Genomic DNA, 57,671 nt, shown 5'->3' on the forward strand with positions numbered 1-57,671 from the left:
AAGTTGATCCGAAGTACACAAGTCAAACCTGCTGTGAATGTGGTCATGTAGCAAAAGAAAACCGACAAACTCAAGCTAAATTTGAGTGTGTCGGAGTGTGGGTTATGTTGCGAATGCGGATTTAAACGCATCTCGTAATATATTGTCGGCAGGACATGCCGTTTTGTCTGTGGAGGGTGGATGCGGTAAAGGTCGCCCTAAGAAGCAGAAAGCAAGCGAAATCCGTGAGGAAGTCGCCTAAGAGCTTTGCTTTTAGAATCCCCCACTTGAGTGAAAACGAAAGTGGTGGGAGTATGTCAACTTTAGCTTTATCTGCAACTTTGAATCAATAAAATAAATAGCCTAAGCTCAAATATGATTGTTTTTCATTTGAAACTCGAGTCAAAAAGCGAGTTAATTAAAACAGCATACAAAAATGCGTTAAAACAAAAAACACACGCAGAATCAAAGTGTAGAATTGCATAGATATGCTAAAATTGCGAAAATTAAATGTGCTTCAATAAATCGCTTTTATTGAGGTGTAGAAAATACTCAATTTAAGTTGAACGTTGAATGCCAAACATGTCAAATACCATTGATTTCCAATCTGTAGCCTTAGACACTTTAAGAATAGAAGAACAAGCATTACAAGTCTTGGCGACGCAAATTGATCAGCGTTTTAGCCGTGCCTGCGAAATCATGTTGCATTGCAAAGGGCGTGTTGTGGTCACAGGTATGGGAAAATCAGGTCATATTGGTCGTAAAATGGCTGCGACGTTTGCCTCTACAGGCACGCCGTCTTTCTTTATGCACCCGGGTGAAGCAGGGCATGGTGATTTGGGAATGTTGGTACGGGGTGATGTTTTAATTGCCATTTCCAACTCCGGCAAAAGTGATGAAATTATGATGTTGATGCCACTCATCAAACATCTGGAAGTTCCTCTAATCACAATTAGCGGTGATGATCGCGGGCCGATGCCACAAAATGCTGATGTCGCTTTAACATTAGGCAATATTCAGGAAGCTTGTCCACTTGGTTTAGCACCAACCTCAAGTACGACTGCAACCTTGGCATTAGGTGATGCATTGGCTGTAGCGTTACTTGATGCACGTGGTTTTACTGCCGATGATTTTGCTCGTTCACATCCTGCAGGCGCTTTGGGTAAGCGCCTGTTATTGCATGTGAAACATTTGATGCATACCGGTACAGAATTACCTAAAGTTGCACCAGATACACCAATGAACAAAGTGTTATACGAAATTTCAAACAAACGTCTAGGTTTAACCACAATTGTCGATGAAAATGACGTCTTGTTAGGCATTTTCACCGATGGTGATTTACGACGTTTAATTGATAAACAACAGGGCTTTGATGTGAATTTACAAGTTGGGCAAGTGATGACTCAACATCCTGCAACGATTTCACAAGAAGCACGTGCAGTTGAAGCTTTAGAACAATTACGTGACCGTAAAATCAATCAGTTTGTGGTGGTGGATGATGCCAATAAAGTCATTGGTGTGATCAGTATGCATGACTTGATTCAAGCAGGGGTAAACTAAACAATGGCATCTTATATTTTATTAGAGCAAGCGCGTCATATTGAAGCTTTGGTTTTAGATGTCGATGGAATTCTAAGTGATGGTTTTGTCACCTTAACCAACAGCGGTGATGAAATTAAATCATTCGATATTCGTGATGGTTTAGGTATGAAACTGGTGCAACAAGCAGGTGTTAAAGTCATTATCATCACGGGTCGTAAAAGTAATATTGTCGAAAAACGCATGTCCGATTTAGGTGTAGATTTGGTCTACCAAGGACGTGAAGATAAAGGCACTGCATTGCAGGAAGCCTGTGCCAAGTTAGGTTTATCACCTGCAGATTGTCTCTATATGGGCGATGACTGGCCTGATCTTTCAGCGTTTTCGATTGCAGGGATGAAAGTCACAGTGCCAAATGGACATATTGAAGTGCGTCGTCGTGCCGATTTAGTCACACAGGCCATGGGTGGGCGCGGTGCGGTACGTGAAATCTGCGATATGATTTTAACCGCCAAAGGTGTGTACCAAAGCTTACTTGAAAAATATCTCAGCATCCCTCATTAATTAAGTCATACATTCAAAGGTTTGAGTTACAGCCCCACTTATGGATACTAAAGTTTTATACGTTACTGCGATTGCAATTGCAGCTGTAAGTGGTGGTTATTACTATTACAGCGGTAAAGGCAAAAAACTGGAAACTGACGCTGCTCGCTCTATGACTTATAGTGCAGAGCAAATTCATCTGACCCAAACAGATGAGCAGGGCAATTTATATGTGCGTGCGCAAATTGACCGTTTAGAGCAAGACATGCAGCAAAAAACCTCTAAGCTGGAAAATTTGAATGCCTCTATGTATAAAGCGGGCGCGGTGGATGCCACTTTTTTTGCTAAACAGGCACAAGGTTTTAATGACAATGAAAAGGTTGTGTTGTCAGATCAAGTGCTAGCAACCAAGTTACTCGCTCAAGGCAAACTGACGCTTGAAACAGTCGAGTTGAATGTGTTTCCTAAAACACGTGAAATCAGTACCGAAAAACAAGTGACTGTACAATCTCCACAGGCTGATTTTATCAGTCAGGGCTTAAAAGCCAATTTAAATGACGGGCAATACGAATTTTTTAATATTCGAGGAAAGTATGAACCATAAATCTAAGCTTACAGCTCCTAAAGCGTTGATAAAACAAGCAGCACTTGTGGGCTTGGCGGTGCTTTCATCGGCAGGTGCATGGGCAATTCCGTCAGACCGCAGTCAGCCTATTACTTTATTGGCAGACCGTGCGACCTTTAGTGAACGTACTGGCGTCACCACTTATACAGGCAATGTGGTGATTGAACAGGGCACCATGAAACTGCAGGCAGATTCGATTGTTGCTAATCTGAACAGCAAAAAAGAAATTAGTGTCATTACGGCAACGGGCAGACCTGCGCAATTCCAGCAAAAGACTGATCCAGCCAAAGGGCTTGCCAAAGGTCAGGCGCAAAAGATTGTTTACAATGCTGAAACAGGCATTATCACCTTAACGGGTGGCGCACTTTTAGAGCAAGATGGAGCCAGTATTCGTGGTAATACCTTGCGTTATAGTATGAACAAAGGCGATGTTGAAGCGATTGGTACACCGAACAAAACTGGTTCTGAAGCGGGTCGTGTAAAAATTGTGATTCCACCATCAAGTTCAAAATCATTCCCGGGAGCGCGTGATTAATGGATCAAACGAGCGCAGCACAGGACAGCGTCCAGCACGGTCAGCAGACTTTGTGTATTAAGCATTTAGCCAAAAACTATAATAAGCGCTGGGTGGTTAAAGACGTTTCATTTGAAATGAAAAGTGGTGAAATTGTCGGGTTACTTGGGCCGAACGGTGCGGGTAAAACCACCAGTTTCTACATGGTTGTGGGTTTGGTGCGTATGGATAAAGGCGAAATCCATTTAGATCAACTGGATTTATCTGACCTTGCCATGCATGAACGTGCGCGTAAGGGGATTGGTTATTTACCGCAAGAAGCCTCTATTTTCAGAAAGCTGACCATCGCTGAAAATATTATGGCTATTTTAGAAACCCGCAAAGATTTAAATAAACAGCAACGTCAGCAGCGTTTATCAGAATTGCTGGCAGATTTTAAAATCACGCATATTAAAGATTCATTAGGGATGAGTGTGTCGGGTGGCGAACGCCGTCGTGCAGAAATTGCCCGTGCTTTGGCAGCAGACCCTAAATTTATGTTGTTAGATGAGCCTTTTGCAGGGGTCGATCCTATTTCTGTCGGTGATATTAAAGATATCATTCGTACCTTAAAAGATCGTGACATTGGCGTATTAATTACCGACCATAACGTCCGTGATACTTTAGCCATTTGTGAACGTGCTTATATTGTTAGCGAAGGTTCAGTCATTGCAGAGGGTACACCGCAAGAAATTCTGGAAAATGAAATTGTGCGTGAAGTTTATTTGGGTGAAGACTTTTTTGTTTAAAGCTTGAATGTTCTAACCGTTATTGGTTTTCGTATGCTTACTGCATAAGTTGTAGAACAGAAAGTCGTGTAAACATTATTTAACCTTCTATACCTTTGAGGATAGAAGGTTTTTTCATGGTGGTTATCAGTCCAAATAAGCTATAACTCTAAATACGTTAGAGCGCTAAACACGTTATAATTATCAAGTTTTTATTTAACTGGTTGATTGATCTGGAGTGTTATGCCATTTACCATTGCTGCGCCCATCACTTTTGAAGAAGAAATTAAAAAAAGTCGATTTCAGGCAATTGCTGTGCCTGTAGATAATGAGCAAGCGGTAAAAACTTTTTTGGAACAGCAGCGTGATTCATCTACCACACATCAATGTTGGGCATGGAAAATCGGGCATCAATTACGTTTTAATGATGATGGCGAACCTTCAGGTACGGCAGGACGTCCTATTTTAGCCACGATTGAAGGCAATGAGTTGACTAATGTTTTGGTGTTGGTGAATCGTTGGTACGGCGGCATTAAATTGGGCACAGGCGGCTTGGTACGTGCCTATGGGGGATGTGCAGGGCAATGTTTGGCTCTAGCAGAAAAAATAGAACTGATTGAAAAAAAGACCGTGCAATTTTCCTGTCATTTTAATGAGTGGGCAATTTTACAATACGAGCTAAATAGTCAGCAGATTGAGTACAGCGAAGACTACACCGCCGAAGGCGTGTTGGTAAAGGCATTCATGCAAGTCGATCAAATAGACCCTTTAAAACTAAAATTACAAGATATTAGCCGTGGGCGTGAACAACTCAAAATCCTTGAGGATGATCAAGATGACTGAAGCAAATTCACCTGATCCATTATCGAAGTACCGTGAGCAGCATAAACACCGTTTAAACTACATGCCGTGGTTATATTGGTCATTAAAACCTAAACATCGTGCTTGGGCAGAAGCTTGGCAGCAGGAATATCAAGCTTATTTAATGGCAATGGAAACGGTAGAGATTGGCAAAAACTGTTTTATTTCACCATTGGCACATATTTTTGCAGAACCAGGACGTAAAATCAGTATTGGCGATAATACCTTTATTGCAGCCGATTGTACTTTGCATGGCCCTTTAGAAATTGGCAATGAAGTCGCGATTAATCACCACTGTATTTTAGATGGTGGCAGAGTTGGAATTAAGCTTCATGATCAGGTGCGTATCGCAGCATATTGTCATTTATATGCGTTTGATCATGGCATGGCTTTGGATCAGCCCATTTATCAGCAAGCGGTGCGTTCACAAGGTATTGAAATTGGACGGGATGTTTGGCTAGGTGCGCATGTTGGTGTTAAAGATGGGGTGAAGATTGCGGCACATGCAGTCGTTGGTATGAATAGCATGGTCACCAAAGATGTTCAGGAGCGGGAAATTGTGGTAGGAAACCCTGCCAAATTGATTCGTTATCGTGAGTAAATACGATGCAGCAAGGCTAAATCTTTAAACTTCATTACATTTTTTCATGTCCCTGCAACACGAGTTGTGTTAAGTTAAAAATAACAACTAAAAAATAGCCTGCAAAAGGCAGTAAGAGAGGCAATAATGAAACGTGTAATTGCTTGTATTGATTCTTCGCCTTGTATTAATGCGCTTGCTGAAGCTGCTGCGTGGATTGCAACACAAACTCAACGTGAATTGGTGTTATTACAAGTTTTGGATTATTACCCCGCCAGTTATCATTTGGGGGAAATTAGTGGCGTGATTGGTTTTGAAAGTAATGCCATGTTACTCAAAGAATTAGCCGAATTAGAACAAAAACAAAGTGAATTAGCACTCGATTATAGCAACAATTTATTGCAGCACATTTCCAGTATGATTCAGGAAAAGTTCGGCATTGTACCTACCCACATTCAAGAAAAAGGCGACTTTTTAGAACAAAGTTTTAGTGTGCTGAACGAAGAAGATATTGTGGTGATTGGACGTGTGGGCGAGAAATCTGCTGAACGCAATAAGGCATTAGGCAGTAATGTCGAAAACTTTATTCGTGGTGCAAATTGTACTGTGATGACTGTCGGAGAGCATTTTAAAGCACCAAACCGTTTTATTTTTGCTTATGAATATTCCCCAACTTGTATCAAAATGATGAAGCGAATTGCACAAAGTGATTTGCTTAAATTATTGCAATGTCATTTGCTCTATGTCGGTGATCACCCAGAAGTTTTAAATGAACCTGCAGATTTTTTAACTTCAGCGGGTTTAGATGTGGTGGTGGAATATCGTTATGGCGATGTGGCTGAAAATATCTTAGATTATCAACGTGAACATGGTATTCAGTTGATTGTACTGGGGGCATTTAGTCACAGTAAAATTCACCAATTTTTCTTGGGAAGCATTACCACCAATATTTTCCGTAACTCAACTGTTCCTTTGTTGGTGGCAAAGTAAAAATCGTAAATGATTCAAAAAAGATCATTTCAAAAGATTGTTTAGTTGAACTGATGTAAATGCTTGCTGACTGTCCATGGTTATCCGCATAATTTGTGGATAACTGTATGGACAGTATATGTAACATTATAATATATAATGTAAAATTGCTTTAGGTTGTTTTTTAACCTTGTGTGGACTTTACTTTACAATCGCTAAAGCAAAGCCATCATGTCCTTTGCTGCCTACAGTTTGTAATGCTGTGCACGATAAAATTCGCGAATGATTTTGCATGGCTTTGAACATGTCACGAATCCCTTCAATGCTTGGTTTGTGATTGTCAGGATTTAAAATTTCCCCTGCACGAATTACATTGTCTAAAAAGATAATTGTACCTGAGCGTGAAAGTTTAAGACTCAGTTCCAAATATTCAGGATAGCTTTGTTTGTCGGCATCAATAAAAATAAAATCAAAAGCTTCAGTATCTTCTGGCAGAGCTTTTAGAATTTCTGCAGCACGACCAACTTTTAATTCAACCTTTTGTTTTAATTGAGCGCGGTCAATATTTTCCTGTCCCAAAGCTGCATGGGTATCACGTCCTTCAATCGTGAGTATATAACCATCTTCAGGCAGCGCACGTGCTAGCCACATTGTGCTATAAGCTGCGAATGTGCCCAATTCCAACACACGTTTGCATTGATTCATTTGAATGAGCATTTGTAGCAACATGCCCTGATTTGCCGCAACTGCAAGGTGATCTGGAAAACCTTTGGCATCGGTATTTTCTAAAGTTTGCGTCAAAATTGGGTCTTCGGGAATTAAATGTGATTCGATATAGTGATCGATATCCGTCCACATTTGTTGCATAGCGTGCTCACCTTTGTTGCGATGTGTGCATTGTAAACTTTTCTGCTCAGAGTGCAATTTATTCGCGGAATGGAGCAGGTGATAATCTATTTCGCAATAAAAAAAGAGGTCAATTTGACCTCTTTAGGATTTAATTCTAAACAACACTGAATTAGAAATTACACATAGATGAATGGCGGCTTAAATCTGGCCCCCAAGTTCGATAACCTTGTGTATCAATATGAATTTGTCCTGAAGCGTATAAGCCTAAGCCCATGTTTAAACTTTGACCATATTGCTGCCAGAACTGACACAGTCTGTATTTGGTACTTTCAATATAGGCATAGTCTTCGGCATTCGGGAATTGTGGCCCAATTCTAAAATCAATGGCTGAGTTAAATAAGTGACGCGATGAGTTCGCACCACCTGCACATTGATTCAGTGGTAAATCTCGATAGACAGAAGTGACTTCAAAATCAGTTAAGACTTTAGAGGCGACCAAATATTTAAATACACGCAAGGTAGGCACCTGATTTTGCCACAATTCACGACTTGGAATCATAAATTGCGAACGTCCACAGCGTTGCCAGTCACGTGCGGTACGCATTAATTCAAAACTTGGAATAATATTGCCAACACCGTTGTGTTCCAAGAAGCGTTCATATTCACGAACTTGGCGTAAATTGTCACTCACTGCCACCCATGCATTATACGAATAAGGCACAATTTTAGGTGCTACCTGACGCTCATAGGTGATTTTTTCTTGAGGAATGAAAATTCGTTTTCCATCGGGCGTGGTGATCGTTGTTGTTCTGTTTGGGGTTGAACTACAGGCAACCAAGATAACGGGAACAATGCTGAACGAAAACAGCGCCTTGAAAAATTTCTTCATTAGGCAAATCAGATATTTATTTAAAGTGTCCGTATTCTAATCGAAAATGCTGGTTAAAATTTGAAAATATTGCAATCAAATGTGTGTTTTAGGTATAAAAAAAGATCAACACAGGGCTGATCTTTTTCACAACAAGACGAACTTACTTTTCTAAGTATTGTAATTTGTCTGGTTTGCCATTCCATTCTTCGCGGTCAGCAGGTTGATCGCCAATTTGTGTAATGTTTGGCCAAGTCTGTGAAAGTTCAGCATTTAGCTCGATAAACACTTCCTGACCTTCAGGTAATTCATCTTCAGAGAAAATAGCGTTGGCAGGACACTCTGGTTCACATAATGCACAGTCGATACATTCGTCTGGATTAATGACAAGGAAGTTCGGACCTTCGTAGAAGCAGTCTACAGGACAAACTTCAACGCAGTCTTGATATTTACATTTAATACAGTTTTCAGTGACAACAAATGTCATGGCGACAGCTACCTAAAAATATGGTTCTAATTCAGAATAGTCTATTTTAGGCAAAAATCACTACAACTAACAATCGCTTTTACTGATATTTGATATAGACAGTGCTGCTAAATTTGATAAAAGGGGGATAAAACCATCAAAAAAACTTATAAATGACAAAGACTCTCAATTGAGAGTCTTTGTTTAGCTCAAATATTTTAGAAATAACAGCGGCTAAGCGTTCAATTGTTCCTTTAAAGCATACAATTGTTCCAGCGCTTGTCGTGGCGTTAAATTATCGACATCTATACTGCGTAATAAATCTAAAGCAGGTGATGGTTTTTCTACCTCTATTACACGTTCAATCACTTCTGGTTCAGCTGAGCTTGTTGCTGGTGCAAATAGGTCATCTTGAACGGCTAAATTGACATTTTTGTGCTGCTGTTTTTCTAAAATTCTTAAACGGTTTTGCGCTTCTTTAATCACATTGGCTGGAATGCCTGCCAATTTTGCCACTTGCAAACCGTGACTTTGGCTTGCAGGACCTTGTTGAACTTTGTGCAAGAGAATCAGGTTGCCATTCATTTCTTTGGCGGTTACGTGGTAGTTATCCACCCCAGATTCTTTGCTTAATTCGGTCAATTCAAAATAATGCGTTGCAAATAGGCATAAACATTTGATGCGTTTGCTTAAATCCAACACACATGCCCATGCCAAAGATAAGCCATCGTAGGTACTGGTTCCGCGACCAACTTCATCCATCAGCACCAAAGACTGTGAGGTTGCATGGTGTAAAATTTGTGAAGTCTCAGTCATTTCGACCATAAAGGTCGATTTACCTGTCGATAAATCATCGGCAGAACCAATACGGGTAAACACGCGATCAATAGGACCTAATACGGCTGTTTGGGCAGGCACATAACTACCACAATAGCCAAGTAGGGCAATGAGTGCGGTTTGACGCATATACGTTGATTTACCGCCCATATTCGGGCCAGTAATAATTGCCAAACGATGATTGTAGTCGAGTAAAGTATCATTCGGTGTAAAGGCAGTTTTACTCAAGGCCTCAACAACAGGATGACGTCCTGCAGTAATTTTAATTCCAATTTCAGGGCTATATTCAGGGCGTGCCCAATTGCGTAAACGTGCTTGATGGGCAAAGTTTGCCAATAGATCAATTTGTGCAATCGCGCTGCTCATCATTTGTAATTGAGCAATGTCTTGGCGTAATTCATCCAATAGCATTTCAAATAGCATCTTTTCACGGGCTAAAGCACGGGACTCGCTAGACAGGACTTTATCTTCAAAACTTTTTAGCTCTGGGGTGATGTAGCGTTCTGCATTTTTTAAAGTTTGACGACGGATATAGTGTTCAGGTGCTTGCTCGGCTTGGGCGCGAGTGAGTTCAATGTAGTAACCACTGACACGGTTGTAGCCAATTTTTAACGTTGGGATACCGCTTTCTTGGCGCTCTTTGACTTCTAAATCAATCAGTAATTGCCCCGCATGATCACGGATTTTGCGTAGTTCATCGAGTTCACTGTCAAAACCCTCTGCAATGACATTGCCATCACGCAATAGTACAGGTGGGTTTTCTACAATTGCCTGCATCAGCCGTTGATGCAGTCCATGAAAATCGCCCAGTTCTTCATTCAGGTTTTGAATGAGTGCGGATTGTTGTGCGGAAACAATGGGCTGTAAGGCATGACGCAAATAGGGAATTTGCGCACAGGCCTGACGTAGTTGTACCAAATCACGTGGGCGTGCGCTACCGAGTGCGACACGACTCAGCACACGTTCAATATCACTAATTTCTTTCAATACCAAACGCACAGGCGACTCATGGTAACCTTGTATTAAGGCTTGAATTGCATCCAGTCTTGCATCTAACAATGCCGTGTCACGCAAAGGTTGCATCAAGGTACGACTCAGTAAACGGCTACCCATGGCAGTTTGGCAATCGTTAATCAGTTGGAATAAAGAAGTGCCGTGTTCAAATAATGGTTCAACCAATTCCAAATTACGTCGGGTCACAGGATCAAGCGCAATAAAATCGCTGCTTTGTTCTAATTGAATACTGCGAATATGTGGTAAAGCCGTTTTTTGGGTTTCTTTGGCGTAGTGTATTAACGCTGCCGCTGCTGCTTTGGCTAAGGGCAAATGATCAATACCAAAACCTGAAAGTGACGATACAGCAAATTGATCACAAAGCGTTTTTTGTGCATTGTTCAGGTTGAAATCGACATTTGGGCGTTTGGTCACAGGGCAGTCAAGCTGCTTTTTAACCTGTTCAATAATATTCGGATCGACAATATCTTCATCGACCACAATTTCGCTTGGCATTAAACGAGAAAGTTCAATCGCGAGTTGTTCAGGCAAATAATCCATTTGCTGAACTTTAAAAATCCCTGCACTTAAATCCAGCAATGCGATACCAATTTGGTTTTGCTGTAAGCATAAAGAGACCAAGTTGGAAGATTGATGACTGTTGAGCAAGGCATCATCGGTGAGCGTGCCTGGGGTGATAATCCGTACTACTCCACGCTCTACAGGACCTTTGCCTGTCACCTCGCCAATTTGCTCACAAATTACCACGGTTTCGCCTTTTTTGACCAAGCGAGCGAGATAACCTTCAGCAGCATGATATGGCACGCCCGCCATTGGAATAGGTTTGCCACTAGTTTTACCACGGTGGGTGAGGGTAATGCCTAAAAGTTTGGCAGCTTTGTGTGCATCATCAAAAAATAATTCGTAGAAATCGCCCATGCGATAGAACATTAAAGAATGTGGATGTTCCATCTTCACCCGTAAGTATTGCTGCATCATTGGTGTGTGTGAAGATAGATCAGCCATGATTTCTGTCATGTTCATGCAGTTGAAGTCCTTTAATTTGAAGCGTAATTTAAGTGTAAGTATGTGACTAGCTTATTTTACGCCATCTTAGTCAAATTAGTGAACCTGCATGTCATTGTTGCTCGCTCTCTAACGAGTCGAACATCGAGCGGTTTAAGCTTTTAAATGGATAATATTCAATTGATCGGGTGTGTTAGTGAGCACACAGCCATAAAAAATATCGCCCATAAAATCTAAACCCACAGGTTCAAAAATGATATCGCATAGCTCAAAGAGCTTAGCTGTTGAAAATGTATGATTTGCGAAGTTAAAAGTGAAAATTATTGTGTCATTTGGCTGAATTTTACTGAGTTTTTCGTGTAATTCATCGTTATAAAAAGCATCGAAATTTGATTGTTTTCTATGGATTCATTTAGAAAGTAGTGCATGTTGTAACATTATGCTTTGCATGGTCTTATTTCTAGCTAAAAGCCGTACTTTGGAAAAACTTCATCACAATCAAAGTAAAAAAAGCCATCATCTTTTCAGATCATGGCAAGCTATTATTCAAACTCAAGCTATGTAGAATTTAAAAATTCAAACTATATGACACGCCCAAAATATTTTGGCTCATGCTTAAATTGGCTTCGCCACCACCAAAATCAACGGGGATAGAGTTGTTACCTTGCACTGTTTCTTTGAGTGCGTGTGTATAAGCCACACTTACATTTTGTTGATCATCGAGTTGCCAAGTTGCACCAACACTTAAATGCTCTTGTACCACACCTGGTGCCAAAATATTTAGGAAGGTTTGATCATTTTTAACAGGCTGATCGTTATAGCTATAACCCGCACGTAAAGTCAGTTTTTCTGAGGCTTGATAAGTCGCTGAAATTTTATAGACATTGATGTCATCCCATCCAAAACCAGGACCTTGTGTTGTGCCAAATTTATTGTTTGCGAATAATTGATCCAGTTTATTGCCAACAGAATCTACATCTGAATAATTAATGCGTAAGTAATCTGTCGCGACTGATAAAGCAGGGGTAAGTTGATAATTTAAACCTACACCATAGCTTTCAGGTACGTCAAAATCACCTTGTTTGGCAAATAAACCTTCATATTTCTTAAAGCGGCTGGCATTAATTTTAGATGAATAGCTTGCACCAAGGGTCAGTTTATCATTTGGTTTTGCCGACCAGCCAATACGTGCACCTACGCCGTATGAATCGTCATTGCCACGATCGCTAATTGCCGCACCGTTTGACGAAGCACCACCAAAGACATCACCAGCAAAACCTTGTGCACTAAAACGTTGATATAAAATATTTGCAGCCAAGGCTATAGATTGATTTTCTGCATATTTCCAAGATAAAGCAGGTGAAATAAAGGCTTGGGTTAATGAAATACCTGCGCTTCCTGTATTATCATAAACTGCATAAGGATTATTTTTATAATTGGTATTCATGCCACCATTGCCATAAACCGCAATACCCGCAGTGACTTGTTCATTCACTGGGTGAACATAACCTACATCTGGAATTACAAAGTATTTACGGCTATTGCCATCATACTGACCATTTGCTCCATAACCATTTCCTGTAATTTCAGACTCACGATCTGGAGAGAAAATAGTTAAACCTGCATCAACACGCTTATCTAACCAGCTCAAACCCGCTGGGTTGCTTGCAATAGTCAGACTGTCCTGAAAATTGGCAATGGCTGTGCCTGCGTTTCCTTGAGATTTCACACTATATGCATGCATGAAATATCCTGTTGTTGCAAAAGCAGATGTTGAAAACAAAGGTGCGATAACAGCAATTGAGATAAAAGAAGATAGATATTTCATGAGAATATAGATCGAGTAAAAACAATATATGCGGCAGTATATTGAAAAGTTGTATTCTTGTATTTGAATATAAATTCATATCTTTATTCTATTTTTGAATATATAGCTATGAAACAGCAAGGGTATTCATTCTATATGTACATCAAAATGATGCTTCAACTCTTTTGACCAAAGAAGCTCCCTTGGGAGCTTCTTTATTGTTTTTCATTGCTTTAATTCATCATCATAAAGTGCTTTATGCCAAGTTTTCTAACACAAATTGTGGCGATTTAATAAATAATCGAATCAATGCTTGAGCAGAACTCGACGGTTGACGGACACCACGTTCCCAACTTTCTAAAGTTCGGGCAGAGATACACAATTTTGCCGCAAGTTCAGTTTGCGAAATATTCATTTTTTGTCGAACTTTAATGATCTGTTGTGCTAAATCCAAACAAGCCGTTTGCTCTACAGTATGATTCACATGATTATGACTGTGTTGAAGCAGATGCATAGTTATCTCCTCCTTAGGGTCGAATAAACAAGTCAATGAGTTATTAAAATAAGTATTGTCCTACAGCTGCATAAATTTGATACTGCAAAATTTACACTTTAGAGTGAAGCAAAGATGGCAACACTGTAAGAAATGATAAGAAAATTCAAGAGTCAAAACGAGGCGGAGCACGACCTTGTGGTAGAATAAAAAGCGGCTCAGTTTGAAATAGTGTTGGTGTAAACGATGTTTTAAAAGACAAAATCCGAATTTGCGTTCGGACTAAAATTGGTCTGAGTTTGTTTTCAAATAATGGTAGTGCAAAACTATAAACTAGACAGTATTCACATTCATGATCTGTATGCGCCGCATCTTCAGATGATGCATGTTCGTGTGAACTTTCAAGTTCCAATGCAACATGAGTCGCAGTTTCATGGTGTGTAGATGAATACGAAGAATGGGGTGCGGTGCGTTCTAAAAATAATGCTTGGGCAATAGTTTCACAGACAGAGGAAAAATGTTGTTTCTCTGGCAATAAAGGCTGTAGGAACACAGCGACTTGTAACAAGATTGCAAATAATCCTAGCAATCTGCCCAACATCATCAACACTGTATCAATCTTTTATTCAATTTATTCATGTAATACTATAACAAAAATGCCAATGATAAATATTGAAGTATTACACGAAGTTTTAATTAATATTTAACCTTAATATTGAGCGTTATTTAAGCATTCAACAGACCCTAGTATCATCTTGTAAAAGAAACTGTCGGAAAACCTGCTTCCAGCCAAGCTTGCATACCACCTTGCATTGAATAGACTTTCTCGAAACCCATTCTTTGTAAGGCTTGAGTGGCAAGTGCAGAACGCGCACCAGTACCACAAAGTAAGTAAATATCTCGTTCAGCCAGATTGGTAAGGGCACGTTCAACATCGCAATAGTGGTTTACTACAGGGTGTTGTGCAATTTTCATTTCTAACATGCCGCGTGGAAAATTCACTGCACGGTCTATTGCACAAGCCTGATGTTCTTCAGGTTCTCGTACATCAATCAAAATAATATCGGGATGTTGCAAATATTTTTCATGCAATTCTTGCACGCTAATTTCTGTAATTTCACTTTTGGCTTCAGTGATTAGTTGATCTGGTGTTTTCATTCATCCACACTCATTTATTTTGAGTCTATATAATATAATATTATATATTTAATAAGATTTTATTATTGTTAGGAAATGTGTCTGATCGAATATTGTTGTGATTTTCTATAAAAAACATTTTAAATCAGGTGTTTAAATCCTAATAAAATTTAAGCCATCAATTGATCAAAAAGTCATATCTTATTCAACTATAAGGTATATACTAGATTTAACACTTTTGTTCGATTGTTCAGGGGACGTAAAATGCCTGCAAGATTTTTTGGAATTTTTTTGGGTTTAATTGCAGCGGTATTAATCATTGGTGGATTATTCATCAATATGATCAGTGGTGAAGCTACCGTCGTGGAATACTGGATTTTATTGTTGCTTCCATGTTTCGGTGTGCCAATTTTATCTGCAGTGTGCCTAAAAGAAATTGATTAAGCACAAAAGTACAAGTTTTCTTTACATTAAAATTGATAGCTGATTTATTCATCGCATTTGATTTTAATAATACAAAAACCCATGAGATCATGGGTTTTTGTATTTATAGCAAAATAGTTTATCTCGAGTCTTTATGTGAATATTTGCAAAGCAGCGTTGCAGAATTGGGCTGTTCAGTAGCCTAGTCATAGTTATATGCTATTAAAATGTAACGACAATATTTAAGCTCAATAACATGCAAGCATTCCATTATCAGGCATTGCCAATCGATGTTCACTTTGGCGTAGGTCATCTGCAAAAAATCCAAGAGATTTTACGTCCTTATGCCTATCAGCGTATTTTAATTATTACTACTGCAGGGCAACAAGCCGCAGGCGAGCGTTTATTGGCACAAATCCAAGACATGGCTGTAGCGGTCTATCCTCATGCGGTGATGCATGTGTCAAAAGAGGTTGCAGATCAGGCCATTCAAGATGTGCAGCGTTTAGGAGTAGATTGCTGTTTGGCATTAGGCGGTGGCTCTGCGATTGGTTTAGCCAAAGCGATTGCCTTAGAAACTCATTTGCCGATTATTGCAATTCCGACCACTTATGCAGGTAGTGAAATGACAGCGGTGTATGGCATCACCGAAAACCAGCTGAAAACCACAGGCAAAGCAGCTCAAGTTTTGCCTAAAGTAGTGATTTATGATCCTGAATTGACACTCAACTTACCCACTGAAATTTCGGCATGTTCGGGCATGAATGCGATGGCACATGCAGTTGAGGCATTATATGCACAGGATAAAAATCCCATTGTAAGTTTAATGGCGCTAGAGGCGATTACTCAACTGGCACAGGCTTTACCTGAAATTGTGCAAGCGCCTCATAATATGCAGGCACGTGAACACGCTTTATATGGTGCATGGTTGGCTGGTGTGTGTTTGGGTTCGGTGGGGATGGCAATTCATCATAAAATTTGCCATAGCTTAGGTGGACGTTATCAGTTGCCACATGCGCAAACCCACGCCATTGTGTTGGCGTATTCAGTGTATTACAACCGACATGCAGATATTGCTGCAATGAATCAACTGGCAGCGGCTTTAAATGTGTCAGATCGGGAACAGTTGGGCTTGGCGATTTATCAGCTTAACCAAGGATTGAATATTCCAATGGCACTTAAAGATTTAGGATTACCCGAAACAGCACCTGCCCAAGTGGCACGTATTATCTGCGATAGTCCATATTATAATCCACGCGAATATGACTATGCCGAATTAGAGGCCTTATTGACCAAAGCTTATTGGGGACAAGCATCAATCTAATACTGCTGAGAAATAGCATGATAGATAAAAAACCGAAGCCACTTAGACTTCGGTTTTTTATTTGCCGTGACGGATTACGGTTTATACAAGCCTAAATCTTGCAAATGTAATCTAAGAATACGTCGCAGTTCCAATACAGCTTCTGGCGTTTCCTGAATGGAATGTCCGCCTTTAATAATTTTTTCTGAAACAGCGCCATCTAAGTGGGCACTGTTGTAATGCACCACATCGTCATTCATTAACAGATGCTCAGTGCTGTCGGTATTATTGCCAATAATACTGTGATATTTAAATCCTTTGACAGGCAAAATATCTTCAGTTAATTCCGTAAATTTGGAATTTTTACTTAAATCACTCGGTCCATTTTGAATGACGCCATGCCCAATTTCTTTGGTTAGATTTTTTAAATCGACTTCATGTTGCTGCAAGGTATCCGCAAACGCGCTTAAAAATGCAGTCGGTAAGCGAATAACTTTACGGGCAGCAAGGGTAAACCAACGGTCGGCAAACTCTGTACCACGGTGTGGAGCCGCTAAAAAAATTGCCCGATCAAAATTTGTGATGGGTTTAAGTCGCAAACGGGCTTGCAATAACGGGTCAGATTTAAAGCGTTCCAGACGTCTGTTCTTCAGCATTTGCATTGCAGGTTGGGTAAGGTCAGTATCACTCACCAGTAATCGAGCTAAAATACCACCCATACTGTGTCCAATCACCACAGCATCTTTTTTGGCTGCAGCAGAAGAGTTGACCTGTTTAAAACCTTGTTGCAATAAAGCATAAATTTGGAAACGACTTTCTAAAATAGGCATATTGGTTGAATAAAAAACTTGCCACACTTGAAAATTTTCCCGCAATACAGGATCACCCATAATATCGTTGGTTAAACGCACCCACGCTTCAGGGCTACTGGCAAGACCATGAATCAGTACAATCACTTTTTTGTTAGGGTTATAAGGTTCCAGCAAATACAGATGAGGCATACTTAGGCGTTCTTCACGATCAATCAGTGAAAGATAAGCCGATTTACCCAAGTTATTCTGTGCCAACCACAAGCCATAAGGCGCAGAAAAGTTTGCCGCCAATGGATAGTTCTTTTGAGCAATATTTGCAGCTTCGTATTTATAAGGATCGTAAGCTTTTAGCTTAAATTGTGAACTATATAAAATATCTTCAATTGAACGAGCGCTAAGTGGTTCTGCGGTGAGGGTTGCTGCTAAATATCGTGCTTGGTGAATGTTTGGATTTTTTCCAGATGGATAGTCGTGTTTCAGTGGGTCAATAATATATTTACTTTGGCTGATGTCATCATTTGGGTTTTCAGGTAATACCACCAAAAACTCAGAACCAAAACCATCACGGCGGGTAATAGAGCGTAAACCCGAAAAGTTTAAGTTATAGGTCGACATCAATTGCTGAATTTTTTGTTGTTTCAACTGTGGATAGTGATCAAAATCGATTTCATAAATGCTGTTGCCGACACGAATTTGTTGTTGTAATTCATCATGTTTATAGCGCAGCGCATAGCTGCTGACCAATTTGGCAATCGCCTGATTATAAAAATCGCGAATTTGGACTTGTCTGTTGTCAAAAATACGGTCTTGTGGAGCACGTTTGGTCTGAAACATGTAGGCATAACTGTAACGAATGCTTTGATCCAGCATATTTAATTGCTGATCTAAACATTGTTCATAATTGGCCTGATTAATTTTCTGTTGTTCTTCCGATCTTTTACTATTCAGAATACCAATTTTGCAGGACGAGGAGTTTTCCAGTGCAATGGCTTTGGCTAAATATAATTCACTTGCCGTAGAAAGTAATTGTTCATCTTGGATCTGTGGAATTTGCTTCAGTGCGCTGACACATTCTGCAGGTTGTTGGGCACAAATAGTGGCTTCACGTCCTGTCATCGATAGCACATTCAAACTGGCTTCACTGATTTTTTTGCGTGACAAAATGCTATCGCGTTCATTGGCGATACTGACTTTTAAAGCTTGATTTTTGACACTCACTACCTGACAACCAGACAGCAGTGTTGTACTGAGCAGTGCAGCAATCACAATTTTATTCATGGAAAGTCTGGCTTAATTTTTAAGATTTTTTTCCATCATACGTTTTTTTAGGCGTAATTCAATTGCTTAGCCATAAAAATAGACCGTCGAAACGGTCTATTTTTAGGTATTTTTGTATCGATTTTTTATTAAGTGCGTGGTGCGATCACTTGCCACACATTCCAGCGACCTTGCTTTTCAATTTCAGCAATCAAACGGTCAGCCACTTCGGCTTCTTGCGGGTATTTGATTTTATAGTTTTTCAAAGTTTGTACTGCATTTTTCTTTTGTTCCATGGCAATATAATTGTTTGCCGCAGACAAATAAGCTTCCTGCACACCTGCTTTCATGGCTTTGTCTAAATAAGGAATGGCTTCACGATGACCGCCACCTTCAGACAGACCGAAACCAAACCAGAAATTCGCTTCGGCATCTTCCTGATTAATTTTTAAGATACGCTGCGCATAGTTAAGTGAGCGTGTGGTGTAAACAGAGCCTAAGTCTAGATTACGTGCCATAACACTGGCTTTAAATGCACGCATCAAAATATCAAAAGAGGCATTTTCATTGGCTGCCAAAGTGTCTAATTGTTGAGTCAATTCTTTGAGCTTTGCCTCGAAACCACGACGTTCCTGACGTTCGCTAAAACGTGGTGGATAGTGACGTGCTTTGCCTTCGACCAATTGTAAGAAGTCATCAATTTCGGTGATGTCAATTTCGTTTTCACCTGCCAAAACTGCAAACTTCAAGCTACGGGCATTGTTATTGACCGTAGGTACAATCAATTTGTTTTGATCTAAAGTGATGCTTTGGCTTGGATTGTTCGGGTCAGTCACCACCATTTTGGTGACAGGCTGTGCTGCTGCTTTTTGTAGGTTAATTTCAAACGGAGGTGGGGCATCGTAATTAAAAGGGTTTAAGGCATAAAATGGTGCGCTTAATTCAGGTTCTGTAAAAACGATTGGTGGTTTTACTTGTTGTTTTGGTGGTGCAACACAGGCGCTAACGAGCGTTGCGGCTAGAATACTGAGTGCCAAAGGCTTAAGAGTCATGGTGTTCTTCCGTTCAATTTATTTTAAAAGTGAGAGGTGATTGTGTCGGATTAAAATATTGCATGTCGGTCAGTCTAAGAAATCTGTTCCGAACATGCAATACAATTGAGTGGGCTTAGTTACACAGTGATACGAAGTTTTTTTAAGTATGTAGGATTGATCAAATAAACAGCCCTATTTACTTTGTGCTTCACACTCACGTCTAACATCTTCAATTATTTTTAATTCTTCTGCACTATAAGGTTGTTCATTTTGCTGTGGGTTTTTAAAGCTTGGGTCAAGTAAAGAGAGACGCTGACATAATAAATTCATACGTTTTTCATTTTGTTCCAAGCGATCTAGTAATACTCGCATGCCGTCCAATACTGGGTCAGATTGGTCCTGCGTTGCTGCATAAGGTTGGAAACCAATACTGGCAGCATAATCACGACGACGTGCTTCCTGATCATCGGCAGGTTTATTTTTCATAATAAAGCGCGCAGGGTTACCCACAGCAGTTGCGCCTTCAGGTACTTCTTTGGTCACAACCGCATTAGAGCCAACTTTGGCATTTTTATGTACGGTGAATGGGCCTAGAATTTTCGCGCCTGCACCGACTACTACGCCATCTTCCAAAGTTGGATGACGTTTGCCTTTATTCCACGTTGTGCCGCCTAAAGTCACGCCATGATATAAGGTGACATCATCACCAATTTCAGCAGTTTCACCAATCACCACGCCCATGCCATGGTCAATAAAAAAGCGACGACCAATTTTTGCACCGGGATGAATTTCAATTCCTGTAGCAAAACGGCTAAATGACGAGAGTAGACGTGCCGACCCCTTGCAGTCTTTGTTCCATAATTCATGCGCCACACGATGCATAATTAAAGCGTGAATTCCTGGATAAGTGGTTAAGACTTCAAGTGTATTTCGAGCAGCAGGATCGCGCGCGAAGACAGCTTGAATGTCTTCTTTGAGCTGTTTAAGCATTAGTTTGATCCTCGTCCTGTGTTGATGTAGATTTTTTCCATGAACCGTTATTCATTGCTTGTACGCGGCTAAAAATACCGCGAAGTAAATGGTATTCCATACGATCTAATTGTATACGTCCGAAAAGCCGACGCAAGCGCAAAGGCAATAATCGTGGATTTTTTGGATCCATAAATTCAATTTCTGCCAGCATTTTTTCTAAATGTGGATAGAACTGTTGCATTTGTTCATGGTTGACCAAAGGTTCATCCCATTGCATCGCTTCAGAATCTGTCACTTGCATCGTCGCTGCAGGATCGGCAATTTTTCCGACAACATCGATGGCAGCCATACGCATTTCATAGCAAATCACTTGAATGGCTTGAGCAACATTGAGCACACCATATTCTTCATTGACAGGAATCGTCACGTGATAATTCGCCAAAGCCAGCTCTTCATTGGTTAAACCACGATCTTCACGTCCAAAAATAATGGCAACATTTTGCCCATGCTGTGCTACAGCATTTAACGACTTTTCTGCCGCAGGGCGTGCATCTAAGAGTGGCCAAGGAATAGTACGACTACGTGCACTGGTGCCAAAGACCAAATGGCAGTCGGCAATTGCATCTTCGAGCTGTTCAACCACTTCAATCTGTTCAATTAAATCGGTTGCACCTGCCGCCAAAGCATCAATATCTGGATGCGGATAGGTTTTTGGATCAACCAAAACCAATTTACATAGCCCCATGGTTTTCATGGCGCGTAAGGCGCTACCGATGTTGGCAGGCAGGGTGGTATTCACCATGACAATACGCACGTGGGAGAGGTGTGCGGCAACAGCTGCATTGTCGGTTTGACTCATAACAAATCCAGATGGGTTAAATTTTTAATTAAGAATATTGATCAACTTCGGTATGGTATAAATCCATAGCATCATCCATGCTCATATCAGCAGGTGGTGGAGCAATCGATGCAGGTTTCGCCACATCGACAGCTTTCGCGGCTTTGGATTTCACTTGATATTCGATATGCAGGCTTTCTTTACCAAAATAGTCACGCAATTTGACCAAGGCTTCATCTAAGGGTGCGATTTTCCACTGAATGCCCAAATGTAATTCTGCAGTGGCATAAGCATAGTCAAGGTGCAATAAAACAGGAATATGCGTGCATAAATCCACATTACAATAAGGCAGCAACATATTTTGTAAGTCTTGACTCAAGGTCTTGCTTAAATGTTCTGCATGCAAGTGAATTTGAATACTATTGGCGCGTTTTTGACGAATTTCATTCAAGCTAAACGCTTTGGTTAAGCGTCCCATTGGGCGGTCAAAACCTTCACGTTCGTAAATTTCGCCTTCAATCACCACCACTTTTTCAGTTTGTACAATATCTTTAAAGCGTTGGAAGCGCTCATGGTTGGCAGATACTTCAATACGTGCCGTACCATCATCTAAAGTGACCACCATCCGATTTGGGAAGTTGGCGACATCCACCACCAAGCCTGCAAAGACGGTGGTCACGCCACGACGGGTTGGCGTCAGTTCATTAATTTTACTTGGAATAAAGGCTTTTAATTCATTGCGATAGACATCAATCGGGTGACCAGTGAGGTAAAGTCCAAGTGTGTCTTTTTCACCTTTAAGTCGGACTTCATCTGACCATGGTTTTACAGGTTTGGCAGGCTTACGTTGTACTTCTTCAACTTCACCAAATAAATCCATGATGCCTGTTTCACGGTTGGAACGCGCTTGTTCCGCCGCTTGTACCGCTTCTGGTAATTGAGCCATTAAACTAGAGCGTTCGATGCCTAAGCAGTCTAATGCACCCGCACGAATTAAGGCTTCAAGGGTTCGTTTGTTGATTTTTTTCAAATCAATACGATGACAGAAGTCAAATAAATCGCGGTATGGGCCTTCTTTTTGGCGAGAATCAATCACCGATTGCATGGCTTGTTCGCCCACGCCTTTAATTGCGCCAAGTCCGTAGACAATGGTGCGTTCATCGCTGGCGTGGAAATGATACAAAGACATATTTACCGAAGGTGGTAAAACTTCCAGACCATTGTGGCGACAGTCATCAATCAGGAACACCACGTTATCGGTGTTTTGCATTTCCGACGACATGACCGCAGCCAAGAATTCGGCAGGGTAATGTGCTTTCAGCCATGCCGTCTGATAGGCAACGAGGGCATAAGCAGCCGCGTGGGATTTGTTAAAACCGTAGCCTGCGAACTTTTCCATATAGTCGAAAATATGGTTGGCTGTGGCGGCATCAATGTCTTTTTTCGCAGCACCTTCAATAAAGATTTGGCGCTGTTTCACCATTTCTTCAGGTTTTTTCTTACCCATAGCACGACGTAGTAAGTCCGCACCACCGAGGGTATAGCCTGCACAATACTGTGCCGCCTGCATTACCTGTTCCTGATAAACCATAATGCCGTAGGTTGGCTCAAGCACACCTTCTAGCAATGGATGCAGATACTCAAACTCGCCGCCATGCATACGGTGAATAAAGTCTGGAATCAGATCCATCGGGCCGGGACGATACAAGGACACGAAAGCAATAATTTCTTCAAATTTGCTTGGACGTGCTTCTTTCAGCATCTTTTTCATGCCCACGGATTCAAACTGGAATACCGCTGTGGTGTTGGCATTGGCAAAGACTAAATAGGCATCTTTATCGTCCAGTGGAATATGTGCAATATCTAGCGGTGTATCGGCTTGGATGCGTTTATTGATATTTTGTACAGCATCTTCAATAACTGTCAGGTTACGTAAACCCAAGAAGTCAAATTTGACCAAACCTGCCGATTCAACATCGTCTTTATCGTATTGTGCAACACGGGCGGTTCCATCAGCATCGCACATAACCGCAGAAAAGTCGGTGATTTTGGTTGGTGCAATCACCACACCACCTGCGTGTTTGCCTGTGTTGCGGGTAATGCCTTCAAGTTTTAAAGCCATTTCCCAAATTTCTGAAGCATCGTCATAGTCTGGGTTAGATGGATTGGTCACCACATCTTTCAGCTGTGGTTCGGCTTCAATTGATTCTTCCAAACTAAGCCCTAAAGGTTTAGTTGGAATCAGTTTAGAAATACGGTCTGCCAAACCATAAGACTTGCCCAAAACCCGTGCGACATCTCGAATCGCACCTTTGGCGGCCATAGTACCGAAAGTGGCAATTTGTGATACCGCATCACGTCCATAGGTGCGTGCCACATAATCAATGACTTTATCGCGTCCTGCAATACAGAAATCGACGTCAAAGTCGGGCATGGATACACGTTCTGGGTTTAAGAAACGTTCAAAGAGTAGTTCATAACGCAATGGGTCTAAGTCGGTAATTTTTAAGCTATAAGCGACCAATGAGCCTGCGCCTGAACCACGACCCGGCCCAACAGGTACGCCATTATTTTTAGACCATTGAATAAAGTCCATGACGATGAGGAAGTAACCCGGGAAGCCCATCGAGTTAATAATATTAATTTCGTATTCAATTCGTTCATCATAAGGTTTGCGAATTTCTGCCCAGTCTTCATCGCGCTGTGTGACAGGATAGAGCACATTTAGACGTTCTTCTAAACCTTGTTTGGATAGGTGCGCGAAGTAGGTATCAATGGTGTGTCCGTCTGGAATTGGATAATCTGGAAGGAAATATTTACCCAATTGCAGCGTGACGTTACAGCGTTTGGCAATGTGATAGCTGTTTTCAATAGCACTTGGAATGTCGGAAAATAATTCCGTCATTTCTGCAGTAGTTTTAAAATATTGCTCAGGACTATACGTTTTAGGACGACGGTTATCCCCTAAAACATAACCATCGGCAATACAAACTCGCGCTTCGTGCGCTTCATAATCTTCACGGCGGACAAAGTGCACATCATTATGTGCCACCACGCCAATATTATTTTTTTTAGCTAATTTAACCGCTTCGGCAATAAAAGCATCTTCATCGGGACGATCTGTACGGGTCAGCGCCAAATAGACCCGATTACCAAATTTTTCTATCCATTCTTCTAGCAACGGTTCGGCTTTTTGTGGATTGGACGTGATCAGCATTTTGCCGACATCACTTTGAATGCCGAGTAACAGAATCAGATCATCGGCTTGTTCTAAAATCCATGCTTTATTGACGCAAGGGATATTGAGTTGCTGACCTTCAATATAGCCACGCGACACCAGTTCGGTCAGATTGCGCCAGCCGTGATTGTTCATCGACAATAAAGTCACGCGATGATCGGCATCATTTAAACGCAGCACTGAACCTAAAATCGGTTTGATGCCTTGCCCCAAACATTTGCCATAAAACTTTACGGCAGCGTGCAGGTTAGAGAGATCGGTCAATGCCAAAGCAGGCATTTCTTCATTGACTGCAGCTTTAATCAAGTCAGGTACGCGTACAATCGACTCGGTAATCGAAAATTCTGTATGTATACCTAAATGAACAAAGCGCATGAATCAGTCCCTTAAAAAATCACGGGTTAGTTTAGCATGCTCTGCTCAAGACAAAACATGCTGCAAAGTTTTTCCTACGGTTTTCGATGATCTTGACCGTATATCAAAATTTCAGTTTTTTGGATGTTGATATGGCGTGAATCACGTATGCATGGAGAAGGAGTGTGGTTTTAACCCCTTACACACTCATACGAGTAGCAAGGAGTTAAATGGTGAATCTATTTCTGATGTGTAGATGAAAGATTTATCTGAGTTTAGATAACCAATCGCCTAAACTTTGCACCAATTGCACTAAAATTAATAAGACCACCACGGTTAGCATCACGACACTACTATCAAAGCGTTGATAACCATAAGAAATAGCAAGGTCACCAATGCCGCCTGCACCGACTGCGCCTGCCATAGCAGTTGCGCCAATTAAGCTAATGGTGGCTGTGGTTAGGTTCAAAATGAGTGAGCTACGTGCTTCAGGTAAAATAAATTTGAAGATAATCTGTAAGGGTGTAGCACCCATTGCCTGTGCAGATTCGACAATCCCTTCATTGACTTCAAGCAGTGAAGTTTCTACCAAACGACCAATATACGGGCCGACATAAATGGTCAGTGGAACAATGGCTGCCCAAGTTCCGATGGATGTACCCACTAACAATTTAGTCAGCGGAATCACCGCAATCAATAAAATAATAAAGGGTAGGGAGCGCAGTGCGTTTACAATCGGGTTAAGCCCGTGATAAATCACACGGTTTGGCAAAATACCTGTCGGACGAGTCACTACAAGGGTAATGCCCTGAATAAAGCCCCAGATACAACCAAACAACATGGCAAAGAACACCATGTGAAAGGTTTCTTGTAAGGCTGTAACAAACTGGTCAATAGATAAAGAGCTTTTCCAGAAAGGCGCAGTTACTGAGGTCAGCCACTGTACAATTAAATCTCTCATGCTTGTACTCCTGACTGTTCAACTTCAACACCATTGGCTTGCAGAAATTCAAGTGCTTGTTGAATGACGCTTGCATCACCGAGCAATTGTATAAACATTTGCCCAATCACAGCGCCATCAATTTCGGTCATATTGGCAAATAAAATATTCAGGCTGATATCAAACTGTTTAATGACGGCTTGAATTACGGTTTCCTGAGCTGATTTACCTAAAAACTTCAGACAATAAATGCTGTGCTGATTTTGATTTTCCAGATTATTCAAAATATTGATAGGCAATTGCTGCTGCAACACGGTTTGAATAAAGCTTTTGGTGGTCGGATGTTGCGGTTGACTAAATATTTCTAGAGTTGAACCTGTTTCAATGACTTTGCCTTGTTCCATCACCGCCACATAATCACAAACCGATTCAATCACATCCATTTCATGTGTGACCATTACAATGGTAATGCCTTGTTCGCGGTTAATTTTTTTCAGTAATTCCAGCACAGATTTGGTGGTTTGTGGATCAAGTGCTGAAGTTGCTTCATCGCAGAGTAAAATTTTAGGATGATTGGCTAGCGCACGCGCAATACCGACACGTTGTTTTTGTCCGCCTGAAAGTTCATCAGGGTAGGCGTCTTTTTTATGTTTTAAATCAATAAACTCAAGTAATTCATTTAAACGCTTTTCGCGTTCGGCTTTGTTCCAGCCTAACAGTTTCATCGGCATTTCAATATTGGCAGCCACAGTTTTGGTCTGCAATAAATTGAAGTGCTGAAAAATCATTCCAATATGGGCACGTTCTTGACGTAATTCGCGGGCATTGAGTGCAGTAAAATCTTTTTGATGAATGATGACTTGCCCAGCATTTGGACGCTCCAACAAATTGATCAAGCGGATTAACGTACTTTTACCTGCACCACTATAGCCAATAATGCCAAAAATACTGCCTGTTGGAATTTGTAGGTTAATTTGATCCAACGCACGCAGTGTTTGACCTTTGAGCTGATAGTGCTTTGAAATGTTTTTAAATTCAATCATATCGTCAAGAAATGTCCATAAATGAAAAAACAGGCAAAGTTCGCTTTGCCTGTTTTGTTTAACGCATTATATTACTATTTTGCTGCTTCAGTGAAATAGCTGACAGGTTTATTTACCGCAACTTTTGTTCCGCCAAAGTGCTGATCAATATATTGCTTCACCGCTTCGGTATGATACAACGCAGCTACTTTTTGCAAGATTGGGTCATTTTGACGATCTGCAGCAGTCGCGAGAATGTTGACATTCATTTTTGTGCTCTGGTCAATTGGCTCGTAATAAATTGAATCTTTAAGTACGTTCAAACCACCTTCCATTGCAAGAGTGTTGCCCAAAACAATTGCATCGACTTCATCTTTTACACGTACAGCCGTTGCCATTTGAATCGGTTTGATTTGAATTTGCTTCGTATTTTCTACGATGTCTGCAGGCGTGCCTTGAACATTGTCAAAACCATCTTTCAGTTTAACCAAACCAGCGGATTGAAGTAATAACAACGCACGTGATTCATTGGCACCATCATTTGGAATAGCAATGGTTGCACCTGTTTTGAACTCATCCAACTTTTTCACTTTGCTTGAGTAAATACCCATTGGCTCTAAGTAAGTTGTCGCTACTGGTGCAATTTGATCTTTATTGTTGGCATTAAATGCCACCATATAGGCATAAGATTGGAATGCGTTAAGATCAATTTCTTTATTTGCTACCGCCGTGTTCATTGACACGTAATCGGTGAAGTTTTTCACTTCAAGTTGAATACCTGCTGCTTTGGTTTCAGGTAAGTCGGCAATAAAACGCCAAATATCTGCATCTGAACCAGTCGATGCCATAGTGACAGTGTGTAGAGCAGAAGAATCTTTTTGTGCCGCGTCAGTCGCAGGCGCTTCTTGTTTGCCACAGCCAGCCAAGCCAACTGAAAGACCAAGTACAAGACCAAGGAGCTTTTTCATGAATATATCCCGAGCAAGTTTAAGCCGTGCCTAAAGTTGCCAATGATTGAGAAGAATCAAATCAGCACGATGGATGGAATCGCATGATGATGATTTTGTATGTTTCTCAAATATGTTGTAGGTATTGTTTGAGTACTGAAAAAGTCAGCCCACAGCTCAATCAATAATTTTGAGATGGATGGGCAATTCACTTTTTCAAAAGATGCACCATCATAACAATAAAAAATAATTCTATATAGTGCTGTGTATGTTATGCATATCACTGTTTTTACAACAGAAAGCGAATAAGTCAAAATAAGTTCTTATAAATAAATATATTCTGTAAAGATTAAGGATTTGAACAAGTGTTTAAATATTTAGGTGCTTTAAAATTTATTCTGCAATCGATAGTAAAAAAAGAGATATGAAATTGTCGGTATGAAATCGGCTTAGTTACAAGAATCAGAACATGGCTGTAAATACATAAAAGAAGTTATGAATGATTTTTCCAACGATAATATATCGCCCATATATAAGGCAAACAGAGTAACAATGAACCTATCCCTATAAAAACATAAGCCAAATATATTAATCCTGCAAAAATAAAAAGTATTTGCAATGTAAACTCAACGAATATTGAAATTAAAAATTCTTTGAAGCTTTTTATTTTTTGCATGTTTATTGATCTAAAGTATTTTATAAACGTAGATCATCACAATGTACATGGGTTACAACCTGATAAACAAAAAGCTCGTACAGTGACGAGCTTTTTTATGGACTTAAATTTTTAGACTAAACTAAAAATTTTAAGCATTTTCACGAGCAATGGCACGATAGCCAATATCTTTACGATATTGCACACCATCAAAGGTAACTTTTTCGCACAGTTCAAGGGCTTTAGCTTGCGCTTCGCCAATGGTATTACCGAGCGCAGTTACACACAGTACACGACCACCATTGGTCACAATCTCACCATCGGCATTGCTTGCTGTACCTGCGTGGAATACTTTCGCATCTGCCATTTGTGTTTCTAAACCAGAAATCACATCACCTTTGCCTGAAGTTTCAGGGTAACCCGCAGTCGCCAATACAATCCCGACAGTTTTGCGTTCATCCCAGTCTGCTTCGGCAGGTAAGTTGCCAGCAATACCTGCTTCAACCAAATCTACCAAAGATGACTTTAAGCGCATCATAATTGGTTGTGTTTCTGGGTCACCAAAACGGCAGTTAAACTCGATCACTTTTGGTTGACCTTTGTCGTCAATCATTAAGCCTGCGTATAAGAAACCTGTATAAACATGACCGTCTTTTTTCATACCTTCAACAGTAGGACGCATCACTTCATTCATGGTTTTTTCAAATACGTCTGCAGTCACGACAGGGGCAGGAGAGTATGCACCCATACCACCAGTATTTGGACCTTGGTCGCCTTCAAAAATACGCTTGTGGTCTTGTGAAGTTGCCATAGGAAGGATGTTGTCGCCATCAATCATACAAATGAAAGAAGCTTCTTCACCTGCAAGGAATTCTTCAATGACTACACGTGAACCTGCATCACCAAATTTGTTGCCAGCTAGCATGTCATCAATTGCATCAAATGCTTCTTGATTGGTCATCGCCACGATCACGCCTTTACCTGCAGCAAGACCGTCCGCCTTGATCACGATTGGAGCACCATTTTTTTCAACAAATGCTTTTGCCGCATCAACTTCGGTGAATACGTCATAGAATGCAGTTGGAATGTTGTGACGTTTTAAAAAGTGCTTGGCAAAGGCTTTAGAACCTTCAAGCTGTGCAGCAAACTGGGTTGGGCCCCAAATTTTTAAACCCGCTTCACGGCAGGCATCTACTACACCATTGACCAGTGGTGCTTCAGGGCCAACAATGATTAAATCAACAGCATTATTTTTGGCAAAGTCGATGATTGCAGGGTTATTTTGAATATCTAACGCTACATTCTCGCATTTGTTTTCTGTTGCCGTACCTGCATTACCCGGTGCAACGAAGACTTTAGCGACTTTGTCATCTTGTGCGATTTTCCATGCCAACGCATGTTCACGACCGCCGCTACCTAAAACTAAAATATTCATCTAAAAATCCCTCAAAGAATAAAATCCCCCTAGCGAAGCTATGCTTTTCACCCTTGAAAAGGAAGAAGATTGTGCATAAAAACACAGTTCCCTTACGTGAAAAGTCCCCCTTTTATAAAAAAGGGGGATTTCGGAGGATTATTAAATACGACTTCTAATTAATGAGTTTAATTAGTGACGGAAATGACGCATGCCAGTGAAGACCATTGCAATACCAGCTTCATCTGCTGCTGCAATCGTTTCTTCATCACGCATAGAACCACCCGGTTGAATAATGCATTTGATACCAGCTTTAGCTGCGTTATCAATACCATCACGGAATGGGAAGAATGCGTCAGATGCCATTACTGCACCTTCAACCACTAAACCTGCATGTTCTGCTTTAATGGCAGCAATACGAGCAGAGTTTACACGGCTCATTTGACCTGCGCCAACACCAATGGTCTGACGGTTTTTCGCATAAACAATTGCGTTCGATTTTACGTATTTCGCAACTTTCCAAGCAAAGATCATATCGTCAATTTCTTGTTCAGTTGGTGCACGTTTGGTCACAACTTTTAAGTCATCTTTCGTGATCATGCCCAAGTCTTGGTCTTGAACCAATAAACCGCCGTTGACACGTTTGTAATCCATTTGTGGAGCGCGTGCATCAATCGCAGGAAGTTCGCCACATACCAGTACACGTACGTTTTTCTTCGCGCCAGTCACTTCAAGTACGCCATCAGCAATGCTTGGTGCAATGATCACTTCAACGAATTGACGGTCTACAATCGCTTGTGCAGTCGCAACGTCTAACTCACGGTTAAACGCAATGATGCCACCAAATGCAGATTCAGGGTCAGTTGCATAAGCAAGGTCATAAGCTGCTTGAATACCGTCTAAAGAGACAGCAACACCACATGGGTTCGCGTGTTTTACGATCACACAAGCAGGTTTTGCAAATGATTTCACACATTCAAGTGCGGCATCAGTATCTGCAATGTTGTTATAAGATAATTCTTTACCTTGAAGCTGTTTCGCTGTAGAAACAGAAGCTTCAGTTGCAGCAGGGTCTACATAGAACGCTGCAGATTGATGCGGGTTTTCGCCGTAACGTAAATCTTGCGCTTTGTTCAATTGTGTATTGAATGTACGTGCAAATTGGTCAGCAGTACCTTCTTCTTTACCTACACGTGCACCTAAGTAAGAGGCGATCATGCCGTCATATTGTGCAGTGTGTTCAAATGCTTTCACTGCCAAATCAAAACGAGTTTCGTAAGACAATGCACCGTTGCTTTTCATTTCTGCAATAACAGTCGCATAGTCAGAAGCATTTACTACAATACCTACAGAAGCATGGTTTTTCGCTGCAGCGCGAACCATAGTAGGGCCACCAATGTCGATGTTCTCAATCGCATCTGCAAGTGAACAATTTGGTTTTGCAACAGTCGCAGCAAATGGATAAAGGTTAACAACAACCAAGTCGATGGCATCAATATTGTGTTCTGCCATGACTGCTTCGTCTAGACCACGACGAGCCAAGATACCGCCATGAATTTTTGGGTGTAACGTTTTTACACGACCATCCATCATTTCAGGGAAACCAGTATGCTCTGATACTTCTACGACAGCAATATTGTTGTCTTTAAGCAACTTATAAGTACCGCCAGTAGATAAAATTTCTACCCCAAGAGCAGCAAGGTCTTGTGCAAATTCAACAATACCTGTTTTGTCAGAAACAGAGATTAAAGCGCGTTTAATAGTCATGATCTTCGTCACAGTTTTCAATTACAGATTAAAACAAACTAGCAAAATGCAGGTAAAAAAAATGCCTGCGGAGGTCGCAAGCATTTTATCACTTATTCACTCATTAAACCGTGAGCTTTTAACTTTTTACGTAAAGTACCACGGTTTAGTCCAAGAATTTCAGCAGCGCGTGTTTGGTTACCGCGAGTGTATTCAAGAACAACAGATAAAAGAGGTTTCTCCATTTCTGCTAACACCATGTCATACACTTGTGAAGGTTGTTCACCTTGTAGTTGTGCAAAATAATGGCGAACTGCGCGATCTACGTGAATACGTAAAGCAACATCAGATTGTGCAGTAAAAATAGGAGATTTGCTATTCATGCGAATTAATCCGAAAATCAGATATCACTGGGATAAAGTGATATATCAATGTGGTCTATAAATTAAATGAACTCCGTTTTAGATCCTAAAACGGGAAGTTCTAAAACTGGAACATTTAGCTTGCCACAACTCTAGGCATTGGTCGAAATTTAAGCGTAACAATACATTAATAATTGTTACAGACCAAAATCAAAACAAAAAATCTACTCTGTACGCGATATATAAAAATAAAGCGCCTTAGACAGATCTATATTTGTTGTGAATCTTGCGAGGAGTTTGCAGCACAAAGCTTTCGTGGCGCGTATGATACCATTGTATGAGAAAAAGTGAGCAAGAAAACTGCAATTTTTTTAATTTTTTTCGCTATTTTTTCACTATTTTTTTGTGAATTAAGGCTTGATAATTTCTAAAGTATAGGCATCGAAGTCGTTTCGTGATATTGGAACTAAAATGTCAAACTTAAATGGACTGTTTTTAGGAATACGTTGAATGCTCGAAAGACTTTCGACCAAATACTCCTGTGGGGAATAGATGTAAGTCGATAATGTTTGTTGTTTTTCTTTTAAAGTGACTTTGATATTAGGCAAAGCCAAGCTTTTATCATAGTAATTGATCAGCTCACCCGTAAATTGTGTATTCATACGATCTACACGTTTAACCTTCACGCGATTTGCTGAAATTAAGCTATAGCGTTCTTCTAAACTGCTACAGTTAAAAAATTGACAGACTTGGGTAAACACAGAATTCAGTGCAGGGCTGCTGTTTAAAAACTTTGGGTTAAACCACAAAATTTGGAAGATCAACAAGCCAATCAATAAAAGATTAATAATTCCCCAAAGTAAGTAGTAACCATTGCCATGCTTTTTTTCACTTTCAAGATCAGGCGCAGACAACTTCATGGCAGGAATGTTGCCAATCGGTTCAGTACTGAAATAATTGAGGTTATTCAGATAGGTTTTCAGATCAATATTGGAATGTTCAACTTTACGCTGAAAAATATCTAAAATATGTTGCGGTTGCGCAAGTTCAGCAGTTGCCTGCATAAAACTGCGGTTTTGAATGTGATGTAATTGTGATGTGACTGAGTTTTTATTTTGAGGAAAGGCAAATACCAAATGCGAAAGAGCATTAAAGGTATTGTCGCATTTAGGACAACAAACCATCCCTTGCGCAACGGTCAGCTGCGCAACGGATACTTTATAAACAGTTTGGCATTCAGGGCACTTGGTTTGCTTGTCACTCATAACTCAAAAATTACAGTTAGTGGGGATGGCGTTTCCCAGAAATTCGACACCAGTTTTCTTCACGTTTTTCGACTTGTACTATATCAAAAAATTCAGAATAAACACTAGAAACTTCAGCAACTTGCTCTTCAATTACACCTGCAAGTGCGAACTCGCTCTCAGATTTAATTAAAGTTGCAAACTCTGGCGCAAGCATCATCAATGGGCCTGCCAAAATATTGGCAACTAAAATGTCTGCTTTTTCATTACCGATGGTTTCATTGAACTCTTCTGGAAGTCCCACATATAAGTTTTTAAGTACACCGTTGAGTTCTGCATTTTGTTTGGTCGCTAAAACTGCTTGCGGGTCAATATCAGTCGCATAGACTTTTTTTGCACCGAGCAACAAAGCCGCTACTCCTAAAATACCTGAACCACAACCGTAGTCGATCACGACTTTATCTTTTACATTGGTTTTACCTAACCATTGCAGGCACAGGAACGTACTGGCATGGTTACCTGTACCAAAAGCCAAACCTGGGTCAAGTTTAATATTGACTGCATCTGCCTCAGGTGGTTCTAACCATTCAGGTACAATCCAGAATTTCTCTGCAATCTGGATTGGCTCGTAGTAATCCATCCATGAGCGTTCCCAAACCTGATCTTCCAAAAATTCACTGCGTAAAGGGGCATCTGGCATTTGCGCACGAATAAAGGTTTCTAAGGCTGCAACATCAATTTCTTCACCTTCGTCTTGTGCATAAATACCTGTCACAATGACTTTGTTCCAAAGTGGTGTTTCACCTGGCAGTGGCTCAAGTAAGTCCTGATTTTCCGCATCATCTAAGGTTACGCTGACTGCACCCAATGAACTGAGCAGGGTTTCAGTAAAATCGACTTGCGCTTGATCAACAGTAATATGTATTTGTAACCACTTCACGGAGATAACCTAAAATTTAATGCGAAAGCGCTATTGTAACTGAACTGGTGCAGACGCTGTTATTTTTTATTCGGATTGCGAAAGGGAAAACTCTATACGATTGGAAGTTTCAAATTCGCTTTATGCTTATAGTCGAATAATGTGACAAAAATATAACTCTAAAAAATATAAGTTAAGAATTTGTTTGAACCATCATCGCTCAATCATCCCCAAAACAGTCAAATTGCTGGATTGGGGATGATTGAGAGACTTGTTTAGGATGCAGATTGCTCCGATGCAGGTGTCGGCACAAATTTATTTAGTAATGTGCCTAAAATTGCGGCAAAAATATACATGAAAATAGAATAAACCGCAGCAGGCATGGCAATGGTTGAGCTTGACATAACGGTTAGGGCGATAGTCATTGCAAGGGTACTGTTGTGAATGCCAATTTCAAAGGCGCAGGCTCGGGCTTGTTGGCTATTTACGCCAAAGAAACGCGGGACAAAATAACCAATCAATAAACTGCAGGCACAGAACAGGGCAGTGGCAAGTCCTACATCTGCCAAATAAAGCATGATGTTGTTTCGCTCTTTGGCAATTGCGCCAATAATAATCACAATTAGAAAAACCACAGCAAAAATACGCACAGGTTTGTTTAAGCGGTCTGCCGTTTGAGGGCTAAAATGGCGTACTAACATCCCTAAAGTGACAGGGATAATAATAATTAAAAACACCTGCAATACTTTGGCAAATTGTAAGCCAACTTGTTGCCCATCCTGCATAAAATGCTGAATGGCAAAGTTGACAATCAGTGGTAAGGTAAATGCTGCAATCACGGAATTGACGGCAGTAAGGGTGATGTTTAGGGCAATATCGCCCTTATATAAGTAGCTAAACAAGTTGGCTGTTGGCCCGCCAGGAGATGCTGCCAGTAGCATGAGTCCGACTGCAAGCAATGGTGGTAAATTCAGCAGTTTACAAATAAAAAATGCAATTGCTGTCAGGACGACCAATTGACAAAATAAAGCAATAAACACTGCTTTGGGGTGTTTGCTCACCCGTTTAAAGTCGTTAGGAGTGAGTTCTAAGCCAAGTCCAGCCATGACCACGGCCAAAGCCAGCGGCAAAAATATTGTGATTAATCCTGAATCCATAAACACTCCTTTGTTTTTACATCTATAATGATCTATTTAATATCTAACTATTTGTTTAATCTGTGGTTAATTGAATATTGCTCACATCTTAAATTGTATTTTTATTGTGGTTTAAACTCTGCTCCTGTTTGTTTTGAAGGGCAAGTTTGGCAGATTGTCTAGCTAACATACTCCCTAAAATAAAGCTGAACATATACATAAAAATGGTGTAAATCGCAGAAGGAATGGCAATTTCAGTGCTTTGCAAAACTGATAGTGCAATGGTTAAAGCAACGGCAGTGTTATGAATGCCAATTTCAAAACAACAGGAGCGTGCTTGTTGATCAGGCACACCCGCCAAATACGGCACCAGATAACCAATAAGTAAACTTAAAAAGCAAAATAGTGCAGTTGCGATGCCAATTGCACTGAAATAGTCAAAGACATTGGCGCGTTCGCGGAAAAGCGCATAAAAGAATAAAGCGAAAATGAAATAAATGGACATCAAACGCATAGGTTTGCCCAACTGTAATGCAATTTGTGGCATCGCATTACGCACCGCCATTCCTACACATACAGGCACAATAATCAGTAAAAAAACCTGTGCCATTTTTTCAATAGGCATGCCAATTTGTTGTTGATCGGTCATAAAATATAGAAAAGACAAATTAACAATAAAAGGCAGGGTAAAGGTTGCCATCACAGAGTTCATTGCGGTTAGGGTAATATTTAGGGCAACGTCACCTTTATAGACATAGCTAAATAAGTTCGCAGTAGGCCCCCCTGGTGAGGCAGCAAGCAGCATTAAGCCAATTGCCAATAGCGGTGGCAATTCTAAAAATAAACAAATTGAAAATGCTAAAACAGGCAAAATGACCAATTGTGAAAAAAGCGTTAAAAAAATGACTTTAGGAAATTGATTGACCCGAATAAAGTCTTTAGGCGTGAGTTGTAAGCCTAAGCCCATCATCATCACAGCCAAGGTCAGTGGTAGAAAAAAGGTAAAAAAGCCTGAATCCATAGCACATCCTTTATTTTTTTCTTATGGGTATAATTTTCCCTCTCTTTGCAGTGTAATTGTTTTTTGAGCTTGTGCAATAAACAAAGCAGTCACTTCTTATAAATGACTGCTTTGGTGTTATTTTCATGCTTTCAGTTTGAATGAATACAAGCCGATCTGTTCATGAAAATATAGATTAACTGATTGATCACATGGCAGCAGGGCGTGGTGGCGTAAAGCCTAAGGCACATTTGCCTTTTAACTCAGTACCATTGACTGTAATGACGGTACTTTGCGCATCTGCCATACAAGAACGGTATAATTCAGGCTCATTGCCTTGTAATTGCACTGCTTTAGATGAACTAAAGAATTGTGGTTCACAGGTACCATTCCAGATAATCCCACGATAAGCAAAGCTTACAGGTGCGCCCTGAGTTTTACCTTTACAGACTTGCTGGAATTTTTGCGCGTTATAGACGGTTTCTACTTTATCATTTGCCTGCACTGCAAATGGACTGAAAAATAAGCCACAAAGCATAGAGGACAGCAAAATTTTCTTATTCATGATGTTTCCCTTTGTTTCTCATATCTGTGCTATTAGGATAAAAAATAGACAAATTAAAACAACGGTGATCTGGTTAATTTTTAGGTCTAAATGTTTTTATGTACAGTAAAAATGCAAATTTGGATTACAAAATATTAATTTTGTAGCGCGGTTAAGCCAATAAAATCGACTGAATCTGTCAACTTATGCCACAAGTTTTGCTATAATATTCCGTCTTTATTTTTTATCTCTCATTGACCATTATGCACTATCCTAAAGTTTACGATGTCATTGTTATTGGTGGCGGTCACGCAGGCACCGAAGCGGCGCTTGCAGCAGCACGTATGGGTCGTCAAACCTTACTCTTAACTCATAACATTGAGACTTTAGGGCAGATGAGCTGTAACCCTGCAATTGGCGGGATTGGTAAGTCGCATTTGGTACGTGAGATTGATGCCTTAGGCGGCGCAATGGCATTGGCTGCCGATAAAAGCGGGATTCAATTCCGTATTTTAAACTCGCGTAAAGGTGCTGCTGTTCGTGCAACACGTGCGCAGGCAGACCGAGTTCGCTTTAAAGCTGCGATTCGCGCCACTTTAGAAAACCAAGCCAATTTAGATATTTTCCAACAAGCAGCCGATGACCTGATTGTAGAAGGCGATACTGTAAAAGGTGTAGTCACTCAAATGGGGATTCGTTTTGATGCGAAAACCGTGGTATTGACCACAGGTACATTCTTGGGTGGTGTGATTCACATCGGTTTAGAAAAATCGAGCGGTGGTCGTGCAGGCGATCCTCCATCAATTGCTTTGGCGGCACGTTTACGTGAATTAAATTTGCCTGTTGGGCGTTTAAAAACAGGTACGCCACCACGTATTGATGCACGCTCAGTCGATTTTTCGGTCATGATTCCGCAGCCAGGTGATTTCCCATCACCAACCATGTCATTCATGGGTGATGTGTCGATGCACCCTGAACAAGTGAACTGCTATATCACCCATACCAATGAACGTACTCACGAAATTATTCGTGGTGGTTTAGATCGTTCACCGATGTATACAGGTGTGATTGAAGGTGTTGGCCCACGTTACTGCCCATCGATTGAAGATAAAATTCACCGTTTTTCTGATAAAGACTCGCATCAGGTATTTTTGGAGCCTGAAGGTTTAGATACACATGAATTGTATCCAAACGGGATTTCAACCTCTTTGCCGTTTGATGTGCAGTTCGAGTTAGTTCGTTCAATTCGTGGTATGGAAAATGCGCATATTTTGCGTCCGGGCTATGCAATTGAATATGATTACTTCAATCCACAAGCCTTGAAATTCACTTTGGAAACCAAAGCCATTAATAACTTGTATTTTGCAGGTCAAATTAATGGTACGACTGGTTATGAAGAAGCGGGTGCGCAAGGTGTGTTAGCTGGTTTGAATGCGGCACGTCGCGCTTGGGATCAGGAACAATGGACACCAAAACGTGACGAAGCTTATATTGGTGTATTGGTTGATGATTTGATCACGCTAGGTACTAAAGAACCGTACCGCATGTTTACCTCACGTGCGGAATACCGTTTGATGTTGCGTGAAGATAATGCCGATCAGCGTTTGACGCCAATTGGTCGTGAGCTTGGTTTGGTGGATGACACTCGTTGGGCAGCTTACTGTGAAAAAATGGAAGCAGTAGAACGTGAAACAGGGCGTTTACAACATTTGTGGGCTGCACCAAACAACCCAATGGGTAAAAAATTTGTTGAAATGACAGGTGCAGATTTATCCAAAGAATGTTCTGCGATTGATCTGTTAAAACGTCCAAATATCAGTTTTGCGCAAATCGCAGAATTAACGGGTTCAGACGTTTCTGCACAAGTGGGCGATCAAATTGAAATTGCAGTGAAATATGCAGGTTATATCAACCGTCAGCATGAAGATGTCGCACAATTAAAACGCTTGGAAGAAACCAAAATCCCTGCCGATTTTGATTATGATGCTGTGTCAGGTTTATCGCGTGAAATCACGCTAAAATTGAAGCATGTTTTGCCTGAAACTTTGGCACAAGCCAGTCGTATTCCAGGTGTGACACCTGCCGCAGTTCAATTGGTGATGATCACCATTCGTAAAAATGCACAGTCACGTAAATCTGCTTAAGGTTTGATGGATTGATGAAGAAGCCCACAATTTAAATTGCGGGCTTTTTTATGCGCCAAAGTAAATCAGATGCTAAGCAAAGAAGAAGTTGCGTATAAGAATAAATCTGATTTCGACTGCATATCTTATGATTTCACAGCTAGATCAGGAGCATTTAAAGTGACACTTATCAACATAGATAGGAGCAAAATATGACTTTAAAAAGCATTCGTTATAGTACAGCTGAACTGGCATGCCCACGCTGAACGATGCCGAGTCAATTTTAATTTTAACTTCAATCAGCAATCACAATAATTTGATTTAAAAGAGAACGATAATGCTATCGCCCCAATATATTTGGGGCTTTTTTATTCCTGAGTTTGATGCACCGCATTGGCAACTTCTACAGGTTCAATCTGAATTAGCTTTTTACCAAAACTACGCAACCACCAAACCAATTGTGAGGTAAACGGCACAGTGGCAGTCACCAACACATTACCATTTTCCAGTGTTTCCATAGTTTGATCTTTGCTTAATTGGCTTTCATCGAAGTATATGGCATCAGCTTTTTGCATGGTAAGTTTGAGCTGAATATTTTCAGTAGCTTTACTGAAATCGACTCTAAAACCTAATTCGCCAGATTCAATATAGGCATCAATATCAAAATTAACAGGATGCAAGGCGCGTGAATCTAAAACTTTGGCTGCTTTAAAACGATGCAGGGCAAAGGTTTGAATGTCGGTTTTGTCAAATCGAGTACAGATTAAATAAATCACCGCACCTTTTTGCACCAAAGCCAAAGGATTCAGCACATAAGTTTTTTCTTCGCCTGAATTGCTGCGTGATTGATAAATACATTCTAGTTGTTTGTCTTGGAGCAAGCCTTCATATATCGCCTGTTGTGCATTGCGGTCTACGACTGGTGGAATTAAAGGTTGTGTTGCAGGCACAATTCGCACACGATTAATCCATTGGCGGACATTGTTTTGGGTCGATAGACTGCGTCGTGCCAAATCAAACCATGGGTTCATTTCTTCAATCAAACTTGGCGGCAGCAGATGTTTTAAATGTTCCTCGACCATCATAAACGTTACCGCTTGAGAGCTGGTCATGTGCGGTAAACTTTGAATCGGTGCATCTGAACGCCAGCGCCAACCTTGTGGTACGGTACCATTACTTTCAATTGGAAAGCGCTGAGAAATTTGATTTAAGTCACGTTGAATCGTACGCAAACTAATGTCGATACCTTCACGTTGCAGGACATCGTGTAATTCACGTGTGCCCATCCATTTACCTGTAGAAAGGCGCGATAAAATTTGCCATTGGCGATATAAACTATTCGATGTTTCTTTTTCTTGTATAGACATATTCAATATTTACTAGGTCAATTCATACGGATGAAAACTTGTTCTTCCACACAATAAGAAAACTCGGAATGATTAGCAAGTTTTTTACTGAAAAAGGGCAAAATATAACCGCAGATTTTGCAGTAAATATCACAAAATTTGGACGGGCAAAGTTAATCAAATAATAGAAGTGAATCAGAAACTATGACCTCAAGCCATACTTGGATCAATTAGAAAAGCAAGATTGAATAGTTGTGTTTAAGTGAAAACCCGTCATTGTTTTGTATGGTAGATACAGGTTTATGTAAATAAAAGCGGTCTGAGTGGATGAGTGCTGTAGGTTAATTGGGCAAGGCGATTGAGGTGCTTTATCGCGATGAATTATCAACAGACCTTAGAGTTAGGAGGATGAAACAACCGTGAATTTATCTAGCAGCGATGCGCGAGAAATTTTTTGGTTAGCCCGATATTTAACCCGTATTCAATATGTATGTCAGCAATTTCCATTTAAACAAAATGATGCTGCTTTGACTTATGCACATGCCTTTTGTTTGCCTGCATTTGATGCAGCTTCTTTAAATGAATTGATTTTAAACGAAGAACAGCCTGCTTCATTTGCGATGCAGTTTGAGCAAACACGAACAAAAATTCAAAACTTGGCACAGGTGTTTTCTAAAGCTACTTATGTTGAATTACAGCAATGTATTCAAAATGCGTGCGATAACGCGAGTTATATTTGTGATGTGGTACAAGACTGCGAAGCACTATTAGATGCAGAACCACAGCAGATATATTTATTTTTCCAATTGGGGCAAAAAATTGAACAATTAGACCGACAAATTCGGTTAAAACAATCGACTGAAAAGACTTTGTCGCAATTGGAAATGATTGTGCAATGCCTAAAAGATTTAGGTTGGACGTCGTTTGTAGACGCATGGCAACAGCTGAAACAGCAACCCGATACCATGCATTTTTATCACTTTAGTGATCATATTCAGCACTTACTTTCGGTGGATTAAGCAGAACTTGTCATGTCAAATTAATCGACAACAATATTATTTTAAGCTCTGTGTAGTTAAAAAAATAGTGGAAGCCGAAGCTCCCATTATGTCTTAACTTATTACTGGCTTTGAACAGCTATCAAATTCAATAGCTTTGACTCGTGCAATACTTTCGGCTCGGTTACTTAGTCGCGTTCAACCGCAAGTGCAACACCCATACCACCGCCGACGCAAAGCGTTGCGATGCCTTTTTTTGCATCACGGCGTTGCATTTCGTGTAGTAACGTCACAAGGATACGGCAACCAGAAGCACCAATCGGGTGACCGAGGGCAATTGCACCGCCATTCACGTTTACTTTATCTAAGTCTAAGCCTAGTTCTTTGGCAACGCCTAAAGCCTGAGCGGCAAAGGCTTCGTTAGCTTCAATCAAATCAACTTGATCTAAGCTCCAGCCTGCTTTATTCAGGGTTTTCTTTACCGCTTCAACAGGGCCAAGACCCATAATTTCAGGCTCAATACCCGACATTGCATAGGCTTTAATACGTGCTAAAGGTTGTAGACCTAAGGCTGCAGCTTTGTCTGCACTCATCATCAACACTGCTGCTGCACCATCGTTAATACCAGAAGCATTGCCTGCGGTTACGCTGCCATCTTTTTTGAACGCAGGGCGTAATTTATTCAGGCTTTCAAGGGTAGTATTGGCTTTGATGTATTCATCTTCAGCAAATACAATTGGGTCGCCTTTACGCTGTGGAATGCTTACAGCCGCAATTTCATCTTTAAATTTACCAGCCGCTTGTGCTGCAGCCGCGCGTTGTTGTGAAGTCAGTGCCAATTGGTCTTGTTCTTCACGGTTTAAACCAAGTTTTTCTACAATATTTTCTGCAGTAATACCCATGTGATATTGGTTATAGGCATCGGTTAAACCATCAGCCACCATGCTGTCGATCAACTGGGCATTCCCCATTTTTTGACAGTTTCGCAATTGCATATAGTGTGCGCTTTGTGACATTGATTCTTGACCACCAGCAACCACAATTTCTGCTTCATCACACTGAATCGCTTGTGCAGCCAAATGTACGGCACGTAAACCTGAACCACACACCACGTTAAGCGTTGATGCAGGTACTTGCACAGGAATACCTGCAGCAATTGCGGCTTGGCGTGCAGGGTTTTGTCCTACACCTGTAGTGAGTACATTGCCCATAATCACCTGATCGACTTGTTCAGGCTGTACTTTGGCACTGTCTAATACCGCACGAATTGCTGTTTGCCCCAATTGTGGTGCAGATAAAGAAGCGAGGCTACCTAAAAAGCTACCAATTGCAGTACGTTTTGCAGCAACAATGACAACATCTTTCATTTTATATCCTTAAATCTTATGTTCACGTTTCTGTGGATGCACATGATATATAGCATGTGTATTACTGATGTTATATGACTGATTAAAATAAATTTACCAAAACATAGCGACCTGGTGCTGCTTCTATTGTTGGATATTGTGCATTACCTAAGGCACGGGCAGGGAATTGTTGGCCTGCATACGGTGTAACCCAAGCCTGCCAGCGTAGCCACCAAGACTCAGGATGATACTCTGCACCATCTAGCCATTGCTTGGTATTTTCAAACTTGGCAGAGTTGGTATAGCAGCCGTATTTATTACGACTTGGCGGATTCACAATGCCTGCCACGTGTCCAGATTCACCAAGTACCAGTGTAGATTCACCGCCTAAGTAATCTGCACCACGGAAGCTTGTATCCCAAAGTGCGATATGATCTTCCTGCGTTGCAATAAAGAAGCTTGGTGTTTTGACACGAGAAAGGTTGAGTCCAACACCGTTTACTTTCACTGCGTTTGGTGAAATCAATTCATTATTCAAATACAAATTACGCAATAAGAAATTATGAATTTTGGCAGGAATATTGGTGCCGTCGCTGTTCCAATACAAAATATCGAAATCTGAAGGCTCTTTGCCTTTTAAATAGTTCTCGATGTAGTAGTTCCAGTACAGGGTATTTTCACGTAACAAACTGAACGTAACTGCCAATTGGCGACCATCAAAATAACCGAATTGATTATTTAAGGTTTCTAAACCATTAATCACAGGTTCATTAATAAATACGCCTAAGCTGCCTGGGTTTTCAAAGTCGATAATGGTTGCCATATACGTGGCAGATTTCACATGACTTTTCAGGCGTTTTGCCACGTAATAGGCTTGAGTCGCAGCAAGTAACGTACCGCCAATACAGTAGCCAATGCAGTTGGCCTCTTTTTCACCGGTAATTTCTTCAATTACACGCAAAGCTTCTACTGCACCTTGTGTAATGAGATCAGCAAAAGTCAGTTCTTTCTGTTCGGCATTTGGGTTACACCAAGACATTAAAAAGACCGTATGACCTTGCTGACGCAACCAGTTCACTAAAGAGTTTTGTTCGCGTAAATCCAGCACATAATATTTATTGATAAACGGTGGTACGACTAGAATAGGGGTTTGATATACATTTTCAGTAGTTGCTTCATATTGCAATAATTGGAAAAAGTCATTTTCAAAGACGACTGCACCAGGGGTATACGCCAAATCTTTGCCCAAGCTGAAAGAGTCGCTATTCACCATACGAATAGATAAATACTTGCCGCTGTTCATGACATCATCATGGAAAACCTGCATGCCACGGACTAAGTTTTCACCTTGTTCAGCGACGGTTTGCTGAATCACTTCTGGATTAGTCCACAGAAAGTTACTTGGAGATAACGCATTGATCATTTGACGGGTAAAGAAGTGAATGCGATAGCGAACTTTGTCTGGAACGCCTTCGACCACATCTACCATGTTTTGCACTAACTGGCTAAACAGTAAATAAGACTGCGATAACAGGTCAAAATTGGGTTGTTCTTGCCATAATGGGCTGTTAAAACGACGATCACCACTTTCAGGTTGAATGAATGGTTCGATGTCTTTTGCCACACTGCGCATCATCACATTTTGGTAGATTTGCATTTGACCTTGCCACCAGCTCCATTGCATTTCCATCAAGCGTGCTGGATTTTTAGACAAAGCTTCAAAGAACATAGACATATCTTCTTTGTTGAGCTGTGTTAAGGCGTCATTAATAGGGCTTTGCCCATAATAAAATTCTTGTAGTTTTTTCCAGATATCATCGTGGCTAGAGAAAAATTGTAATATATTTTCTTTGAATTGAAATGAGTTCTGTTTCATTTCATCGCTCCATAGCGCATGGCTTTTAGCAATCAAATTGAGTGCAAGGCTGAAACTAAAACGGGGAAAATTTCACACTTCCCCGTAACATTCGTCCTGATAACGCATGGTTTTCAGAGCAGTGTTTATTTATTATTTGGCATTGAATCGCTGACTAACTTTTCAAATTCTGCTTTGACTTCTGAAGTCAGTGTTGCTAATTTTTTGCCATCTTCAATCATTTGCTGACTGAGTTTGTTCATAGTTTCTAATTGCTTGGTGGTGCAGTTCACCATGCTTTGCATGTCTTTCACTTCGCTATTGGCAAACATTTGTGCTAAACCAATGTTGGCATAGTTGCGTGCTGCTTCTAATTGTAGGTTGGTTAAGTTAGCAAAATTTTTTGCAACTATACTGTTGAATTTAGTGTACGGTTCAAACACGTTTTTGTATTGAGCATTCATGTTTGAAAATAAGTCGCCGTATAGCATGGGTGTCACTCCAGTAAATAAACTTGTAGATTAAATGAGGTGTTACACGCTTAGTGCATGTATAAGCCGCCGTTGATTGATAAGGTTTCGCCTGTTACGTATGCAGCATGATCACTCACTAAATACATAACTGCTGCCGCAATTTCGGTAGGGGCGGCAAGACGTTGCAGAGGAATTTGTGCTTCAATGCTTTTAATTACTTCTTCGCGCATGGCTGTGACCATCGGGGTTGCGGTATAACCTGGTGCAACGACGTTCACGCAGATATTTGAACGTGCGCCTTCTTGCGCCAAAGCTTTGCTAAAGCCGATGATGCCTGCCTTAGTTGCAGAGTAGTTGGCTTGACCAAATTGACCTTTTAAACCGTTCACCGAACTAATGTTCACAATGCGACCAGACTTTTGTTCTAACATTTTGTTAAATACAGGCTGAGTCACGGTAAAAAGTGTTTTTAAGTTGGTTTCAATCACTTCAGACCACTGCGTATAGCTCATTTTTTTGAAAGTTGCATCGCGGGTAATACCAGCATTGTTGACCAACACATCTACACGACCTTCAGCATCAATTGCTTCTTGAATGGCTGCTGTAGCCGCTTCATGCTCATTTAAGTTGGTTAAAACAAAGCGCACATCACTTTCTGTAAAGCCTTCGTCTTTAAGCCATTGCTTTTCGCGATCTTCTTCTCTTGGTACAACCGTTGCAATAATTTTATAGCCTGCTGTAACCAGTTGACGGCAAATCTCACTGCCAATACCACCTAATGCACCCGTCACTAAAGCTACTTTTTGTTCAGACATATTCTTTTCCTAAGCAGAATAAGGTTATAAAAATTAAGGAGTTTTTCCTCTTTATTCTTGTTTAGAAATTAAGCGTTTTATATTTCAAAGAGGCTGCAGTTTGATGATGCTTTGAAGTCAAAAGTAAACAAATATTGGTAATAGATTATTTTCTTATCATGTGGATGCTTTTATAAATGGCTTAAATAGTCGTGAAGTCATTGATTCATCGTAGCGCGCAGCACAAACTTCTGAGAACTGGTGAAATGTGATTAATCCATGAATTTGAAGCGATGTGGCAGTTTAAAGACAGTGCGCGAGCATATTGTTTTTTCTTGAGATTTTGAGTGTGATTTTCAGCTAAATATTTGGATGACTGTAAAGCGCTAAATGCAAATGTGGGTGACCACAAATTTTTATCAATATGAATGGAAATAAAGTGAATTTAAGAAAATAAAAAGCGAAAAGAAAAATATAAGAAAGAAAAAGAGAATGGCTTAGACGATTGCATGCAGCAAAACTGCTACATGCAACAGATCGAAAAAAGAAAGTTAAATGCTGGTTGCCTTGCGCTGTGGGCGAGGGCTTAAACGACACAACAACTCATAGCCAATGGTACCATTGGCTGTGGCAACATCATCCACCAAACGGTGTTTGCCCCATAGTTCAACTTGTGTGCCTAATTCAACGTCTAAACCTGTGACATCAATGGCAATCATATCCATAGACACACGACCAAGCACAGGCGTTAATTTTGCACCAATCGCAACAAAATTTGGCTGAACAAATGTACGTGGATAACCATCGCCATAGCCAATTGAAACAATCGCAATTTGCATGGCTTGTTCTGCAGTAAAGGTTGAACCGTAGCCGACGTGTTCGCCTGCATCAATTTCATTTAGTGCGATCACTTCTGCGCTTAAAGTCATCACAGGCTTTAAGTCGAGTGTATGCACATTATGTGCGGCAAAAGGCGTTGCACCGTAAAGCATAATGCCTGGGCGTACATAATCAAAATGCAATTCGGGATAACGATAGATTGCAGCAGAGTTGCAGCAAGAAGCAAGAATAGGGCTGCAATTGTCTTTGACATGCAAAAATTGTGCGACTTGTTGATCATTCAAAGCATGGTCGCCATCGGCATTGGCAAAATGCATGGTCAACACACAGGTAAAACCTTCGGCTTTGAGCATGTGAATCACATCAATAATTTCAGGAATTTTAAAACCTAAACGATTCATGCCGCTGTTGAGTTTGACCCAGACTTTTAAGCCTTGTGCGATATAATCAGCTTTATGTTGTAGTAGCCAATCGAGCTGTGCTTGATGATGCACTACACATTCCAATTTGTGTGCCAACACACTTTGCATTTCATCGGCAGAAAAAACACCTTCAATCAGGGTGATGGGCTGCGTATATCCCAATTCACGAATTTCTAAGGCTTCTTCAACGCAAGCGACACCAAAGGCATCGCTGTCTTTTAAAGCTGCTAAGCAGTCTTTTACACCATGTCCGTAAGCATTGGCCTTGACCATGCTAACAATTTTTGCTGTTGGGGCAAGTTGTTTGACACGGTTTAAATTATATTGCAGTGCCTGACTGTCAATATAAACTGTTGCTTGGCGCACCCTAAATACTCCTTGGGAATGACAATTGGTAATTTGTGTTAGATACACTGTGGAGTGATAAATAAATACTAAAAATAGTTCTATTTAAAAATATTCACTATTGTAGACCTATCAACCTCAAATAGACATGAACATTTAAGTTTTTGATCATAAATTAATTTAAGATCGAAAAATCTATTAGGTTATTGATTGCAAATAATTTGTAAAAGTTTCAGACTTTATTTTTCATATAAAACTATACGTTCTAAAAGCTATTATGGTGTTAGATGCTCTCACTCAGGAAATTCTAAACTGTACGAGTTATGGCAAGATTCAGATGATTGTGGAGAGTGGGTTCGTAATTTAAATGAACTCAAAGAGAGATTAAACAATGCATTTTAAACTTGGATATGTTGAATAAATAATGAAAATATTTTGTTATCTGGGATGGAGTACTTTATTTTTTTGTCAGTCAGTTATGGCTTGTATGCCACATTCACCCAATGACGTTTTTATTGCCCGTTACCAAGGTTCACTGGCAGTACAGGAGAGTTCAGACTTCATTTTTGAACTCAGTTCAGGTCAATTTATTTTTCGCTCAATACTAGATGAGGTTAAATATAAAAAGCCTACTCAATGGTACAGTGGATTTTCAGGTAAAAGTACAGCTAAAAACCAATTAATTATTGGTTTAGCTTATGCACCAGATGGTGCTAAACCCCAGCAATATCAAGTAGTTTCATTTGCAACATTAAACTGTAAGAATGACCAGCTTGTTTTATCTAAACCGATTGTCCCATTTTTAGCTTGGAATAAGCAGACCTCAAATTGTTCTACAGTCGATAGATCAGAGGTTGGGATTTTAGATGGTTTTATAGACTATGATCAGACACATTATTTGGCGCAACTGCAACAAAAGTATCCGACATGCAAGCAATTAAATAAAGCATTTCCATCACTTGAAATGGAAGAAAATAGTCAAGATTAGAATTTACTCTCAAGTTGGAAACTATGGTGGGCAAAGTTAATAAGTCAGATTAAAACATGGTTTTAATAAAAAAGAGCAATGCAAGCATTACTCTTCATCATCATACTGAGCATAATACTCAGGAGATAAGTTACTAAAACGCGTATATTGCCCTTCAAAAGCAAGACGTACCGTACCAATTGGGCCGTTACGCTGTTTACCAATAATAATTTCGGCAGTACCTGCTTCTTTAGATTCTTTATTGTAAACTTCGTCGCGGTAAATAAACATGATTAAATCCGCATCCTGCTCAATTGCACCAGATTCACGCAAGTCAGACATCACAGGGCGTTTATTAGGTCGGTTCTCTAATGAGCGGTTGAGCTGTGACAAAGCAATCACAGGGCAGTTCATCTCTTTGGCCAAGGCTTTTAAGCTACGTGAAATTTCTGAGATTTCGCCGACACGGTTATCGCCCATGCCTGGGACTTTCATTAACTGCAAATAATCGACCATGATACAGCCAATTTTACCGCCATGTTGTTTGGCAATGCGTCGCGCACGTGCACGTACTTCCGTAGGCGGCAGGGCAGATGAGTCATCAATATACAAATGCTTTTCTTGCAGTTGTAAAATCGTGCCTGTGACTTTTGACCATTCATCGCCACTGAGTTTACCTGAACGTAAATTCCCTTGATGCACTTTGCCGTATGCAGAAATTAAACGCATTGCGATTGAGTCTGCAGGCATTTCCATAGAGTAGACAAGGGCAGGCAAATCATTGTTAAACAAAACACTTTCGACCAAGTTCATGGCAAAGGTGGTTTTACCCATAGATGGACGCGCAGCGACAATAATCAAGTCACCCGCTTGCATGCCCGAAGTTTTATTATCTAACTCCACAAAGCCTGTGGTTAAGCCTGTGATGTTACCTTCCATTTTAGAAAGTTCATCAAGTTTGTCGAATACATCGGCAACCACACTCGAAATGGCTTTTGGGCCTTGTGCTTTGGCATTGTTATTATGTTGTTCGGCAATTTGGAAAATATTGGTTTCAGCCAAATCTAAAATTTCACTGACACTACGCCCTTTGGTGTCATAGGCATTTTGTAAAATTTCAGAACTGACTTTAATCATGTTTCTGAGGGTCGAGAATTCTTTAATTTTCGTGGCATAGGTTTCTAGGTTATAAAAACTAGAAGGCGAGTCTGCCATGAGCTGCATTAAGTATTCTTCCCCGCCTGCAGCTTCAAGTAAATTTTGTTTAATCAGCCAGTCATTCACCAATACGGCATCATAAGGTGAGTTTTCTTTAGACAAAGAATCAATGGCGCGGAAAATATATTTGTGGCGTGTCGCGTAAAAATCAGATTCTTGTAGCACATCACCCACTTGTTCAAAAGATTCGGCCACAGTCATTAACGCAGCCAAAACAGCTTGTTCGATGGCTAAGTTATGCGGTGGGGTACGAAACTCTTTAAGCGGGCTGTTCTCATTTGGTTTTAGATCAGACTTTGCAGTATGTTGCTTTGCGCTAGCAGTCGCCTGTGACATATAAATCCCTGATTTTTAAAACAGTAAATGCTGAATAATGCACGGGGATAGAATTTGAAACTCATATTCTTTCCACTTCCCGATGATACGCCCTCTAGAAAAAAAAGCGAGTAGATTTTGGCGAAGGATAAGTCAAAGCGTGCAGGACGATTTAGGAAAATTGTACTAATCGTATATTCTAAAGACAAAAAAAGAGCATGCGATTAGGCATGCTCTTTTCTTTTGCAGCAAATTACTCAGATACGATAGTAACGAGAACTTCAGCAACAACATCATGGTGCAATTGGATTGCGATGTTGAATTCACCAGTGTGACGAAGCGCACCGTTTGGTAAACGAACTTCTGCACGGTCAACTTCAAGACCAGCATTCGTTAACGCGTCAGCGATGTCACGAGTACCGATAGAACCGAAAAGTTTACCTTCATCACCAGCTTTAGCAGTGATTACGATGTTAACTTCGTTCAATTGGTCAGCACGTGCTTGAGCAGCAGCTAAAATTTCAGCTTCTTGCTTCTCAAGTTCAGCACGACGAGCTTCAAATGCAGCAGTGTTTGCTTCAGTTGCAGCAACTGCTTTACCTTGAGGGATCAAGTAGTTACGGCCGTAACCAGCTTTAACTGAAACTTTATCGCCTAATTTACCAAGGTTCTTAATGCGTTGTAATAAGATAATATCCACAGCTCAACCTCACTTATGATTGTCAGTGTAAGGGATCAACGCTAAGTAGCGAGCTTGTTTAATAGCAAGCGCTAATTGACGTTGGTAACGAGCTTTAGTACCTGTAATACGGCTAGGAACAATCTTGCCATTTTCAGTGATGTACTGTTTTAGTGTATCGATATCTTTGTAGTCGATGTACGTAACGTTCTCAGCTGTAAAGCGGCAGAACTTGCGACGACGGTAAAAACGTGCCATTGATGTTCTCCTTAAGCTTCAGCAGAGTCTTGGTTAGCGTGTTGTGCTTCTTCACGTTGAGCTTTACGCGCACGTTTTTCTTCAGCACTCTTAGCCAATAATGACTCTTCAGTGATAGCGTTTTCACGACGGATGATCAAGCTACGAAGGATCGCGTCGTTATAACGGAACAATTCTTCTAACTCGTCAAGCGTAGTTTGACCACATTCAACGTTCATAAGAATGTAGTGCGCTTTGTGAATTTTGTTAATTGGGTAAGCCAATTGACGACGGCCCCAATCTTCTAAACGGTGAATTTGACCTTCAGCTTCTTTGATGTGAGTTAGGTAACGTTCTACCATACCCACAACTTGATCGCTTTGGTCTGGGTGTACCAAAAGTACGATTTCGTAGTGACGCATTGTCAGCTCCTTACGGTTTATGCAGCCCCTGACTAAATTGAGCCAGAAGCAAGGAGTCACAACCGAAGTTGTGTCGCAAAATTGCGAAGCGTGAATTTTAGAGCTTTTACCAAGTAAATTCAAGGCTTGGTCTAAGAAAAGATCGGCTTGGGTAAAAAGGGAATGTAATATTTTGCATCTATGATTGGAATTTAAATTTTATGCTTTGTATTTGTATGTCACTAACTTTTAGAGTGTTTAATGCAAAAATTATTAAGGACGAATAATTCAAAGACAGATAAATTGTTATTATTTAAATATTGAAGTGTGGAGAGGGTAGGCACTCCATTAAAAGATAGAGCTAAACTCTATCTTTTAAAAAAGTATGATTTGCGTGCTTGGTGCGGTTGCTGTAAAGCTAAAACATAAACTCACAACAGTAATTAAAATAACCGAAAATAGGAAAAAGCGTTTTGCCCATAATTGATCATTTTCTGCTTTGAAGCCAATGACGCCAATATAGAACCAATAAATACAAAGTGCATTCAAAATAACCAGATATAGCCAGTTTGCATAACCAAATACAAACAGTCCATTCATGGCAACGGTAAATAACACCACATAAATTAGTGATTCAATTTTCGTTCGTAAAATTGAACGAGCAACTGGCAAAATTGGAATCCCCGCATTTTTGTAATCATCAAAACGGTAAATTGCAATCGCCCAAGAGTGGGGCATTTGCCAAAGTGCATAACCTAAAAAGATAAGTAGTGCAGCTAAGTCAAATTGATTTGCAACAGCGGTATAACCAATGACAGGTGGGCTTGCGCCTGAAATACTGCCAATAATGGTTTGATGAATTGTTGTGCGTTTGGTCCATAGACTGTAAAAGCCGACATAAACCACGAAACCAATCAGTGCAAAAAGAAAAGCGTATGCGTTAACTCCAAACCATAAAATGCTAAAACCAATTATGCCCAATACCACTGAATAAATCAGCGCAATAGGAACAGAAACAGTTTTTTTCACTAAAGCACGGTTTTGTGTGCGTTGCATTTTTTGGTCGATGTCTTGGTCAATAATATTGTTGACCACACATCCTGAGGCGACAACAAGCGTTGTACCAAGCAGAGTAAGCAGTAGGAGAAGGAAATCTACAGAACCTTGGGCAGCTACAAAGTAGCCACCCAAAGTGGTAATAAAATTACCAAAGAGAATTCCTGGCTTTGTCAGGAATAAATACTTTTTCAGCATGACAACCAGTTTAGATCATCATGTTGTAGTGTAGGTAGTTCATGATCCATACAGAACCAACCAAAAGGATGGCAATGGTCAGAATGGTATACACGAATGCAATCACGTTCCAACGTTGCTCTGAAGAAGAATTCATATGCAAGAAATAAATTAATTGAATAAGAATCTGAGCAACTGCTGTAATCGAAATAACAGTAATCAAAATACCACGGCCAAAACCACCTGCCATAACCATACCAAAAGGAATAATGGTAAGGATAACAGAAAGGATAAAGCCAATCGTATATTGCTTAGTGTTACCGTGTGATGCACCAGCAGAGTTGTGATCGTGACTCATTAGAGAACTCCCATCAAGTAAACTACGCTGAATACACAGATCCAAACGATGTCAAGGAAGTGCCAGAACAAGCTTAGGCAAGCTAAACGACGCATGTTCGGAATAGTCAAACCATATTTCTTGATTTGAACCATTAACACGATCATCCAAACTAAACCTGAAGTTACGTGAATACCGTGCGTACCAACCAAAGTAAAGAACGCAGATAAGAACGCACTCGCACTTGGACCATGTCCAGCGTGAACTAAATGGTTGAACTCATAAAGTTCCATACCAATAAAGATCGCACCGAAAACCCAAGTCACGCCTAACCAAGTTAGAACTTTAGCAACATCTTTCTTGTAAGCAGCTAAAACGGCAAAACCGAAAGTTACAGAAGAAATCAACAGGGCAAAAGTTTCTGTTAAAACGAAGCCTAATGACTCGCCAAACAAATCTTTAGCTGTTGGAGTGCCTACTGGAACGTGGCTACTTAATACAGCGAACGCGATGAAAAGTGTACCAAAAATTACAAGGTCACTCATCAAGTAGGTCCAGAAACCAAAGACGGTGATGTCTGTATCATCGTGGTGATGATCATCATGTCCGTGGTTGTCGTGATGAAGTACTTCAGCCATGTCTTAGTCCTTCTTCAAGTGTTTTTCAAGGATCGCATAGCGTTCGTTTTCAATACGCTCAACTTCAGCAGCAGGAACATAGTAGTCCACTTTCTTCGTGAAAGAACTCACGATGAAGCTGATGATTGCCGCAATGAACGTAACGATTGCTAGCCACCAAATATGCCAGATTAATGCGAAGCCCATAGTTGTAATAAACATTGCAATTATGAAGCCAGCTGCACGGTTAGTTGGCATATGGACATCTTCATACTTAGTTGGACGAGCGTATGCAACACCATTTTCTTTGTCAGTCCAGAAAGTATCAATACCATTGATCTTTGGAAGGTGAGCAAAGTTATAGAACGGTGCTGGAGAAGAAGTAGCCCACTCAAGCGTACGGCCATCCCATGGATCTCCAGTAAGGTCTAAGCGTTGGTTGCGTTGTAGGAAGCCAACCACAATCTGCATAACGAAGCAGAATAGACCAATAGCAATTAACACAGAACCGAAGAACGCAATTGCCAAGTATGGATCCCATTCTGGGTTGTCATATGTATTCAAACGACGAGTCATACCCATGAAACCAAGGATATAAAGTGGCATGAATGCAAAGTAGAAACCGAAGAACCAGAACCAGAATGCTGCTTTACCCCAAGTCTCATTCAGTCTCCAACCAAACATTTTTGGCCAGTAGTAAATGATACCTGCGAACATCGCGAATACTACACCACCAATAATTACGTTATGGAAGTGAGCAATTAGGAATAAAGAGTTGTGTACAAGGAAGTCCGCTGGTGGAACTGCCATTAATACACCTGTTAAACCACCGATACCAAAAGTCACAAGGAAGCCAAGTGTCCAAAGCATTGGGGTAGTGTAGGTAATACGACCCTTGTACATGGTGAATAACCAAGAGAAGATTTTCACACCAGTAGGAATCGCAATAATCATGGTCATGATACCGAAGAACGCGTTAACGTTGGCACCTGCACCCATGGTAAAGAAGTGGTGAACCCATACAACAAGTGATAACACACCAATTGCAACAGTTGCGTACACCATTGATTTGTAACCGAACAATGTTTTGCGAGCAAAAGTCGCAGTTACTTCTGAGTAAATACCAAATGCTGGTAATACTAAGATATAAACTTCTGGGTGACCCCATGTCCAAATCAAGTTTACATACAACATTGGGCTACCACCCATGTCGTTCGTAAAGAAGTGGAAACCGAAGTAACGGTCAAGCGTTAACATTGCAATTGTCGCAGTTAAAACTGGGAATGTTGCAATGATAAGTACCGCAGTAACTAATGTTGTCCAAGTGAAAACAGGCATGTCCATAAGTTTCATGCCAGGCGCACGCATTTTGATGATGGTAACGAAGAAGTTAACACCAGTAAGAAGCGTACCTAGACCAGAAACCTGAAGTGCCCAAATATAGTAGTCAACACCAACACCTGGAGAATATTCGATACCAGATAGAGGAGGATAAGCCATCCAACCTGTAGCAGCGAATTCACCTAATGCAAGTGAAACCATCATTAAACCTGCAGCACCAGCGAATAACCAGAAGCTTAAAGAGTTTAATAACGGGAAGGCTACGTCACGAGCACCAATCTGTAATGGTACAGAGATGTTCATTAAGCCAACAACAAGACCCATTGCCACGAAGAAGATCATGATCACACCGTGTGCGGTGAAAATCTGGTCATAGTGTTCTGGGTGTAAATAGCCTTCACCACCACCTTTCGCAAGGAACTGTTGAAGACGCATCATGATCGCATCTGCGAAGCCACGAAGTAACATGACTACAGATACAAAGATATACATGATACCAATTTTTTTATGGTCTACAGATGTGAACCATTCGTTCCACAAGTAGCCCCATTTTTTGAAGTAGGTAATACCAGCAATCGCTGCAAGACCACCTAAGATCATCGCTGCAACAGTTACCAATACGATTGGATCGTAAGGAATTGCATCTGGACCTAACTTACCTAATAAGCTCATGTCTTATTCCCCTTGAGAAGCAGTCGCATGTTCAACTGCTACATGAGTTTCAGAAGCAGGCGCTTCACCAGCCACTACAGGAGCTGAATGGTCAGCACCATGGTAGTTACTCATATAGTTATTGATCACTGATTCAAACAAGCCTTGCTCAACAGAAGAGTAATAAGTCACAGGATGTGGCTGAGTCTTATATGGACCTTCTTTTAAAGCCGTTGCAGCAAGTTTTTTCTCTAATTCAGTTTTGGCGTTACGAACCATTGCATCAATTTGTTTCTGTGAACGGTTACCGTCACGTAAAGAAGCAAATTCAGCTTGATCTAAAACTGTTTTTTGAACAGCTTGAGGATTGATAGTCGTACCTTGACCTGCTTTAACAGCTGTTACCCATTGCTCAAAATCAGCTTGAGTTACAGAGTGAGCTTTAAAGCGCATTTGCGAGAAACCATAACCTGAGTAGTTAGATGAGAAACCACGGAATTCGCCCGTGTTGTCTGCTAAAACGTTCAAGTGAGTTTGCATACCCGCCATTGCATAAATCTGACCAGATAATGCAGGGATAAAGAACGAGTTCATTGTGAAGTTAGATGTTAAACGTAAGCTTACAGGCGTTTGCTCTGGGAAGCGTAATTCGTTAACAGTAGCAATGTTCTGTTCTGGGTAGATGAAGATCCATTTAAATTGTTCAGCAATAACTTGAACAGTTAAAGGAGCTTTTTCGGATTCTAGCGGACGGTAAGGGTCGTACTTGTGGGAACCCCACCAAGTTAACCAAGCTAAAATACAAATAATAATAACAGGTATACCCCATACTACAATTTCAATTGCAGTAGAGTGTGACCATGTTGGTTGATAGTCTGCGTCTTTATTCGATGCGCGATATTTCCAACCGAACCACAATGCCATAATTGCAGATGGAATAACCACCAATAGCATTAGGTAAATCGCAGTCATCATCAGGTTACTTTGACCTGCTGCAACTGGACCTTTTGAGTTCAGAAGTACTAAATCACCGCCACACCCAGTTAAGAGTGCAGCCATCGTAGATAAAGACAATACAGCTAAAATCGTTTGTCTCATTTTACAACCTCGGTGAAGAGTCCCATTCCCTAATTTAATATGGGATAGCGATTAAAGTGTCGCATGATTAAAAAGACATCAAAAAAGATGAAAAAGTCTTCTTAATCATCGGACACCGCTACGTTGTAGGGCATTATGCCTGATATCGACAAACTAAGCTACACATAAAGCGGCTTTAAGTGGAGGGAATAAAAACCAATTTTTATACTCGGAATTATTTGTGTTAATTTTAATTTATTTATATTTATCAATATTATAAGAAAAAAGGGATGATCAATCATCCCTGAATAAATAAAATCAAATTATTGCTTTACGACTTTGGTTTTGGCGAGTTTATCGTGCAAAGCCTGTCGTTTTGCACCAAATGCAAAGCCATAATCTAAAATTGTGATGAAGGGCATAAACATCATATTCAAAATAATGAAAATGATAGAGCGAATAGTAAACACACGCATTAGGCTGACTTTTTCATCGGTTTCAGCATCGACAATCTTAATTTTAGTCAGACGTTTGCCAATACTTTGTCCAGTTTTAGCCAGCAGGAAGGCTTGTATGCCCAGCATAATCAATAAATAAATTGCCACCGCTTGCCAAGCTTGCATTGGAATGAGCTGAAAGAGTTCAGTTTGCAATTGCATGGCTTGATCAGACGTTGTCGCTGCCTGCATTTTTTGTTGTAAACCAGACAATTGTTCAAACTGGTCCGCATTTAAGAAAAAAGAGGGAAGTGCTGCTGCAGGCAACCATAACAACATGTCTATAATTTTGGCTAAAGCACGTTGGTTAATGCTCGCCAATTCATTTTTTGTTGCCTGTGTTCTTGAATTTGATGATGCTGAGCTTGGTCGTGATGTGTTTGTAGCCGTGTAATCTGTATTTTGAAAAGGTGAATGTTCAGGGGCAGGTGGTGTGCTGACGTAGCCTTGTGGTTCATATACAAGTTTACCTTGGGTGAGTTCACCTAAAGCTTTCCATTCGCTCATGCCTTGGTGCCAAGCCAAATCTGTCAGCAACACTTGTTG

General features: G+C 40.6%; 52 protein-coding genes and 2 pseudogenes (1 of these 54 running past the window's edge). 14 read left to right on the plus strand and 40 right to left on the minus strand.

Annotated features, from left to right (window positions below; all coding sequences use genetic code 11):
* The 9 genes and pseudogenes from HX743_RS10105 to HX743_RS10145 form a co-directional block, all read left to right on the plus strand.
* Positions 1–241 (plus strand): annotated as a pseudogene (locus tag HX743_RS10105) (zinc ribbon domain-containing protein); the annotation flags it as partial.
* 320 nt (positions 242–561) lie between these two features.
* Positions 562–1,539 (plus strand): KpsF/GutQ family sugar-phosphate isomerase, encoded by a 978-nt coding sequence (locus HX743_RS10110; protein ID WP_004973067.1) that lies wholly within the window; start codon positions 562–564, stop codon positions 1,537–1,539.
* 3 nt (positions 1,540–1,542) lie between these two features.
* Positions 1,543–2,082 (plus strand): HAD family hydrolase, encoded by a 540-nt coding sequence (locus tag HX743_RS10115; protein ID WP_004973069.1) that lies wholly within the window; start codon positions 1,543–1,545, stop codon positions 2,080–2,082.
* Between the two features lie 40 nt (positions 2,083–2,122).
* On the plus strand, positions 2,123–2,665 hold the full coding sequence (lptC, locus tag HX743_RS10120) for an LPS export ABC transporter periplasmic protein LptC (RefSeq protein ID WP_004973071.1): 543 nt from the start codon (positions 2,123–2,125) through the stop codon (positions 2,663–2,665).
* Positions 2,655–3,221 (plus strand): lipopolysaccharide transport periplasmic protein LptA, encoded by a 567-nt coding sequence (gene lptA, locus HX743_RS10125; RefSeq protein WP_004973072.1) that lies wholly within the window; start codon positions 2,655–2,657, stop codon positions 3,219–3,221. The genes lptC and lptA overlap by 11 nt, the downstream gene beginning before the upstream one ends.
* Entirely contained in the window at positions 3,221–3,988 is a 768-nt protein-coding gene (gene lptB / locus HX743_RS10130; protein WP_004973074.1) for an LPS export ABC transporter ATP-binding protein, read from the plus strand. The genes lptA and lptB overlap by 1 nt, the downstream gene beginning before the upstream one ends.
* A 222-nt stretch (positions 3,989–4,210) precedes the next feature.
* Positions 4,211–4,810 (plus strand): YigZ family protein, encoded by a 600-nt coding sequence (locus HX743_RS10135; RefSeq protein ID WP_096900925.1) that lies wholly within the window; start codon positions 4,211–4,213, stop codon positions 4,808–4,810.
* Positions 4,803–5,429, plus strand: coding sequence for a DapH/DapD/GlmU-related protein (locus HX743_RS10140; RefSeq protein WP_178319160.1), 627 nt, complete (start codon positions 4,803–4,805; stop codon positions 5,427–5,429). The genes HX743_RS10135 and HX743_RS10140 overlap by 8 nt, the downstream gene beginning before the upstream one ends.
* Positions 5,430–5,555: 126 nt before the next feature.
* Complete coding sequence (locus tag HX743_RS10145) at positions 5,556–6,398, plus strand: universal stress protein (protein ID WP_096900923.1); 843 nt, start codon at positions 5,556–5,558, stop codon at positions 6,396–6,398.
* A gap of 180 nt (positions 6,399–6,578) precedes the next feature.
* On the opposite strand, the gene HX743_RS10150 is transcribed toward HX743_RS10145, so the two are convergent.
* The 8 genes from HX743_RS10150 to HX743_RS10185 form a co-directional block, all read right to left on the minus strand.
* The gene (locus HX743_RS10150) at positions 6,579–7,244 is read right to left on the minus strand and encodes an O-methyltransferase (protein WP_004973089.1); all 666 of its coding nucleotides are present in this window, start codon (positions 7,242–7,244) and stop codon (positions 6,579–6,581) included.
* Between the two features lie 151 nt (positions 7,245–7,395).
* Positions 7,396–8,115, minus strand: a complete 720-nt coding sequence (locus HX743_RS10155; RefSeq protein ID WP_004973092.1) for a D-Ala-D-Ala carboxypeptidase family metallohydrolase — start codon at positions 8,113–8,115, stop codon at positions 7,396–7,398.
* A gap of 142 nt (positions 8,116–8,257) precedes the next feature.
* Complete coding sequence (gene fdxA / locus HX743_RS10160; protein ID WP_004973093.1) at positions 8,258–8,581, minus strand: ferredoxin FdxA; 324 nt, start codon at positions 8,579–8,581, stop codon at positions 8,258–8,260.
* Between the two features lie 213 nt (positions 8,582–8,794).
* Positions 8,795–11,434: a DNA mismatch repair protein MutS gene (gene mutS / locus HX743_RS10165; RefSeq protein WP_178319161.1), complete on the minus strand. Its 2,640-nt coding sequence runs from the start codon at positions 11,432–11,434 to the stop codon at positions 8,795–8,797.
* 550 nt (positions 11,435–11,984) lie between these two features.
* Entirely contained in the window at positions 11,985–13,244 is a 1,260-nt protein-coding gene (locus HX743_RS10170) for an OmpP1/FadL family transporter (RefSeq protein ID WP_178319162.1), read from the minus strand.
* A gap of 235 nt (positions 13,245–13,479) precedes the next feature.
* Complete coding sequence (locus HX743_RS10175; RefSeq protein WP_004973099.1) at positions 13,480–13,737, minus strand: DNA-binding transcriptional regulator; 258 nt, start codon at positions 13,735–13,737, stop codon at positions 13,480–13,482.
* 145 nt (positions 13,738–13,882) lie between these two features.
* Positions 13,883–14,317, minus strand: coding sequence for a DUF2946 family protein (locus HX743_RS10180; RefSeq protein WP_096900944.1), 435 nt, complete (start codon positions 14,315–14,317; stop codon positions 13,883–13,885).
* A gap of 149 nt (positions 14,318–14,466) precedes the next feature.
* Positions 14,467–14,874, minus strand: coding sequence for a rhodanese-like domain-containing protein (locus HX743_RS10185; RefSeq protein ID WP_096900921.1), 408 nt, complete (start codon positions 14,872–14,874; stop codon positions 14,467–14,469).
* Positions 14,875–15,117: 243 nt separating this feature from the next.
* Here HX743_RS10185 and HX743_RS10190 point away from each other — a divergent pair, with 243 nt between their 5' ends.
* Together HX743_RS10190 and HX743_RS10195 are read left to right on the plus strand one after the other, a co-directional pair.
* Positions 15,118–15,297 (plus strand): hypothetical protein, encoded by a 180-nt coding sequence (locus tag HX743_RS10190; RefSeq protein ID WP_096900920.1) that lies wholly within the window; start codon positions 15,118–15,120, stop codon positions 15,295–15,297.
* Positions 15,298–15,532: 235 nt separating this feature from the next.
* The gene (locus HX743_RS10195; RefSeq protein ID WP_178319163.1) at positions 15,533–16,600 is read left to right on the plus strand and encodes a maleylacetate reductase; all 1,068 of its coding nucleotides are present in this window, start codon (positions 15,533–15,535) and stop codon (positions 16,598–16,600) included.
* Positions 16,601–16,674: 74 nt separating this feature from the next.
* On the opposite strand, the gene HX743_RS10200 is transcribed toward HX743_RS10195, so the two are convergent.
* The 16 genes from HX743_RS10200 to HX743_RS10275 all read right to left on the minus strand — a co-directional run bounded on the left by HX743_RS10200 (position 16,675) and on the right by HX743_RS10275 (position 37,034).
* On the minus strand, positions 16,675–18,669 hold the full coding sequence (locus HX743_RS10200) for a triacylglycerol lipase (RefSeq protein WP_178319164.1): 1,995 nt from the start codon (positions 18,667–18,669) through the stop codon (positions 16,675–16,677).
* 128 nt (positions 18,670–18,797) lie between these two features.
* Positions 18,798–19,700 carry an ABUW_2363 family tetratricopeptide repeat lipoprotein gene (locus HX743_RS10205; protein ID WP_178319165.1) on the minus strand — a complete coding sequence of 301 codons (903 nt, stop codon included), beginning with the start codon at positions 19,698–19,700 and terminating at the stop codon, positions 18,798–18,800.
* Positions 19,701–19,874: 174 nt separating this feature from the next.
* Positions 19,875–20,672, minus strand: a complete 798-nt coding sequence (cysE, locus tag HX743_RS10210; protein WP_004973118.1) for a serine O-acetyltransferase — start codon at positions 20,670–20,672, stop codon at positions 19,875–19,877.
* The gene (locus HX743_RS10215; protein ID WP_178319166.1) at positions 20,665–21,513 is read right to left on the minus strand and encodes an RNA methyltransferase; all 849 of its coding nucleotides are present in this window, start codon (positions 21,511–21,513) and stop codon (positions 20,665–20,667) included. The genes cysE and HX743_RS10215 overlap by 8 nt, the downstream gene beginning before the upstream one ends.
* A 28-nt stretch (positions 21,514–21,541) precedes the next feature.
* Positions 21,542–25,105 (minus strand): DNA polymerase III subunit alpha, encoded by a 3,564-nt coding sequence (dnaE, locus tag HX743_RS10220; RefSeq protein WP_178319167.1) that lies wholly within the window; start codon positions 25,103–25,105, stop codon positions 21,542–21,544.
* 244 nt (positions 25,106–25,349) lie between these two features.
* On the minus strand, positions 25,350–26,045 hold the full coding sequence (locus tag HX743_RS10225) for a methionine ABC transporter permease (protein ID WP_004973122.1): 696 nt from the start codon (positions 26,043–26,045) through the stop codon (positions 25,350–25,352).
* On the minus strand, positions 26,042–27,067 hold the full coding sequence (locus tag HX743_RS10230) for a methionine ABC transporter ATP-binding protein (RefSeq protein WP_004973123.1): 1,026 nt from the start codon (positions 27,065–27,067) through the stop codon (positions 26,042–26,044). The genes HX743_RS10225 and HX743_RS10230 overlap by 4 nt, the downstream gene beginning before the upstream one ends.
* A gap of 74 nt (positions 27,068–27,141) precedes the next feature.
* Positions 27,142–28,014 carry a MetQ/NlpA family ABC transporter substrate-binding protein gene (locus tag HX743_RS10235; protein ID WP_178319168.1) on the minus strand — a complete coding sequence of 291 codons (873 nt, stop codon included), beginning with the start codon at positions 28,012–28,014 and terminating at the stop codon, positions 27,142–27,144.
* 785 nt (positions 28,015–28,799) lie between these two features.
* Entirely contained in the window at positions 28,800–30,083 is a 1,284-nt protein-coding gene (gene purD / locus HX743_RS10240) for a phosphoribosylamine--glycine ligase (RefSeq protein ID WP_004973125.1), read from the minus strand.
* Positions 30,084–30,254: 171 nt separating this feature from the next.
* Complete coding sequence (gene purH, locus HX743_RS10245) at positions 30,255–31,829, minus strand: bifunctional phosphoribosylaminoimidazolecarboxamide formyltransferase/IMP cyclohydrolase (protein WP_004973127.1); 1,575 nt, start codon at positions 31,827–31,829, stop codon at positions 30,255–30,257.
* A 92-nt stretch (positions 31,830–31,921) separates the two neighbouring features.
* Positions 31,922–32,191: a DNA-binding transcriptional regulator Fis gene (gene fis / locus HX743_RS10250; RefSeq protein ID WP_001086304.1), complete on the minus strand. Its 270-nt coding sequence runs from the start codon at positions 32,189–32,191 to the stop codon at positions 31,922–31,924.
* Positions 32,192–32,580: 389 nt separating this feature from the next.
* The gene (locus HX743_RS10255) at positions 32,581–33,435 is read right to left on the minus strand and encodes a DUF3426 domain-containing protein (protein ID WP_004973129.1); all 855 of its coding nucleotides are present in this window, start codon (positions 33,433–33,435) and stop codon (positions 32,581–32,583) included.
* Between the two features lie 16 nt (positions 33,436–33,451).
* Complete coding sequence (prmA, locus tag HX743_RS10260; RefSeq protein ID WP_178319169.1) at positions 33,452–34,354, minus strand: 50S ribosomal protein L11 methyltransferase; 903 nt, start codon at positions 34,352–34,354, stop codon at positions 33,452–33,454.
* 254 nt (positions 34,355–34,608) lie between these two features.
* Positions 34,609–35,490, minus strand: coding sequence for a bile acid:sodium symporter family protein (locus HX743_RS10265; RefSeq protein ID WP_004973133.1), 882 nt, complete (start codon positions 35,488–35,490; stop codon positions 34,609–34,611).
* Between the two features lie 88 nt (positions 35,491–35,578).
* The gene (locus tag HX743_RS10270) at positions 35,579–36,490 is read right to left on the minus strand and encodes a bile acid:sodium symporter family protein (protein ID WP_178319170.1); all 912 of its coding nucleotides are present in this window, start codon (positions 36,488–36,490) and stop codon (positions 35,579–35,581) included.
* Positions 36,491–36,677: 187 nt separating this feature from the next.
* Positions 36,678–37,034 carry a hypothetical protein gene (locus tag HX743_RS10275; RefSeq protein WP_004973135.1) on the minus strand — a complete coding sequence of 119 codons (357 nt, stop codon included), beginning with the start codon at positions 37,032–37,034 and terminating at the stop codon, positions 36,678–36,680.
* 242 nt (positions 37,035–37,276) lie between these two features.
* Between HX743_RS10275 and mnmG the strand changes: the two genes are divergently transcribed.
* Complete coding sequence (gene mnmG, locus HX743_RS10280) at positions 37,277–39,157, plus strand: tRNA uridine-5-carboxymethylaminomethyl(34) synthesis enzyme MnmG (protein ID WP_096900911.1); 1,881 nt, start codon at positions 37,277–37,279, stop codon at positions 39,155–39,157.
* 347 nt (positions 39,158–39,504) lie between these two features.
* Here mnmG and HX743_RS16270 read toward each other — a convergent pair whose 3' ends face one another.
* Positions 39,505–40,503 carry a YafY family protein gene (locus HX743_RS16270; RefSeq protein ID WP_004973137.1) on the minus strand — a complete coding sequence of 333 codons (999 nt, stop codon included), beginning with the start codon at positions 40,501–40,503 and terminating at the stop codon, positions 39,505–39,507.
* A gap of 398 nt (positions 40,504–40,901) precedes the next feature.
* Between HX743_RS16270 and HX743_RS10290 the strand changes: the two genes are divergently transcribed.
* Complete coding sequence (locus HX743_RS10290; RefSeq protein WP_004973138.1) at positions 40,902–41,501, plus strand: hypothetical protein; 600 nt, start codon at positions 40,902–40,904, stop codon at positions 41,499–41,501.
* Between the two features lie 167 nt (positions 41,502–41,668).
* On the opposite strand, the gene HX743_RS10295 is transcribed toward HX743_RS10290, so the two are convergent.
* From HX743_RS10295 to alr, 5 genes are all read right to left on the minus strand, one after another.
* The gene (locus HX743_RS10295) at positions 41,669–42,847 is read right to left on the minus strand and encodes an acetyl-CoA C-acetyltransferase (RefSeq protein WP_004973139.1); all 1,179 of its coding nucleotides are present in this window, start codon (positions 42,845–42,847) and stop codon (positions 41,669–41,671) included.
* 82 nt (positions 42,848–42,929) lie between these two features.
* Positions 42,930–44,702, minus strand: coding sequence for a class I poly(R)-hydroxyalkanoic acid synthase (locus HX743_RS10300; protein ID WP_178319171.1), 1,773 nt, complete (start codon positions 44,700–44,702; stop codon positions 42,930–42,932).
* A 125-nt stretch (positions 44,703–44,827) separates the two neighbouring features.
* Positions 44,828–45,172: a phasin family protein gene (locus tag HX743_RS10305; RefSeq protein WP_004973142.1), complete on the minus strand. Its 345-nt coding sequence runs from the start codon at positions 45,170–45,172 to the stop codon at positions 44,828–44,830.
* 50 nt (positions 45,173–45,222) lie between these two features.
* Positions 45,223–45,969, minus strand: coding sequence for a beta-ketoacyl-ACP reductase (locus tag HX743_RS10310; RefSeq protein ID WP_004973144.1), 747 nt, complete (start codon positions 45,967–45,969; stop codon positions 45,223–45,225).
* A gap of 530 nt (positions 45,970–46,499) precedes the next feature.
* On the minus strand, positions 46,500–47,576 hold the full coding sequence (gene alr / locus HX743_RS10315; protein WP_004973145.1) for an alanine racemase: 1,077 nt from the start codon (positions 47,574–47,576) through the stop codon (positions 46,500–46,502).
* 466 nt (positions 47,577–48,042) lie between these two features.
* Here alr and HX743_RS10320 point away from each other — a divergent pair.
* Positions 48,043–48,609, plus strand: a pseudogene (locus HX743_RS10320) (hypothetical protein).
* 21 nt (positions 48,610–48,630) lie between these two features.
* Here the strand turns inward: HX743_RS10320 and dnaB are convergent.
* From dnaB to HX743_RS10370, 10 genes are all read right to left on the minus strand, one after another.
* Positions 48,631–50,076 carry a replicative DNA helicase gene (dnaB, locus tag HX743_RS10325; RefSeq protein WP_004973149.1) on the minus strand — a complete coding sequence of 482 codons (1,446 nt, stop codon included), beginning with the start codon at positions 50,074–50,076 and terminating at the stop codon, positions 48,631–48,633.
* 232 nt (positions 50,077–50,308) lie between these two features.
* Positions 50,309–50,755, minus strand: a complete 447-nt coding sequence (rplI, locus tag HX743_RS10330; RefSeq protein WP_004973150.1) for a 50S ribosomal protein L9 — start codon at positions 50,753–50,755, stop codon at positions 50,309–50,311.
* Positions 50,756–50,764: 9 nt separating this feature from the next.
* Positions 50,765–50,992, minus strand: coding sequence for a 30S ribosomal protein S18 (gene rpsR, locus HX743_RS10335; RefSeq protein WP_004719336.1), 228 nt, complete (start codon positions 50,990–50,992; stop codon positions 50,765–50,767).
* 11 nt (positions 50,993–51,003) lie between these two features.
* Positions 51,004–51,393, minus strand: coding sequence for a 30S ribosomal protein S6 (gene rpsF / locus HX743_RS10340; RefSeq protein ID WP_004973153.1), 390 nt, complete (start codon positions 51,391–51,393; stop codon positions 51,004–51,006).
* A 354-nt stretch (positions 51,394–51,747) separates the two neighbouring features.
* Positions 51,748–52,626 carry a heme o synthase gene (gene cyoE / locus HX743_RS10345; protein ID WP_004973155.1) on the minus strand — a complete coding sequence of 293 codons (879 nt, stop codon included), beginning with the start codon at positions 52,624–52,626 and terminating at the stop codon, positions 51,748–51,750.
* A 10-nt stretch (positions 52,627–52,636) separates the two neighbouring features.
* Positions 52,637–52,963, minus strand: coding sequence for a cytochrome o ubiquinol oxidase subunit IV (locus HX743_RS10350; protein ID WP_004973158.1), 327 nt, complete (start codon positions 52,961–52,963; stop codon positions 52,637–52,639).
* Complete coding sequence (gene cyoC / locus HX743_RS10355; protein WP_004973159.1) at positions 52,963–53,580, minus strand: cytochrome o ubiquinol oxidase subunit III; 618 nt, start codon at positions 53,578–53,580, stop codon at positions 52,963–52,965. The genes HX743_RS10350 and cyoC overlap by 1 nt, the downstream gene beginning before the upstream one ends.
* A 3-nt stretch (positions 53,581–53,583) precedes the next feature.
* The gene (cyoB, locus tag HX743_RS10360) at positions 53,584–55,572 is read right to left on the minus strand and encodes a cytochrome o ubiquinol oxidase subunit I (protein ID WP_096900904.1); all 1,989 of its coding nucleotides are present in this window, start codon (positions 55,570–55,572) and stop codon (positions 53,584–53,586) included.
* A gap of 3 nt (positions 55,573–55,575) precedes the next feature.
* Complete coding sequence (gene cyoA, locus HX743_RS10365) at positions 55,576–56,649, minus strand: ubiquinol oxidase subunit II (protein WP_004973169.1); 1,074 nt, start codon at positions 56,647–56,649, stop codon at positions 55,576–55,578.
* A 302-nt stretch (positions 56,650–56,951) separates the two neighbouring features.
* A protein-coding gene (locus HX743_RS10370) for an RDD family protein (protein WP_004973172.1) crosses the window boundary here: on the minus strand, positions 56,952–57,671 show its 3' portion. Its footprint extends 78 nt past the window's final position; 720 of the gene's 798 nt are visible here — the last part of the coding sequence; the start codon falls outside the window, past its right edge — the gene reads right to left on this strand; the stop codon is at positions 56,952–56,954.

Source organism: Acinetobacter sp. Swhac1, assembly GCF_013390985.1.
Taxonomy (GTDB): Bacteria; Pseudomonadota; Gammaproteobacteria; order Pseudomonadales; family Moraxellaceae; genus Acinetobacter; species Acinetobacter towneri.

What these genes read in the sequence shown, in the direction of transcription:
- HX743_RS10205 (WP_178319165.1), bottom strand. Translation starts at nt 19,700, where the DNA reads ATGACTCTTAAGCCTTTGGCACTCAGTATTCTAGCCGCAACGCTCGTT.
- HX743_RS16270 (WP_004973137.1), bottom strand. Translation starts at nt 40,503, where the DNA reads ATGTCTATACAAGAAAAAGAAACATCGAATAGTTTATATCGCCAATGG.
- HX743_RS10225 (WP_004973122.1), bottom strand. Translation starts at nt 26,045, where the DNA reads ATGAGAGATTTAATTGTACAGTGGCTGACCTCAGTAACTGCGCCTTTC.
- cysE (WP_004973118.1), bottom strand. Translation starts at nt 20,672, where the DNA reads ATGCTTAAACAGCTCAAAGAAGACATTCAAGCTGTCTTCGCGCGCGAT.
- cyoC (WP_004973159.1), bottom strand. Translation starts at nt 53,580, where the DNA reads ATGGCTGAAGTACTTCATCACGACAACCACGGACATGATGATCATCAC.
- dnaE (WP_178319167.1), bottom strand. Translation starts at nt 25,105, where the DNA reads ATGCGCTTTGTTCATTTAGGTATACATACAGAATTTTCGATTACCGAG.
- HX743_RS10350 (WP_004973158.1), bottom strand. Translation starts at nt 52,963, where the DNA reads ATGAGTCACGATCACAACTCTGCTGGTGCATCACACGGTAACACTAAG.
- HX743_RS10195 (WP_178319163.1), top strand. Translation starts at nt 15,533, where the DNA reads ATGCAAGCATTCCATTATCAGGCATTGCCAATCGATGTTCACTTTGGC.
- HX743_RS10300 (WP_178319171.1), bottom strand. Translation starts at nt 44,702, where the DNA reads ATGAAACAGAACTCATTTCAATTCAAAGAAAATATATTACAATTTTTC.
- cyoE (WP_004973155.1), bottom strand. Translation starts at nt 52,626, where the DNA reads ATGCTGAAAAAGTATTTATTCCTGACAAAGCCAGGAATTCTCTTTGGT.
- HX743_RS10155 (WP_004973092.1), bottom strand. Translation starts at nt 8,115, where the DNA reads ATGAAGAAATTTTTCAAGGCGCTGTTTTCGTTCAGCATTGTTCCCGTT.
- HX743_RS10265 (WP_004973133.1), bottom strand. Translation starts at nt 35,490, where the DNA reads ATGGATTCAGGATTAATCACAATATTTTTGCCGCTGGCTTTGGCCGTG.
- HX743_RS10310 (WP_004973144.1), bottom strand. Translation starts at nt 45,969, where the DNA reads ATGTCTGAACAAAAAGTAGCTTTAGTGACGGGTGCATTAGGTGGTATT.
- HX743_RS10230 (WP_004973123.1), bottom strand. Translation starts at nt 27,067, where the DNA reads ATGATTGAATTTAAAAACATTTCAAAGCACTATCAGCTCAAAGGTCAA.
- HX743_RS10295 (WP_004973139.1), bottom strand. Translation starts at nt 42,847, where the DNA reads ATGAAAGATGTTGTCATTGTTGCTGCAAAACGTACTGCAATTGGTAGC.
- cyoB (WP_096900904.1), bottom strand. Translation starts at nt 55,572, where the DNA reads ATGAGCTTATTAGGTAAGTTAGGTCCAGATGCAATTCCTTACGATCCA.
- rpsR (WP_004719336.1), bottom strand. Translation starts at nt 50,992, where the DNA reads ATGGCACGTTTTTACCGTCGTCGCAAGTTCTGCCGCTTTACAGCTGAG.
- HX743_RS10115 (WP_004973069.1), top strand. Translation starts at nt 1,543, where the DNA reads ATGGCATCTTATATTTTATTAGAGCAAGCGCGTCATATTGAAGCTTTG.
- HX743_RS10270 (WP_178319170.1), bottom strand. Translation starts at nt 36,490, where the DNA reads ATGGATTCAGGCTTTTTTACCTTTTTTCTACCACTGACCTTGGCTGTG.
- fis (WP_001086304.1), bottom strand. Translation starts at nt 32,191, where the DNA reads ATGAATAGCAAATCTCCTATTTTTACTGCACAATCTGATGTTGCTTTA.
- rpsF (WP_004973153.1), bottom strand. Translation starts at nt 51,393, where the DNA reads ATGCGTCACTACGAAATCGTACTTTTGGTACACCCAGACCAAAGCGAT.
- HX743_RS10175 (WP_004973099.1), bottom strand. Translation starts at nt 13,737, where the DNA reads ATGCATCTGCTTCAACACAGTCATAATCATGTGAATCATACTGTAGAG.
- HX743_RS10275 (WP_004973135.1), bottom strand. Translation starts at nt 37,034, where the DNA reads ATGAATAAGAAAATTTTGCTGTCCTCTATGCTTTGTGGCTTATTTTTC.
- purD (WP_004973125.1), bottom strand. Translation starts at nt 30,083, where the DNA reads ATGAATATTTTAGTTTTAGGTAGCGGCGGTCGTGAACATGCGTTGGCA.
- HX743_RS10150 (WP_004973089.1), bottom strand. Translation starts at nt 7,244, where the DNA reads ATGCAACAAATGTGGACGGATATCGATCACTATATCGAATCACATTTA.
- HX743_RS10110 (WP_004973067.1), top strand. Translation starts at nt 562, where the DNA reads ATGTCAAATACCATTGATTTCCAATCTGTAGCCTTAGACACTTTAAGA.
- HX743_RS10170 (WP_178319162.1), bottom strand. Translation starts at nt 13,244, where the DNA reads ATGAAATATCTATCTTCTTTTATCTCAATTGCTGTTATCGCACCTTTG.
- HX743_RS10185 (WP_096900921.1), bottom strand. Translation starts at nt 14,874, where the DNA reads ATGAAAACACCAGATCAACTAATCACTGAAGCCAAAAGTGAAATTACA.
- HX743_RS10215 (WP_178319166.1), bottom strand. Translation starts at nt 21,513, where the DNA reads ATGAGTCAAACCGACAATGCAGCTGTTGCCGCACACCTCTCCCACGTG.
- lptB (WP_004973074.1), top strand. Translation starts at nt 3,221, where the DNA reads ATGGATCAAACGAGCGCAGCACAGGACAGCGTCCAGCACGGTCAGCAG.
- HX743_RS10180 (WP_096900944.1), bottom strand. Translation starts at nt 14,317, where the DNA reads ATGTTGGGCAGATTGCTAGGATTATTTGCAATCTTGTTACAAGTCGCT.
- HX743_RS10255 (WP_004973129.1), bottom strand. Translation starts at nt 33,435, where the DNA reads ATGAGTGACAAGCAAACCAAGTGCCCTGAATGCCAAACTGTTTATAAA.
- HX743_RS10135 (WP_096900925.1), top strand. Translation starts at nt 4,211, where the DNA reads ATGCCATTTACCATTGCTGCGCCCATCACTTTTGAAGAAGAAATTAAA.
- HX743_RS10190 (WP_096900920.1), top strand. Translation starts at nt 15,118, where the DNA reads ATGCCTGCAAGATTTTTTGGAATTTTTTTGGGTTTAATTGCAGCGGTA.
- cyoA (WP_004973169.1), bottom strand. Translation starts at nt 56,649, where the DNA reads ATGAGACAAACGATTTTAGCTGTATTGTCTTTATCTACGATGGCTGCA.
- HX743_RS10235 (WP_178319168.1), bottom strand. Translation starts at nt 28,014, where the DNA reads ATGAAAAAGCTCCTTGGTCTTGTACTTGGTCTTTCAGTTGGCTTGGCT.
- mutS (WP_178319161.1), bottom strand. Translation starts at nt 11,434, where the DNA reads ATGAACATGACAGAAATCATGGCTGATCTATCTTCACACACACCAATG.
- HX743_RS10140 (WP_178319160.1), top strand. Translation starts at nt 4,803, where the DNA reads ATGACTGAAGCAAATTCACCTGATCCATTATCGAAGTACCGTGAGCAG.
- HX743_RS10200 (WP_178319164.1), bottom strand. Translation starts at nt 18,669, where the DNA reads ATGAATAAAATTGTGATTGCTGCACTGCTCAGTACAACACTGCTGTCT.
- mnmG (WP_096900911.1), top strand. Translation starts at nt 37,277, where the DNA reads ATGCACTATCCTAAAGTTTACGATGTCATTGTTATTGGTGGCGGTCAC.
- dnaB (WP_004973149.1), bottom strand. Translation starts at nt 50,076, where the DNA reads ATGTCACAGGCGACTGCTAGCGCAAAGCAACATACTGCAAAGTCTGAT.
- HX743_RS10305 (WP_004973142.1), bottom strand. Translation starts at nt 45,172, where the DNA reads ATGCTATACGGCGACTTATTTTCAAACATGAATGCTCAATACAAAAAC.
- purH (WP_004973127.1), bottom strand. Translation starts at nt 31,829, where the DNA reads ATGACTATTAAACGCGCTTTAATCTCTGTTTCTGACAAAACAGGTATT.
- lptC (WP_004973071.1), top strand. Translation starts at nt 2,123, where the DNA reads ATGGATACTAAAGTTTTATACGTTACTGCGATTGCAATTGCAGCTGTA.
- lptA (WP_004973072.1), top strand. Translation starts at nt 2,655, where the DNA reads ATGAACCATAAATCTAAGCTTACAGCTCCTAAAGCGTTGATAAAACAA.
- HX743_RS10145 (WP_096900923.1), top strand. Translation starts at nt 5,556, where the DNA reads ATGAAACGTGTAATTGCTTGTATTGATTCTTCGCCTTGTATTAATGCG.
- fdxA (WP_004973093.1), bottom strand. Translation starts at nt 8,581, where the DNA reads ATGACATTTGTTGTCACTGAAAACTGTATTAAATGTAAATATCAAGAC.